At 70.1% G+C, this 57,671-nt stretch carries 34 protein-coding genes and 1 pseudogene (1 of these 35 running past the window's edge); 16 read left to right on the forward strand and 19 right to left on the reverse strand.

The features are described from left to right. Positions 1 to 87: 87 nt before the first annotated feature. The 6 genes from N4G66_RS20850 to N4G66_RS20875 all read right to left on the reverse strand — a co-directional run bounded on the left by N4G66_RS20850 (position 88) and on the right by N4G66_RS20875 (position 3,430). Positions 88 to 1,035, reverse strand: coding sequence for a histone protein (locus tag N4G66_RS20850; protein ID WP_261705765.1), 948 nt, complete (start codon positions 1,033 to 1,035; stop codon positions 88 to 90). A 7-nt stretch (positions 1,036 to 1,042) separates the two neighbouring features. Beyond that, complete coding sequence (locus N4G66_RS20855; RefSeq protein ID WP_261705657.1) at positions 1,043 to 1,297, reverse strand: gas vesicle protein GvpG; 255 nt, start codon at positions 1,295 to 1,297, stop codon at positions 1,043 to 1,045. A 1-nt stretch (position 1,298) separates the two neighbouring features. Then, positions 1,299 to 2,048, reverse strand: a complete 750-nt coding sequence (locus N4G66_RS20860) for a GvpL/GvpF family gas vesicle protein (RefSeq protein WP_261705658.1) — start codon at positions 2,046 to 2,048, stop codon at positions 1,299 to 1,301. Positions 2,049 to 2,051: 3 nt separating this feature from the next. Then, entirely contained in the window at positions 2,052 to 2,519 is a 468-nt protein-coding gene (gene gvpJ / locus N4G66_RS20865) for a gas vesicle protein GvpJ (protein WP_261705659.1), read from the reverse strand. A 40-nt stretch (positions 2,520 to 2,559) separates the two neighbouring features. After that, positions 2,560 to 2,880, reverse strand: a complete 321-nt coding sequence (locus N4G66_RS20870) for a gas vesicle protein GvpO (protein ID WP_261705660.1) — start codon at positions 2,878 to 2,880, stop codon at positions 2,560 to 2,562. A gap of 373 nt (positions 2,881 to 3,253) precedes the next feature. Then, on the reverse strand, positions 3,254 to 3,430 hold the full coding sequence (locus N4G66_RS20875) for a CsbD family protein (protein WP_261705661.1): 177 nt from the start codon (positions 3,428 to 3,430) through the stop codon (positions 3,254 to 3,256). A gap of 185 nt (positions 3,431 to 3,615) precedes the next feature. Here N4G66_RS20875 and N4G66_RS20880 point away from each other — a divergent pair, with 185 nt between their 5' ends. Together N4G66_RS20880 and N4G66_RS20885 are read left to right on the forward strand one after the other, a co-directional pair. Further along, the gene (locus N4G66_RS20880) at positions 3,616 to 3,786 is read left to right on the forward strand and encodes a hydrophobic protein (RefSeq protein WP_261705662.1); all 171 of its coding nucleotides are present in this window, start codon (positions 3,616 to 3,618) and stop codon (positions 3,784 to 3,786) included. A 246-nt stretch (positions 3,787 to 4,032) separates the two neighbouring features. Beyond that, positions 4,033 to 4,383: a PRC-barrel domain-containing protein gene (locus tag N4G66_RS20885; protein ID WP_261705663.1), complete on the forward strand. Its 351-nt coding sequence runs from the start codon at positions 4,033 to 4,035 to the stop codon at positions 4,381 to 4,383. Here N4G66_RS20885 and N4G66_RS46230 read toward each other — a convergent pair. Then, a complete protein-coding gene (locus tag N4G66_RS46230; protein ID WP_449343315.1) occupies positions 4,362 to 4,808 on the reverse strand; it encodes an HAD family hydrolase in 447 nt (148 codons plus the stop codon). The genes N4G66_RS20885 and N4G66_RS46230 overlap by 22 nt on opposite strands. Between N4G66_RS46230 and N4G66_RS20895 the strand changes: the two genes are divergently transcribed. The 3 genes from N4G66_RS20895 to N4G66_RS20905 all read left to right on the forward strand — a co-directional run bounded on the left by N4G66_RS20895 (position 4,796) and on the right by N4G66_RS20905 (position 8,711). After that, entirely contained in the window at positions 4,796 to 5,251 is a 456-nt protein-coding gene (locus N4G66_RS20895) for an ATP-binding protein (protein ID WP_261705664.1), read from the forward strand. The genes N4G66_RS46230 and N4G66_RS20895 overlap by 13 nt on opposite strands. 408 nt (positions 5,252 to 5,659) lie before the next feature. Continuing rightward, entirely contained in the window at positions 5,660 to 6,499 is an 840-nt protein-coding gene (locus N4G66_RS20900) for an RNA polymerase sigma factor SigF (protein ID WP_261705665.1), read from the forward strand. 481 nt (positions 6,500 to 6,980) lie between these two features. Further along, complete coding sequence (locus N4G66_RS20905) at positions 6,981 to 8,711, forward strand: RecQ family ATP-dependent DNA helicase (RefSeq protein ID WP_261705666.1); 1,731 nt, start codon at positions 6,981 to 6,983, stop codon at positions 8,709 to 8,711. Between the two features lie 86 nt (positions 8,712 to 8,797). On the opposite strand, the gene N4G66_RS20910 is transcribed toward N4G66_RS20905, so the two are convergent. Continuing rightward, positions 8,798 to 10,066 carry an ROK family transcriptional regulator gene (locus N4G66_RS20910; protein ID WP_261705667.1) on the reverse strand — a complete coding sequence of 423 codons (1,269 nt, stop codon included), beginning with the start codon at positions 10,064 to 10,066 and terminating at the stop codon, positions 8,798 to 8,800. Between the two features lie 281 nt (positions 10,067 to 10,347). Between N4G66_RS20910 and mmsA the strand changes: the two are divergent. The 3 genes and pseudogenes from mmsA to N4G66_RS20925 all read left to right on the forward strand — a co-directional run. Further along, positions 10,348 to 11,829 (forward strand): annotated as a pseudogene (mmsA, locus tag N4G66_RS20915) (multiple monosaccharide ABC transporter ATP-binding protein); the annotation flags it as partial. Further along, a complete protein-coding gene (gene mmsB, locus N4G66_RS20920; RefSeq protein WP_261705669.1) occupies positions 11,826 to 13,127 on the forward strand; it encodes a multiple monosaccharide ABC transporter permease in 1,302 nt (433 codons plus the stop codon). The pseudogene mmsA and the gene mmsB, both read left to right, overlap by 4 nt. Before the next feature lie 121 nt (positions 13,128 to 13,248). Continuing rightward, the gene (locus tag N4G66_RS20925) at positions 13,249 to 14,436 is read left to right on the forward strand and encodes a substrate-binding domain-containing protein (RefSeq protein ID WP_261705670.1); all 1,188 of its coding nucleotides are present in this window, start codon (positions 13,249 to 13,251) and stop codon (positions 14,434 to 14,436) included. A gap of 228 nt (positions 14,437 to 14,664) precedes the next feature. Here the strand turns inward: N4G66_RS20925 and N4G66_RS20930 are convergent, their stop codons facing one another. Together N4G66_RS20930 and N4G66_RS20935 are read right to left on the reverse strand one after the other, a co-directional pair. Then, positions 14,665 to 15,708 (reverse strand): hypothetical protein, encoded by a 1,044-nt coding sequence (locus tag N4G66_RS20930; RefSeq protein WP_261705671.1) that lies wholly within the window; start codon positions 15,706 to 15,708, stop codon positions 14,665 to 14,667. Positions 15,709 to 16,170: 462 nt separating this feature from the next. Then, the gene (locus N4G66_RS20935; protein WP_261705672.1) at positions 16,171 to 20,445 is read right to left on the reverse strand and encodes a discoidin domain-containing protein; all 4,275 of its coding nucleotides are present in this window, start codon (positions 20,443 to 20,445) and stop codon (positions 16,171 to 16,173) included. 894 nt (positions 20,446 to 21,339) lie between these two features. On the opposite strand from N4G66_RS20935, the gene N4G66_RS20940 reads away from it, so the two are divergent. Beyond that, complete coding sequence (locus N4G66_RS20940) at positions 21,340 to 21,831, forward strand: sortase (protein WP_261705673.1); 492 nt, start codon at positions 21,340 to 21,342, stop codon at positions 21,829 to 21,831. A 473-nt stretch (positions 21,832 to 22,304) separates the two neighbouring features. Continuing rightward, positions 22,305 to 22,982, forward strand: a complete 678-nt coding sequence (locus tag N4G66_RS20945; RefSeq protein WP_391858847.1) for a class F sortase — start codon at positions 22,305 to 22,307, stop codon at positions 22,980 to 22,982. Between the two features lie 128 nt (positions 22,983 to 23,110). Here the strand turns inward: N4G66_RS20945 and N4G66_RS20950 are convergent, their stop codons facing one another. The 5 genes from N4G66_RS20950 to N4G66_RS20970 form a co-directional block, all read right to left on the reverse strand. After that, the gene (locus N4G66_RS20950) at positions 23,111 to 23,890 is read right to left on the reverse strand and encodes an alpha/beta fold hydrolase (protein ID WP_261705674.1); all 780 of its coding nucleotides are present in this window, start codon (positions 23,888 to 23,890) and stop codon (positions 23,111 to 23,113) included. Positions 23,891 to 23,983: 93 nt separating this feature from the next. Next, entirely contained in the window at positions 23,984 to 25,120 is a 1,137-nt protein-coding gene (locus tag N4G66_RS20955; RefSeq protein WP_261705675.1) for an alpha/beta hydrolase, read from the reverse strand. Then, on the reverse strand, positions 25,117 to 27,966 hold the full coding sequence (locus N4G66_RS20960) for a thioester reductase domain-containing protein (RefSeq protein WP_261705676.1): 2,850 nt from the start codon (positions 27,964 to 27,966) through the stop codon (positions 25,117 to 25,119). Before N4G66_RS20960 ends, N4G66_RS20955 begins: the two co-directional genes overlap by 4 nt. A gap of 67 nt (positions 27,967 to 28,033) precedes the next feature. Then, the gene (locus N4G66_RS20965) at positions 28,034 to 42,535 is read right to left on the reverse strand and encodes a type I polyketide synthase (protein WP_261705677.1); all 14,502 of its coding nucleotides are present in this window, start codon (positions 42,533 to 42,535) and stop codon (positions 28,034 to 28,036) included. Between the two features lie 313 nt (positions 42,536 to 42,848). Continuing rightward, positions 42,849 to 44,603 (reverse strand): fatty acyl-AMP ligase, encoded by a 1,755-nt coding sequence (locus tag N4G66_RS20970; protein WP_261705678.1) that lies wholly within the window; start codon positions 44,601 to 44,603, stop codon positions 42,849 to 42,851. Between the two features lie 784 nt (positions 44,604 to 45,387). Here N4G66_RS20970 and N4G66_RS20975 point away from each other — a divergent pair. Beyond that, entirely contained in the window at positions 45,388 to 46,287 is a 900-nt protein-coding gene (locus N4G66_RS20975; RefSeq protein WP_261705679.1) for a PIG-L deacetylase family protein, read from the forward strand. A gap of 272 nt (positions 46,288 to 46,559) precedes the next feature. On the opposite strand, the gene N4G66_RS20980 is transcribed toward N4G66_RS20975, so the two are convergent. Next, a complete protein-coding gene (locus N4G66_RS20980) occupies positions 46,560 to 47,450 on the reverse strand; it encodes a glycoside hydrolase family 19 protein (protein WP_261705680.1) in 891 nt (296 codons plus the stop codon). Positions 47,451 to 48,366: 916 nt separating this feature from the next. On the opposite strand from N4G66_RS20980, the gene N4G66_RS20985 reads away from it, so the two are divergent. Next, positions 48,367 to 49,734: a beta-1,3-glucanase family protein gene (locus N4G66_RS20985; RefSeq protein ID WP_261705681.1), complete on the forward strand. Its 1,368-nt coding sequence runs from the start codon at positions 48,367 to 48,369 to the stop codon at positions 49,732 to 49,734. A gap of 300 nt (positions 49,735 to 50,034) precedes the next feature. Here N4G66_RS20985 and N4G66_RS20990 read toward each other — a convergent pair whose 3' ends face one another. Both N4G66_RS20990 and N4G66_RS20995 read right to left on the reverse strand, forming a co-directional pair. Continuing rightward, complete coding sequence (locus tag N4G66_RS20990) at positions 50,035 to 50,553, reverse strand: GntR family transcriptional regulator (RefSeq protein ID WP_315903664.1); 519 nt, start codon at positions 50,551 to 50,553, stop codon at positions 50,035 to 50,037. Beyond that, on the reverse strand, positions 50,546 to 51,340 hold the full coding sequence (locus N4G66_RS20995) for a hypothetical protein (RefSeq protein WP_261705682.1): 795 nt from the start codon (positions 51,338 to 51,340) through the stop codon (positions 50,546 to 50,548). Before N4G66_RS20995 ends, N4G66_RS20990 begins: the two co-directional genes overlap by 8 nt. 501 nt (positions 51,341 to 51,841) lie before the next feature. On the opposite strand from N4G66_RS20995, the gene N4G66_RS21000 reads away from it, so the two are divergent. The 4 genes from N4G66_RS21000 to N4G66_RS21015 all read left to right on the forward strand — a co-directional run bounded on the left by N4G66_RS21000 (position 51,842) and on the right by N4G66_RS21015 (position 57,444). Beyond that, positions 51,842 to 52,591: an SDR family oxidoreductase gene (locus N4G66_RS21000; RefSeq protein WP_261705683.1), complete on the forward strand. Its 750-nt coding sequence runs from the start codon at positions 51,842 to 51,844 to the stop codon at positions 52,589 to 52,591. A 122-nt stretch (positions 52,592 to 52,713) separates the two neighbouring features. Then, entirely contained in the window at positions 52,714 to 53,325 is a 612-nt protein-coding gene (locus N4G66_RS21005; protein ID WP_315903665.1) for a VOC family protein, read from the forward strand. A gap of 305 nt (positions 53,326 to 53,630) precedes the next feature. Continuing rightward, positions 53,631 to 55,583, forward strand: a complete 1,953-nt coding sequence (locus tag N4G66_RS21010) for an SMI1/KNR4 family protein (protein ID WP_261705684.1) — start codon at positions 53,631 to 53,633, stop codon at positions 55,581 to 55,583. Between the two features lie 382 nt (positions 55,584 to 55,965). After that, positions 55,966 to 57,444 (forward strand): glutamate--cysteine ligase, encoded by a 1,479-nt coding sequence (locus N4G66_RS21015; RefSeq protein ID WP_261705685.1) that lies wholly within the window; start codon positions 55,966 to 55,968, stop codon positions 57,442 to 57,444. A 169-nt stretch (positions 57,445 to 57,613) separates the two neighbouring features. Here the strand turns inward: N4G66_RS21015 and ltaE are convergent, their stop codons facing one another. Beyond that, positions 57,614 to 57,671, reverse strand: the 3' end of a protein-coding gene (gene ltaE, locus N4G66_RS21020; protein WP_261705686.1) for a low-specificity L-threonine aldolase. It continues 1,067 nt past the right edge of the window; 58 of the gene's 1,125 nt are visible here — the last part of the coding sequence; its start codon lies off the right edge, out of view; it ends in the stop codon at positions 57,614 to 57,616.

Raw genomic sequence — 57,671 nt, forward strand, 5'->3', positions numbered from 1 at the left:
CAAGAACTTGGACAGCTCTTCACGAAGCTGGTCCATGCCCGACGTTTCCTCTGCCGGTTCGTCCTTTTCCGTCTTGGTCATCGCTGCCTACCTCCGACGATCGGCGCGCTTGGACGCTGCTCGCTTGGAAGACGTCGTCTTTTTCGCCGCGGTCTTCTTGGCCGGAGCAGTCTTCTTGGCCGGAGCTGACTTCTTCGACGCCGTCTTCTTGGCCGGAGCTGACTTCTTCGACGCCGTCTTCTTGGCCGGAGCTGACTTCTTCGCCGCGGTCTTCTTCGCCGGCGTCTTCTTGGCAGGCCTGCCGGCCGCGGTCTTCTTGCTGGGTGCCGTCTTCTTGGCCGCAGTCTTGCTGGGGGTGGTCTTCTTCGCCGGCGCAGTCTTCTTGGCCGCCCGGGGCTTCTGCCCGCCGGCCGGAGCAGCCTTCTTGCGCGCCGCTGGTGCGGGTGCCTTGCGGGACCGATCCGATCGCGGACCGCGGCGCTTCCGCGGCCTCGCTTCCGGTTCCTCTTCAGGTTCCTCCTCTTCCGGTTCCTCCTCTTCTTCTTCCTCTTCCTCTTCCTCCTCGTATTCGCCCTCCGGCTCTTCCTCTTCCTCTTCCTCTTCCTCGGCCTGGTCCTCGTCGTACTCGGCCTCCGGCTCTTCTTCCTCCTCTTCTTCCTCCCCCTCCTCGTACTCCGCGTCCTCCTCTTCCGGGCCGTACTCCTCCTCCCTCTCATCCGCCTGCTCCAGGAGGCGGGCCGTACGGTCGCTGAGGGTGCCGGCAAGCGTGGCCATGCCCCGGTCGGCGGCAGCGGTCAGTGCCTGGCGGCCCGCCTCCAGCACTTCCCCTCGCAACTGCTCCTGCAACTCGGCGACCTGTGGGATCTCCCCCAGTCTGCGCATCCCTTCGGCGGCGAGCTGGCGAGGTTCAAGGCCGAATCGCCGACCCGCCAGATAGGTCGCAATGGACAAGGCCATCCGGCCCTTCTTGGTCCGGCCCAGCACATAGCCGCCCACTACCGCAGCCGCGAGAGCCACCTTTTCCGTGTCTTTCATGATCTCGTCACCTTCGATCGTTCGGCGTGGAACAGGCCTGCGCAGCATGCAGTCGGTCGAGCAGTCGTTCCTCTTCCCGTTCGAACTCCTCCAGGCTGATGTCTCCGTCCTCGAGCTCCCGGTTCAGCAGGGCCAGTTGGGCACGGAGCACGCACGGGTCGTGCAACTCACGCTCGGCGGCGTCATTGAGCTTCTCCGCCACCCAGACAACGCCGCGGACCGGCGCGATGGGCAGGGTGAGCAGGCCGGTGATCAGTCCCATCTCAGACCCCAATGGCTCGGCCGGGAGTTCCTTCGGCGGAGACGAAGCTGTAACAGGGCAGCGGACCCGTAAGGCGCAGCTCCACACGGTCGCGATTCGTATGGCCGAATCGCTCTGCCACGGTTCGGAAGCCATCGCTGTCGTCGCGATTGACGAGGAACGACGCATTGAGCACGCATCCCTGGACTTCGGGACCCGCGGCCACCGCACGGGCCCTGGGCGTGAGCTCGCGCAGAACTCGCCGACCGGCTTCGGCGGCCCTGCTCTCGAGAGCAGCCGAGACGGCCTCGCCCAGTCGCAAAGTGGCTTCGTATCCGGGCCGTCGACGCACCTCGTCCCGCAGCCGGCGGACGTTCTTGTCCTCCGCCAGCAGGCTCGCCAGCGCGTCCTTGGCCGGGAGCGCCTTGACGTTCACCTCGACCCCGCCGGAGAGGTGTTCCAGTGCGGCCACGTGGTCCGCCTCGCGGGACTTCAACTGGGCACGCACCGCATCCTCGTCGGATGCGACCATGCCGAACCGCATCGGCAGTACCGACCCCTGCTCCGACAGACGCAACAGCAGATCCTGGTGAGCGAGCAGATCGCGCCGTCTGGCGCGGAGCTTGGGGGGAGCCTCGCTCACAACAGCGGCGACCCGCCCCTGCCGGATCGGCCGCAGCTGGGCAGCCGGGCTGCCCACACCCGTTGCGTCCACCGGCAGCGGCGCTCCCGCCCGGATGACCGCGTAGACGTACACACCATCGCCGGTCACGGCTCACGCCTCCACGGGTCGTCGTCGCCTGCTACTGCCCCGGGCCGGAGCCCGCCGCTTCCTCGGCCGTTCCTGCTGCTCTTCCTCGTCCTCATCAGGCTCGTCGGAGTCGTCGTCACCGCCGCCGACCGCCTTGCGAACCGTGTCCCCCACAGTTTCCGCGGCCCTGCGAACCTTGCGTTTACCGATGGACTTGGCGGCACCACCGCCGATCAGCTCGGGAACGGTGGTGCTGCCGGAGTCACGTTCCAGGTCGAGCCGGTTGCACGCTTCCGCGAACCGCAGATACGTGTCGACACTCGCCACCACGATGCGCGCATCTATCTTGAGGATCTCGATGCCGACCAGGGACACCCGGACGAACACGTCGATCACCATGCCCCGGTCAAGAATGAGTTCGAGCACGTCGTACAACGTGCCGGCGCGCGGCGGGCACGCCACTACCTCGTCGGAGTAGGTGGTCGCAGGCATGGGGCGTCCTTCCGGTAGTCGGGCAAACCTGAGTCACTGATCACTCATCGGCGGAACCCCGCCGATAGCGGCGGACCCTGCGGTACTCCATGAGCTCGCCGTCCTGGTCGAGCCGCACCTCATACGAAGCGAGAAGGCTCGTCGTGTCCGGGATCCGCGGCAGCTCGAGGACGTCCACGACGACACACCAACCGTCGTCCTCGCGCCCCACCGCTGATACACCCTCCGTGGGATGGCCGATCAGACCTTCCAGACTCCGGCAGGCAGCACGCGCGGCATCTCCCGCTCCACGCACGGACGGTGCGCGGCGAGCACTTGTCGTCGAGGATTTCCTGGCGCGCGGCCGACGCTCTTCTGCCATGAATTCAAGTCTGGTGCGCATCCGGTCCGACGCATCTTGAGTGGGCCAGTCGAGCGTTCGTGCCCGGCAGCGTCGTGGTCGTCTGTGTCGACGTCCCTGCTCGGCGGGCCGGACCGCATCGGGCGAGCGTCACACTCGCCGAGGTGCCGACCCATAACGCTGTCGTTGGAACGGGCCGACGCCGGGGAATCAGACGCCCGGCGATCACGCCCTCGCATGCGGACCTTCGGTGCCACGGCTCAAGCGCGGCAGCGGTCCTGCGCCAGGAGATCGGCAGAAGCCGGAGGCAGGACAGGGCAGGCGGTCGCTGTCAGAACAGCACAGATCCCGGCAGCCACATGGGAGGCAGCTGCCGGGATCGGTCGCGCTGGTACTACTTGGGCTTGATTGCGTCCTTGGCCTTCTCCTTGGCCGAGCGCAGATCGCCCTTGGACTCTTCGGCGTGCCCCTCAGCCTTCAGGGACTCGTTGCCCACTGCACCGCCGACAACCTTCTTGACCTTGCCCTTGGCCTGCTCGCCCTTGGCCTGTGCCTTCTCGTCCGCAGCCACAACGACTCACGCCCTGTCTCCATTGAGAAATATTTCAATCTCCCGTGTGACCCCTGATTGCGCCCTCAAACCCGGACGGCGACTCACGGCACTTTCGTCACTCCGAGTTCCCCGAAAAAATATCTGAGTTCCGTGGGAGTGCAGATCGTTCCGCCGGGCACACGTGGGCTCGGAGGTTGATAACTATGGTTCCTGTTCTTCTTGTTCTTCTGCTCGCCCTGATCCTCTTCGGTGCCGGTTTCGCACTCAAGGCTCTGTGGTGGATCGCCGTCATCGTGCTGGTCGTATGGGCCCTCGGCTTCGTGATCCGGCCCGCGGCAAGCGGCGGCAAGCGGGGCCGCTGGTACCGCTGGTAGGCATGTCCGGAACAGCTCGCTGATCCGGGTGGGTCCCGATGCCCAGGCATCGGGACCCACCCGCGCTCTGTTGCCCGGGTACACGGGGGTGAATACGGATTACGTATTCCTTCAGTGCGAGTGTGTGGAATCCGGGATGCAGGGCACCCGACGTTCCGAGGAAACGTCACCGAATTTGGATGACGCTTGTACGACTCCGCGGTTCTTCTGTGGAGTGACGAAGAATTTCGATGAGGGAGCCGTTTTATGAGTGACAGCATCTGGGGCTACCAGCCGACCACCGGCCACATCGCGGGCACCGATCTGACCGGGTACAAGGTCGAGGCGACCGACGGCAGTATCGGGAAGGTCGACAAGCACTCGGACGACGTCAGCTCTTCGTACCTCGTCGTCGACACCGGCGTGTGGATCTTCGGCAAGCATGTTCTGCTGCCGGCCGGGACCGTGAAGACGGTCGACCAGGCCGAGCGGAAGATCTACGTCGCCCTCACCAAGGACCAGATCAAGGACTCACCCGAGTTCGACAAGGACAAGCACGTCGGCGACGCCGGTTACCACGAGCAGGTCGGCGGCTACTACCAGAACCGCCGCGCCTGAGCACAGCGCCATATGAGAAGTGGGGCCGCCCGGAGACGCTCCGGGCGGCCCCACTTCTCATGTTTCCTACGGCAACCGGTGCTCACAAAGGACCCTACGAGGTCGTCCCGTTCAGCGGCCTTCATGTCCCGTACGGCGTCACCGCCGAACACCGCCCGCTCGCACGGTACGCCGACGAGCTGCCTGGCCTGCTCGACGGGGGCGGGGGCGGGTTTGCCGTCGTCCACGTCGTCCGCGCCGGCCGCCCCGATGATGACGTCGTCCGCGCCGATGGCACAGCGTAGCGCGGCGAGTTCCGTGCCGCTCGCCGAGGCCGCCAGGACGATGTCCCAGCCGCGGCCGGCCAGGACAACAGACCGGCGTGCGCGGTACCTGGAGGGGTATCCGTCGGGGGAAACGGAAGCGGGCAGAAATGGACGAATCATCTGGGGACGTCAATGATGGACTGCCCGGCACTGCCTTACCGCTGCAGGCCTCGCTCGTTTTGGACAGCGACAGCTCCCGCATCGCCCAGGCCCGCCACCTCGCAGCCGCTTTCCTGACGAAGGCGAGAGACACCTACGGCATCGCGGTGGCGACGGCCACGTTGGAGATCGTCCAGCTCATCGTCAGCGAACTGGTCACCAACGCCCGCAAGCACGCTCCAGGACCGGCCCTCCTGCATCTGCGGATCGCGGGCCCCGTGCTGCGGGTCGAACTCTGGGACAGCAACCCCGCCCTGCCGACCGCCAAGGCCCCGGATCCGGGGCGCCTCGGCCAGCACGGCCTCGAGATCGTCACCGCCCTCGCCCGCACAGTCGCCGTGGAGCGGACGCCCGCAGGGAAGTGCATCATCGCCTACATCGACCTCGCTCCCGCCGCTGCATGACCGAACCGGGTTTTCGCCCCAGCCGTTCAAAAGACGCGCCCACCGCGTTCCGCCGCCCAGAGCACACCCGTTCGCACCGGCGGACGCCGGCCGCCCTGGAGCCCTGGTGCCTGTCGGCTGCCTTCCCCTTCGTTCCCGCTGGTCTGACGTGGTGATCCAGGTCATGGGATGTTCTCCGCGAGGTCTCCCAGCTGACGAACATCAAGCTCCGGCACGTGTCGGAACTGATCATCGACGGGGCCCGCACCGGGAAACTGTGCACCTATGTCCGCACGGAACTGGAGCTTCGGCAACAACCGTTCCCTGCACGACATTGCGTGGCGTACCGTCCTAGGCAGCGGGTACACGCTGTGTTGTCGGCTCCCGCAGCCGACTGCACGGGGCTGGACCATGTGGGAGGGGCCCGACATGACAGTGACCGAGGCGACAGCAGAGCAGACGGTCGTGCTGCCGGAGATCGCAGAACCGTCACGGGTCACGCCCAAGGACGCCCGGCAGTTGTCCAGGCTGTTCTTCGACCAGCTCACCGTTCTGGAAGAGGGCACGCCCGAGTACCAGTACGCGCGCAACACCCTCATCGAAATGAATCTCACCCTTGTACGTTTCGCGGCCGGGCGTTTCCGCAGCCGCAGTCAGGGCGAGACGGAGGACATCGTCCAGGTCGGAACGATCGGACTGATCAAGGCCATCGACCGGTTCGAGCTCACCCGCGAAGTCGAGTTCACCTCCTTCGCCGTCCCGTACATCGTCGGCGAGATCAAGCGCTTCTTCCGCGACACCTCGTGGGCCGTCCACGTCCCCCGGCGCCTGCAGGAAGCCCGCATCCAGCTCGCCAAAGCCACCGAAGAGCTCCGCAGCCGGCTCGACCGCACCCCCACCGTCAAGGAGCTCTCCCAGCTGATGTGCCTGAGCGAGGAGGAAGTCAACGAAGCACGCCTCGCCTCCAACGGCTACACCTCCTCCTCCCTCGACGCCACCATCAGCTCCGGCACCGACGGCGAAGCCTCGCTGGCCGAATTCATCGGCACCGACGACAACGCCCTTGAACTCGTCGAGGACTTCAACGCCCTCGCCCCGCTGATCGCCGAACTCGACGACCGGGAACGGCGCATCATCCACATGCGCTTCGTCGACGAACTCACCCAGGCCCAGATCGGCGAACACCTCGGCGTCTCCCAGATGCACGTCTCCCGCCTCCTCAACCGCACCCTCACCAAACTCCGGACCGGCATGCTCACCACCAACTGAGCACGGTCATCAGCACACTGGGCACTGCGCTCGTCCCCGCGCCGGTGGCCTTATGGTCGAGCGTCGCCACCGGTCCGTCTTTCGGCCATTGCCGACACACGGTCACACGGCAGCGGCATAGACCGTGGTTCGTCGCGGGCGTGGACCACCAGGCCCGCACCGCACCATGGGCTGTGGGCTTCCGGGCCGCCTCGTGCCGCTCGGATCGTCTGCCTGACCGCCCGACCTGACTGGTGCCGGTTTCTCGACATGGGACCGGAGCCCGCGCTGGTACTCACGCGCCACGGAACATGTCCATGAGCGGACGTCGGCCCTGGCGCCGGAGAGCACCGCCCCGTTGATGCCGACCGCGCCGCGGGAGAACGCCGTACCGTCGCACGCCGAGGACTCGGAACGACAACTCCCCGCGAGCGGCCCGTTTTTCGTCCCGTCGGGGGTACACGAGCGCCGAACCCCACTGGAGAGCGGCGTCAGGAGTGCCATGCGCGTCAAGGTCGGATACTTCAGGACCAGGTCACTCAGGAGACGCCTGCGCCGCTGCGCCCGTGAGGTGTTCGGCTGGGAGAGCCTGCGCCCGTCCCAACTCGCCGCCATGACAGCCGTGATGGAGGGGCGCGACACCATCGTGGTGATGCCGACGGGTGCGGGGAAGTCCGCCGTGTACCAGGTGCCGGGTGTGCTGCTGAAGGGGCCGACCGTGGTGGTCTCACCCCTGATAGCGCTTCAGCGGGACCAGGTCGCCAATCTCTCCCGTATCGAGGGACCCGGTGCCTCCGCCGTCAACTCCGCGCAGCGCGCACGGGACAACGAAGCCGTGTGGGAGCGGGTACGCGAAGGCAGCCTGGACTTTCTGTTCGTCTCGCCCGAGCAGCTCGCCAAGGACGAGGTGGTGGAGCAGATCGCCGCGGCCGCTCCCGCACTGATGGTGGTCGACGAAGCGCATTGCGTGTCCTCGTGGGGATACGACTTCCGGCCCGACTACCTGTCCCTGTGCCATGTGCGCGAGCGCATCGGCCGGCCTCCGCTCCTCGCCCTCACCGCCAGCGCGGCGGCTCCCGTACGGGCGGACATCGTGGAGCGGCTCGGGATGCACGAGGCGCACGAGGTGGTCGCGGGGTTCGACCGCCGCAACATCACGCTGGAGGTCGTACGGCACCGGGAGAACACGGGGAAGCGCCGATGGGTGGTGGAACGCGCCGCGGCCGAGGCCAAACCCGGCATCGTCTACGCGGGAACGCGACGGGAGGCCGAGGAGTACGCGCGGGAACTGTCGGCGCTCGGATTCGACAGCGCCGCGTACCACGCGGGGCTGTCGTCGGCCGAGCGCTCCCGGACGCACGATCGCTTCCGGGGCGGCGAACTCGACGTGGTCGTCGCCACCTCCGCGTTCGGGATGGGCATCGACAAGCCGGACATCCGCTTCGTGCTGCACGCATCGGTGCCGGGGTCCCTCGACACCTACTACCAGGAGATCGGCCGGGCGGGCCGCGACGGGAAGCCGTCGACGGCGATCCTCGCGTACCGGCCCGAGGACCTCGGCGTGCAGCGGTTCCGGACGGGATCTCACCCCGACCCGGAGGCACTGGGCGGTCTGATCGACACGGTGCGCGAGCACCGGGGACCGGTCACGGCGACCGGTCTGCGCGAGCGCACCGGTCTGTCCCAGACGCCGCTGACGTCGATGCTGCACCTGCTGGAGGAGGCGGGCGCCGTGACGGCGGAGAAGCGTGGCGGTGTTCGGGCCGTGCCCGGGGCGCGGCGGGACGCCTGCGTCCGCGAGGCGGTGCGGATCGCTTCCGCCCGTGTCGATCTGGAGCGTTCCCGGGTGGAGATGATGCGGGGCTACGCGGAGACGAACGGCTGTCGCCGACGCCACTTGCTCGGCTACTTCGGTGAGAGTCTGGCGGAAGGCGACTGCGCGGGTTGCGATATATGCACCCGTACAGCGGAGTCGAAGGAGGCCCCTGTCCGGACAGGGGACGTCCTGTCCGGTACGGGCCCTGACCCGCTGGAACCCGTGGCGGCCGACGGCGCCTTCCCACCCGGGATGCGGGTGGGGCACAGCACGTGGGGCGAGGGCGAGGTGATGAGCGAGGACGGGAACAGGATCACGGTTCTGTTCGAGAGCGTGGGCTATCGCACGCTCTCCCTCCCCGCCGTCCGGGCGCGAGGCCTGCTGACGCCGGTGTCGTCCGCCGCGCCGAGGGGCTGACATCCCCTCGGCGTCGTCGGCACGCGTGGTCTGCCGGTGCCGCCCGGCGCGAAAATCGGAGCCGCTGCGACCACGCCGGACTACGGTCATGGTTGACCGCCAGGCGTCACCCCCGTCCCCACCAGGGCCGACAACTGCGGGGAATACGTGGCATGCAGGACGAGCGCCGCGCTGCCCACCACCGCCGCGTCCGTGCCGAGCGGGGACGCCTCGACCTCCACGACCCGGATGTGACGGGACAGCGGGCGGCTCCTCAGTGCGGCGGCGACGACCGCGACGTAGCGGGACTCGACGTGCTGGATGCCGTGGCCGCCGAGAATGATCAGGTCGACGTCGAGGAAGTTCGCGATGTCGACCGCGACCGAGGCCACGTACTCCGCGGTCTCGTCGATGACCGCCGCGGCGACCGGGTCACCGGCCGCCGCGGCCACCCGGATGGCGGCGTGGTTGATCGCGTCGGGGTCCTCGGCGAACGCCCGCGCCAGCGCACTGTCCGGGTGCGATCCTGCCGCGAGCCTGCGGTGCACCTCGGCAACGATCGCCGTGGGGTTGACGAGTCGCTCCAGGCAGCCCCGGTTGCCGCAGTAGCACTCCGGACCGTCGGGCAGCACCGAGGAGTGCCCGAACTCGCCCGCGTTGCGTGAACCACCGCGGTACACCTGGTGGTTGAGGATGAGACCGCCGCCGATACCGGTGCCGAAGAAGAAGTAGGCGAAGTCCGCCACTCCCCTGCCGGCTCCCGACCAGCGCTCGCCGATCGCGGCGGCGGTGGCGTCGTTGTCGAGGGTCACCGGCAGGCCGGTCGTCTCGCTGAGCATGTGCTGAACCGGCACCCGGGTCCAGTTGGCGAGTTGCGGCGCGCCGACGATCACGCCGTGTTCGATGTCGATCGGTCCGGGAGTGGCGAGACCGATCCCCAGGACCTTGTCGCGGTCGACACCCGTCTCGGCCAGCACGTCGGCGACCAGTTCGGCCATGTCCTTCACGACCTCGGCCGGATCGGTGACGTGGCGAGCCGGGCGCTTCTTGACGACCAGGGGCCGGCCGAGCAGGTCGACCACGGTGCAGCTCAGCTCCACCGGGTCGAAGTGGAGGCCGACGGCGCAGCCCGCGTCGGCGTTCACCCTCAGGGTGGTGCGAGGTTTCCCTCCGGCTGCTCCCTTGCTCTCGCCGTCCTCCCGGATGATGCCCTCCTCGATGAGCCGGCGCACGATGCCCGAGACGGTCTGCGGGGTCAGACCGGTGTACTGGGCGATCTCGACACGGCTGACGCCGTCGGCGAGCTGGATCTGGTCCAGGACGACTGCCCGGTTGTATCGCCCGACCTTGGGAAGGTTCGTTCCTGCCTGCCGCACGCACGGTCCTCTCTCGATGCCCCGACAACATATCTTCCCCTGCCCATTGACTTAGTAAAACAAATGGATTTAGTGTCCGGCCGCAGATGAAACATCCCGGACGCGAGGGCACGGACCTGTGCCACCGGAGGCAAGTTGATGTCCATGGAATGCCGCGGGCGGCTCGGCCCGAAGACGCCTCGGCGCGTTCCCGGCGGTGGGGAGCACCGCTCATGACCGCCACCGCCCCGACCCTGCTGGAGATGGGGTCGATCACCAAGACGTTCCCCGGCGTCACCGCGCTCGCCGACGTCAGCCTCGTCGTGCGGGAAGGCGAGATCCACGCGATCTGCGGCGAGAACGGCGCCGGCAAGTCCACGCTCATGAAGGTGCTGAGCGGCGTCCACCCGTACGGCAGCTACACCGGGGACATCGTCTACCGGGGTGAGCAGGTCCGGTTCCACGACATCCGGGCCAGCGAACAGGCCGGCATCGTGATCATCCACCAGGAACTGGCCCTGGTGCCGGGCATGTCGATCACCGAGAACCTCTTCCTCGGCAACGAGCCGCGCCGACGCGGCTCGATCGACTGGAAGACGGCCCAGCGCCGAGCCCTGGAGCTGATGGAACAGGTCGGGCTCCGTGAGGACCCCGACACCCTGATCAAGGACATCGGCGTCGGCAAGCAGCAGCTCGTCGAGATCGCCAAGGCGTTCGCGAAGGACGTGAAGCTGCTGATCCTCGACGAGCCGACCGCGGCCCTGAACGAGGACGACTCCCAGCACCTGCTCGACCTGCTGCGCGGCTTCCGCGAGCGGGGCATCACCTCGATCATCATTTCCCACAAGCTGAACGAGATCGAGGCGATCGCCGACACCATCACGATCCTGCGTGACGGCCGCACCATCGAGAGCCTCGACGTCCAGGCCGACGGCGTCAACGAGGACCGCATCGTGCGGGGCATGGTCGGCCGGGCACTCGACAGCCGCTTCCCCGACCGCACACCCGACATCGGCGAGGTCTTCTTCGAGGTCCGCGACTGGACGGTGCGGCACCCGACCTCGGACGAACGGCTCGTGTGCAAGGGCTCGACGTTCCACGTCCGCCGCGGCGAGATCGTGGGCTTCGCGGGCCTCATGGGCGCCGGCCGAACCGAACTCGCGATGAGCCTCTTCGGCCGCTCCTACGGCACCTGGCTGTCCGGGCGCATCTTCAAGGACGGCGAGGAGATCCAGCTGAAGACGGTGGCGGACGCCATCGGCCACGGGCTGGCCTACGTCAGCGAGGACCGCAAGTCGATCGGCCTGAACCTGCTGGACGACATCAAGACCTCGATGGTGGCCGCCAAGCTGTCGAAGATCGCCCGGCGCAGCGTCATCGACCCGGTGCGCGAGAACCGGATCGCCGAGGAGTACCGCCAGAGCCTGAGGATCAAGACCCCCGGCGTCGACGAGGGTGTCGTCAAGCTCTCGGGCGGCAACCAGCAGAAGGTCGTCCTGGCGAAGTGGATGTTCACCGACCCCGACCTGCTGATCCTCGACGAGCCGACCCGCGGCATCGACGTGGGCGCCAAGTTCGAGATCTACGGGATCATCCAGCGGCTCGTCGCCCAGGGCAAGGGGGTCGTCGTCATCTCCTCCGAGCTGCCCGAGCTGATCGGCCTGTGCGACCGCATCTACACGGTGTTCGAGGGCACCATCACCGGCGATGTGGCGCGTGACGACGCCGACCCGGAACTCCTGATGAAGCAGATGACCGCTACCAAGAAGAGCCCGACTCCATGAGCCGTATAACTGACCTGCAGAAGAACCTCTTCGGAGGCACGACCTCCAACGCCCGCCAGTTCGGCATGATCTCCACCCTGGTGGCGATCGTCCTGCTGTTCCAGATCTGGACCGACGGGCTGACGCTCACCTCCGGCAACCTCATCGCGGTCGCCAGCCAGTACTCGTACATCCTGATCCTGGCCATCGGGATGCTGATGGTGATCGTCGCCGGGCACATCGACCTGTCGGTCGGCTCCGTCGCCGCGTTCACCGGCATCGTCGTCGCCAAGGCGATGCAGGAGTACTCGCTCCCCTGGCCGCTCGGCATCCTGCTCGGCCTGCTGGTCGGCGCGGCGATCGGCGCGTGGCAGGGCTTCTGGGTCGCCTACATCGGCATACCGGCCTTCATCGTGACCCTCGCCGGGATGCTGCTGTTCCGCGGCGGCAACCAGTACATCGGCAACGCCGACACGGTTCCGGTACCCGAGGGCTTCCGCAAGATCGGCGCCGGCTTCCTTCCCGAGGTGGGTCCGGACACCGGTTACAACAACCTGACGCTGCTGCTCGGGGCGGCCGCCTGCGCGGGCATGGTGTGGCGTGAGTGGAAGGCGCGCCAGACCCGCCGTGAGATGAAGGCCGACGTGGCGCCGCTGTGGGTCATGGGCGTCCGGCTGGCCGTCATGCTCGGTGTCATCATCTTCGCGACGCTCCGCTTCGCCGGTGGCCGGATCGGCACCAGCCTGCCGATCTCCGGCATCATCCTGATCGTCCTGGTCCTCGCGTACTCGTACTACACGCGCAACACCATCGGCGGCCGGCACATCTATGCCGTCGGCGGCAACGCGCGAGCGGCCGAACTGTCGGGTGTGAAGCTCAAGCGGGTCAACTTCTTCGTCATGATGAACATGTCGGTGCTGGCCGCGCTGGCAGGCATGATCTTCGTGGCACGGTCCGCGGCCTCCGGCCCCCAGGACGGTCTGAGCTGGGAACTGGACGCCATCGCCGCGGTGTTCATCGGCGGCGCGGCGGTCTCCGGCGGCCTCGGCACCGTCAGCGGCTCGATCGTCGGCGGTCTGGTGATGGCCCTGCTCAACAACGGCCTCCAGCTGGAGGGTGTCGGCTCGGACCTGGTCCAGATGATCAAGGGGCTCGTCCTGCTCCTCGCCGTCGCCTTCGACGTCTACAACAAGAGCCAGGGACGCTTCTCGATCCTCGGGGCGCTGATGCGTCCGTTCCGGCGGGACGACGATCCGTCCACACCGAAGACGCCGCCGTCCCCGGCCTCCGACACCGACAAGGCCAAGGTCGCGGGCTGACGCCCGCAGCCTCCGGCCGCGATCACTCCACCTCCCCCGACGACCGGGCACCCGGTCTCCTGACAACCGGGTGCCCGGTCCCCCACACCAGTACGACCAGCCATGGGCACACGGTCCGGCGGTGTCCCACCGCACCGCCACTGCCGCGCTCGACGGCGCAGCACAACTCCGGCAACCAGCACCACACGAAGGGTTCGACTCCACCATGCGCTCACTCGTCATCAGAAGCATCGCCGCCGTCGGCGCAGCTGCCCTGCTCACCCTGGGTACGGCCTGCTCCAACGAACGTGAGGGTTCCACCGCCAGCACCGACGGCAAGGGCTTCGGGAAGGACGCCCTGATCGGCGTCGCCCTCCCGGCCAAGACCTCGGAGAACTGGGTGCTCGCCGGCGACCTGTTCACCAACGGTCTGAAGGAGGCGGGCTTCAAGGGCGACGTCCAGTACGCGGGCGCCTCGACCACCGTCGCCGACCAGCAGGCGCAGATCTCCTCCATGGTCACCAAGGGCGCGAAGGTCATCGTGATCGGCGCGACCGACGCCTCGCAGCTCTCCACCCAGGTCTCGCAGGCCAAGGAGGCCGGCGCCACCGTCATCGCCTACGACCGTCTGATCACCAACACCAAGGACGTCGACTACTACATCGCCTACGACAACTTCAAGGTCGGCCAGCTCCAGGGCCAGGCCCTCGTCGACGGCATGAAGGCCAAGAAGCCCAAGGGCCCGTGGACGATCGAACTGTTCTCCGGCTCGCCGGACGACAACAACTCGAAGGTGTTCTTCGACGGAGCGATGGAGGTGCTCAAGCCTCTCATCGACAAGGGCGACATCGTTGTCGGCTCCAAGCAGACCGACATCAAGCAGACCGCGACCCAGGGCTGGAAGGCCGAGAACGCCCAGCAGCGCATGGACTCGCTGCTGACCTCCGCCTACGGCGGCAAGAAGACCCTCGACGGTGTCCTGTCCCCGAACGACACCCTGGCCCGCGCGATCCTCACCTCGGTGAAGGGCGCCGGCAAGCCGGTCCCGGTCGTCACCGGCCAGGACTCCGAGGTCGAGTCGGTCAAGTCGATCATGGCCGGTCAGCAGTACTCGACCATCAACAAGGACACCCGCAAGCTCGTCGCCGAGACCATCAACATGGTCAAGTCCCTGCAGAAGGGCGACAAGCCGACCATCAACGACACCAAGTCGTACGACAACGGCTCCAAGGTCGTCCCGTCCTACCTCCTCCCGCCCGTCATCGTGACGAAGAAGAACGCGGCCGAGGCCTACGCCAACGACCCCAAGCTCTCGCCGCTCACGAAGTAGCACCGCAGGAAACACCGATCACCGCCGTCGCCCGTCCCGGGATGTCTCCGGGGCGGGCGACGGCGGTTCGCATTCCTCAAGGAGTGATGCCCGATACCGCTGCCGGTATCGGGAGGGCCGTCGGGAGGGCCGCGCGCACGAGGTGACGCACAGCCCTCCCGCCCGTTCGCCCCGCCGCGGACCGCGGCGGGGCGAACGGGTCGCCGGGCCTTTCAGAGGGCATCCGCTCTAGACGTCAGATGTCGGTGTGGCGTCCACCTTGGTCACCTGGGTGCTGATGGAGTAGACGGCGGGTTCGCCCTGTGCGGAGATGATTCCGAGCTCCGTCTGTACGTAGTGGCGGACGACCTTGTACATGTGTGCGTCCGGGTTGTGCTTGACCAACGGCTTGTCCGAGTCGCCGAGGTTGATGTACGAGTGCAGGTCCTTGGCGAGGAAGGTCTCCTCGACGGCGCTGTCTGACAACACGAGGGCGCCACCGTCCGTGGTCTTCGCGGCGAAGACGTCCCCGGCGTGGGGGGCGGTCTTTTTGAAGTCGACCCAGGCATGCCCGTCCAGGTTGTCGGCCCGTTCGGTGTACCAGGACCTGCCGGTACGCCGGGCCGAGGTGTCGGCAAGCGGGGTGCTGCGCCCGCCTGTCACCCACAGATCGGTGACCAGTTCCGGCAACTGAGAGGGAGCCGTCCCACCGATCCTGGTGCCGGGGGCGGCAATCTTCATCAATCCGGCTCGGTCGAGGGCGATGTGCGGCGCCTTGGCCAAGTCAGGCCCTACGAAGTCGCGCGCAACGACCATCCGCCAGCCGTCACCAGAGCGCTTGAACACGATGAACCTGATGTCCTTCGACCACAGTTTGCCCGGCTTGCCATGGGCGAGCTGCGCGCCTTGGGCGCGCACCAGGAACCAGTCGGCCTTGGCGGAAGCGGGCGGGATGTAGAAGGTGCGGTTGACGTAGACGAACGGAGCGAGGTTGTCCGCAACGTCGCTCTTGTCGAGGGCTGGTATCTGCGTGAAGTACGCCTTGTCCATCGCAAGGACAGCGTCACCTTCCGCCTTCGCCATGAGAGTGGCGGAACGCTGGGCGTTGGCCTGGTTGTTGACCTTCTGATAGGCGTCCACCGTCTTGTTCGCCTCGGCCTTGGTGAGCAACGGCCTCTCGGCCGACGGAGCGTCCGCCTTGGAATCCGTGTCGGTGGTGGAGCATCCGGTCAAGGAGGCGGCGGCTGCAAGGACGGCCGCGGCGAACGCGCCGATGCGCGTGGCACGGGCCATGTGAGCAGAGCGGGTCGAGTGGGCCATAGCAAGGGATCCCCGTTTCTTGTGTTCTTTCGGCGACCGCCCTGTGCGACGCGCGCACGAGATGATCGCCGTGTCACGATATCGACCCCCCTCACCACGGCGGCAACTTCCGTTACATCTCGAAACCGGACCGCAACTTTCCGAATCTGAGGTGGCAACAGATTTTCGGCGGCCACCGACCTGAGTTTTCAGCTGTCGCAGTCCGGCCGGCAACCGGCCGGACTCCGCCCGGACTTCGCAGGAGCACAGCGCCAACCAGGCCGGATGCTCTGTATGCCGGCCATGACCAAAGTGCAGTGCGGCCACTGTGTTCAGCGGCGGATGTCGGCGGTCGGAACCGGGCGACCACCGGGCACGGCAGAGCGGGCACGGCAGAGCGGGGCCGCCCTCGCGGAGGGCGGCCCCGTACCGTTCAGTGCCCGTGCCGTCCGGGTCCTACTCGATATTGATCTTGAAGGTGCTGGTCGTGTTGCGGATGTCCGCGGCGTTGCCGCTCATCCGCAGGTTGCGGAAGGTGGCTTCGCCGACAGCAGGGCCCTGACCGGGCTCCGGCAACTCGTTGGCCCAGATACCGAATCCCGACTTGGCGTCGAAGGCGTCTCCGCTCTTCTTGGAGTTGGTGATGGAGATGTCGGTGAAGATCGTGTCCTTCACCGGGAACTGCGGTTGTCCGCCTACGTAGTTGGTCTGGAACATCACTCCTCCGTAGGTGGAGTCGTCGATGTCGACGTCGTTGACCCGGATGCCCTGGAAGACCTTGGAGGCCGAGAACGCCCAGATGGCGGGGAAGACCTGCGAGCCCCAGAAGTGGCCGCCCGTTCTGTCCAGGGAGACGTTCTCGATCGTCGTCGGATCGGTCCCGAAGCCGTTCATCGGGTAGCCGAAGTCCAGCGAGGAGATCGTGATGCCGGAGTAGACCAGGGTGTCGGCGACGCGGATGTTGCGGAACGTGTTGTTGTAGCCGCCGTAGACGGCGATACCGGCCGCTCTCCAGGTGAGCGTCGACGTCAGGTTCTCGTAGAGGTTGTTCTTCTCGTCGGCGCCGCCGGCGTCGATCGCCGAGAAGAGGGCGAAGCTGTCGTCGCCCGTGGCACGCGCGTCGTTGTTGACGACGTGGTTGTCCGTGGAGCCGTTCGTCATGTTGATGCCGTCGGCGAAGGTGTCACGGATGCGGGCGTTCTTGATGGTCATGTTGTCGGTGTTGGCGCCCCAGTAGAGGCAGACCATGTGCTCGACCCAGATGTTGTCGATGGTGATGTTCGCGACGTTGGAGAAGTCGAACACTTTGCCCGGGCCGTCGATGCGGGAGGTGTAGTTGCCGAGGTAGGTGAACCCGGCGAACGTCGAGCCGTTGGCCGTGGAGTCGGCGCGGAAGCCGATGTCCGTGTTCTCCTGCGAGGAGGGTGCGTGGAAGCGGGTGAACCAAGAGCCCGCTCCGACGACCTTGACCGCCTTGCCGTAGACCTGGAACTTGCTTGAGGTGTCGTAGTCACCGGCAGGCAGGTAGACACCGACGAGTTTGCCAGTGGTGTCCATACGGACCTTGTCCAGGGCGTTCTGCACGTCCTGGTGGGTGAATCCGGTCGGGACCGCGTACGCGGCCGGGTCCGGGTTGGCGACCGCCGTCGCCTGCTCGGTGTTGATGAAGTCGATGGCGTAGGTGGAGGAGTTGGCCGCGTCCTTCTGGAGCCGGATCCTGGATCCGGCCGGGACGGTCTTGCCGAGCAGCAGGCTGGCCTCGTCGTAGATGTGGCGCGGGGCCCCGGAGCCGGGCGAGTTGCCGGGCGCGGTCTCGTTGCCGTAGAGCCAGGCGTACTTGGAGGTGAGGTCGATCGCCTTGAGGAACTGGCCGTCCACGTACACGTCGAGCGTCGTGTCGGTGCCGTCCGGGATGGAGAAGCGGGTCACCAGGGTGTTGGTCGCGGCGCGGGTGGTCCATTCGACGTACTGACCGGTCCCGCCCAGGGTCACCGCCTTGCGGCCGCTCGCCTCACCGGCGATGTCGCCGATGGTCCGGTTCGGTCCGACGACCTTGGCTCCGCCGCCGAGGGTCCCGTCCTCGGCCTCGTACATGTCGTACGGCATGTCGGCGCCCCGGCCGACGAACAGGGCCTGCGTGGTGGTGTTGTTGGTCCGCTTGACCGGCAGTTCGTTGGTGTCGTCGGCGATGACCGTCTTGACGGTGTACTTGCCGTTGACGGCCGTCCACGAGCCGAGAGAGACCGGGGCGGTCGTCTGGCCCACGGCGATGGCACCGTCGTAGGAGCCGCTGAGCGTCTTGATGGTGGCACCCTTGGAGTCCTGGATCGTGAGGGTGACAGCGTGAGTACCCGAGCCGGAGGCCACCGTGCCCTGGTTCTTGATCGCGACGGTGAACCTGACCTCGTCGCCCGCCGACGCACTGGAGGGGGTCCAGGAGACCGGTGCGGCCAGGAGGTCTGAGCTGGAGACGGCCTTGACGACGAGGGCGTCGGAGCGGGTGAAGGTGTTGTTTCCCTCGTTCTGCTCGATCACCTTGTTCGACGGGTCCACCTCGGCACCGACCGGGTAACTGCCCGCGTCCCGGGCCCCGATGCTCGCGGTGACGGTCTGCGTCTCACCGGCCGCGAGGGCCGGGACGTCGGCCGTGGCGGCCTTGGTGCCGCCGAGGGTGAAGTTGAGGTCGGTGGCCTTGGACGCCTTGGTTCCACTGTTGGTGACCGTCGCCGTCAGGCTGATGGCGTCCGACTCGACCGGGGCGGCGGGTGTGTTGGTGATCCCGGTGACCTTGAGGTCGGGGTTGGCCGCCGGGGTGCCGATCACCTGGAACTCGGCCACCTGCCCGCCCGGGGCACCGGAGTTGGACGTGAACTTGAGCTGGATGTCCGCAGCGGATCCGGAGACCGGAATGGTCACGGTGTTGCCGCTCGACGGGTTGAACGTGTAGTCCTTCGCCGCTACGAGACTGGTGAAGGCCGTCGCGTCCTGATCGCGGCCGAGCACCTGGATGTTCTGGGTACGGGTCGACCAGGCGGCGTCCGGGTTGAGCTTGACGACGACCTGGCTGAGGTCTGCGTTGGCGCCCAGCTTGGTCGTGAGGGTGGCCGGGTAGGCGCCGCCCGCGCTCTCCCAATAGGTTCCGATCTGGCCGTCGTTGGCGTTGGCGGCCACGTAGGTGAAGGTGTAGGAGGACGCCTCGATGGGCTTGCCCTCGGCGAGGTTGGTGCCCGAACCGGTCGAACCGGTCCGGGTGACGCTGTTGCTCGCCACCGACACGTTCCCCGCGGCGTCCTTCGCCTTCACGTAGTAGGTGACGGTGGCCGTCGCCGACGGGGTGTCGGTGTACGTCGTGACGTCACCCGCTACGGACTTGACGAGCTGGCCGCCCGCGTAGACGTCGTAGCCGGTGACCTTGACGTTGTCGCTCGACGCCTGCCAGGTGAGCTTCACGTCGCTGCCGGACTGCGTGTAGGCGAGGTTGCCGGGCGCCGTGGGGGCCTGGGTGTCCCCGCCCGATCCCTGGCGGGTGACGCTGTTGCTGTTGGAGGAGACGTTGCCCGCCGCGTCCTTGGCCCGCACGAAGTACGTGATGTCGCTGCCGGCCGGCTGCGTGTCGGTGTAGGTCAGGACGTTCCCGTCGACGCTCGCCCGCAGTTGGCCGTTGGCGTAGATGTCGTAGCCGGTAACGGCCGTGTCGTCGCTCGCCGCGTTCCAGGTCAGCTTGATCTGCCCGGTGGCCGGTTCGGTGAACGCCAGGTTCGACGGCGCGGTGGGCGCCTGGGTGTCGCCGGTGGCCGGTCCGTAGACCTCCAGCTCGGAAGCCTGTCCGGCGGGCCAGCCGGTGTTGGCGGTGAACAGTGCCCGCACGTACCGCGTCGTGGTGGTGTCAAGGGCGATGGTCGCCGACTGGTCGTCGCCGCTGTCGAAGGTGTACGCCTTCGAGGCCGTCAGGTCCGTGAAGTTCTGGTTGTCGGTCGAGCCCTGGACCTTCAGCGTCTGGCTGCGGCTCGGCCATCCGCTGGGCAGCCGCAGCGCCACCTGGTTCACCTTGACCGACGATCCGAGGTCGACCTGGAGCCACTGCGGGAAGGCGTTGTTCGTGCTCTCCCAGTAGGTGGCCCGGTTGCCGTCGCCGGCGTTGGCCGCGCCGTACACATCGGCGTGCCCGCTCTCGGTGAAGGGCTTGCCCAGGGCGAGGTTGGGGGTCGAGGCGGCGGCCGTGAGAACCTGCATCTCGGCGAGCTGGGCCGTGGCGGCCACCGAGTTGCCGCTGAAGTCGGCCCGTACGTACCGCGCGAGGGTCGCGGGGAAGGAGACCTTCACCGTGTTGCCGTTGCCGGGGCTGAAGACGTACTGCGCCGACGACTTGAGCGTGGCGAAGCTCTTTCCGTCGGCGCTGCCCTGAAGGGCCAGCGTCTGCGTGCGGGTCTGCCAGCGTTCGGGCAGTCGCAGCACGACCTGGCGGACGCGCTTGGTCCGCCCGAGGTCGGTCTGGACCCACTGGGCCGACTTCTTTCCGGCCTGCCAATAGGTGTCGGCGTCGCCGTCGGTGACATTGGCTGCCGTGTGTGCGCCGCGGACGCTGCCGGCCTTGGTGGCGGCGTCCGCGACTGCGTCGGGACCGACGGCGGCGTGGGCGCCGACGGCGGGCAGGCCCAGAACCATGACGGCGGAGGCGAGCGCGGCGGTCGCTGCGCGGCGTCTCCAGGATCTCGGCTTGTGTGGAGTCATACGGGGTTCACTCCCTGCGAAGGTTCGCGCGCCGGAGGGGCGGCGAGGTCGGCTCGTTCCTGGGCAGAGCGGTGGCGCGGTACGACAGAACGGGCTGAACGGGCTGAACGACAAGAACAGCTGGCTGTACAGACATGCGCGATCCTCGAAAGAGATCTATGCGCAGGTTCTTGCATTGTTTCATCGCAATATTGCAGAGCACTGCGAGTGCGTCTACGGCCAGGACTCCACAAGTTTCACCATCAACACCCGCGTCTCAACGCCGATGGCATAGCGCACAAAGTCGGCATACCGATGAACCGATCCATGCGCGAGGCCGACAACGCCAAAGCGAGTCGGCGGAGCACCCCCGGAGCGCCCCCTCTCCGGGGTCAATCTCCTTACGCTGCCTACCGAAAGCCTCGCACCGCCCGTTGAGAGGCAGGCGCCGCCCGCGTCGGCATCACCCGGCGCCACCGCCCGCATACCCCGATGCAGGCCTTGCACCCCCCCAATGCAAGCGAACGCAAGCAATGCAAATTCTTGCGCTTCCATGCATGGCACTGGCGCATCCGGCGCCCTCTGGCCACCGCTCCCCCCGCCGTCGGCCTTCGTCCTCGGCGGGCCGTTGAGCGGGTCCCCTGTCGTGCCTCCACATACGGCCGTACGCTCCCAGGCCCGTTCGGGGACGAACGGCGTTAGCCCATCCGCCTCCTGCGGCCACACCTCCGCCGCGGCGGATCCGCTTCGGCGGCCTGCGCAGACGTTCCCGCAAGGGCGGTCGCTACGTCTGCCCGGGTGACACCGTGCCGATGCCTCCTGTTGCGGAGCTGACGGAACGTCGGTTCTCTCGTCGGTGAAGACCACAGGAGCGCCGGGCGGACAGGTCGGCCACTGCTATGCCGGAGGATTCCCTTGCGAAACAAACACGTTGGCGTCGGTGTCGGCCTGCTCTTCGGAGTCCTGGTTCTGCAGAGTCCGGCCGCTTGGGCCGCCGGTGACCCGCAGCTCCGCATCGACCCGGGCAATGCCTCGCCGGGCTCCACGGTCACGGTCACCACCACGGCCTGCGGCCCGGACGTGACTTACGGCAAGGGCGAGTCGGTGGCGGGGGGTCAGTTCCATCTTTTCGAGGGCAACCGCAAGGGAGTGCTCAGGGGAGAGTTCCAGATCCCGGCAGCGGGGGCGTCCGGCACCGACACCATCACCGTGAAGTGCCCGCCACGCATCAAGCTCACGGATACGTACGAGATCGCCGAACGGCAACCGAACGGCGCCATCCAGGCCGGCTTCGGAGACACCGAGGACACCGACACACAGGTCGCCGTCGGCGGTGCGCTGATCACCGCGGCCGCGGCCGGGGCCCTGATCAGGATGCGCCGCCGCTCGCACGGCGCCCGGTTCTGACCTCCCGCTCCGACCACCCCGGTCCAGCGCCGCACCCGTCCCCAGGACCGCCGGAACGAATCCCACCCGGCTCCAGGCAAGAGGCTCAACTTTGAATCCTCCCCCAACTGAAGCAGGGGGATTCCTGGCTCACGCTGCCTGTGGGTCAGCGACCCGGCAGGTCTTCCGCGATCAGCACCAGCCGGGTTGAAACCAGCCCGTTTGATACAGCAGAGCTTGGAGGTGCAGGTGCTGTCTTGGCTCTCGATCAGCACGGTGTGCGCGCTTGGTTCTCGCACCGCACGGCGTGTACTTTACCCACTCAGGTGGACGGTGTTTCGCCCTTCGGGCGAAATCCCGTTTCCTGCCCTGCTCCGCAGGAGTCCGATTCTCCCCCGCAAGCGGGAGGTACCCCCACCCCGGTCTGAAGGCCGAGGCATCCTCGGAGGAACCCGGTGAAGGAATCCCGGGACAAGACCGACGCGCCCCCGCGCATGTTCGTCCCACCGGTCACGTATCTGGTCCTGGCACTGGTGGCGGGCAGTCTGCTGGTGCTCGGCACGATGGTCGACAGGCGCCCCCCGCAGCCTTCGGCCGACCAGGCCTTCTCCACCCCGCCGGCGGGGCCTGCCGCCTCGCGGGCCCACCCCTCCGTCCGGCCGCTGCACCCCGCACGACCCGTCCGGCTGCGTATCCCCGCCATCGATGTGAACGCGCCCCTGGCAAGGCTGGGCCTCGACAGGGCGGGGGCACTGCAGCCTCCGCCCGAGGACGAGCCCGGTCTTGCCGGCTGGTACGGCGGGGGCACGGCACCGGGTTCGCCAGGCACGGCCGTAACCACGGGGCATGTGGACACACGCGCCGGAAGCCGCGGCGTTTTCTACAGACTCGGCGCCCTCACCAAGGGTGAAACCATCGAGATCAGCCGGGCGGACGGGCGTACAGCGGTCTTCACCGTCGACGCCGTGGAGGTCTACGAAAAGGACAGATTCCCCAGCGAAAAGGTCTACGGCAGCTCCGGCCGTCCCGAACTACGAGTGATCACGTGCGGCGGCCAAGCCGGGGGCAGCGGATATCGCGGCAACGTCGTGGTGTACGCGACCCTCACCGCGGTCCAGCGGACGAAAGGTCACTCCGTGGCAGGTCAGACCACACTCGGTGGACCGCGTTGACCAAATACGTGAGCCCCGGCGGGTGCCGGGGCTCACTCGGAACGGTGTGCCGGCGGTGCATGAGAACGATTTCGCCCCTGCATCTGGTCGGCAGCGGGTGTCCGCTCCGGCCCGCACCAAAGGCCCGGCTACGGCTGGTCGGTCACGAACCGGTCGAGCACGGCGGTGAGTTCCGCTGGCTTCTCCACCGGCAGTTCGTGGCCTGCGTCCACGATCCGCACCACGGCGTCCGGGTAGGCCTTCGCCATCCGCAGCATCTGCGAGACGGGCAGTTGGATGTCGTGGTAGCCGTGGACCAGAAGGGTGGGGGTGCGGATTTCCCCGAGCCGGTCGAGGACGTCGAAGGACCGCATGGCGCCGTAGCAGGTCATGACCACCTCGCGGGGCGTGTCCGCCGAGGCCCGGACGTGCTCGCGGATCTTCTCGCGCGGGTAACCGGGAGCGAAGGCCCGCTGGATGTTGGCGGCCACGAACAGCTTGAACGGCACCAGGGTCGAGACCGCCATCAGCAGACCCCTCCCCCGACTGTAGGTCATCCTGCTGATCGAGTTCACCAGCACCAGCCGCTCGACCCGCTCGGGATGATCAAGCGTCAGGGTCTGCGCGATCATCCCGCCCATCGAGTGGCCGACGAGGACGAAGCGGTCGATCTCCAGATGGTCGAGGACGGCGAGAACGTCACCGGCCAGCTCCGCCACGGTCCGCCGCCCCGACCCGTCGCTCTCCCCGTGCCCGCGCAGGTCCAGCCGTACGACCCGCCGCTTCTGGGCGAAGTGGTCGATCTGGTGGTCCCAGCGGTGCCGGTTGGCCGTCCAGCCGTGGATGAACACCAGGGGGACACCGTCACCGTCACGGGGGCCCTCGTCGTCGTACGTCAGCGCGGCGCCGTCGACTTCGAGCTGCGGCATGGGGCCTCCTGGAGTGCGGTCTGGTCACCGGTCGGTCTGGTTACTGATCGGTCTGGTTACTGGTCGGTACGGTATCCGGGCGCGGGGCCGCCGTCACCGTCGTTCGGCGAGGAATTCGAGGATGTGCCCGAACACGTCGAGGGCGGCGCCCCGGCCCAGGAACGTGTCCAGGTGGCCGTAGGCGGGGATCTCGGTGTACGACACGTCCAGCTGGGGCTGGCGGTGTGCCAGCACCTCGTGGCAGAGCCTCTGCGAGTCCAGCCACAGTCCGTTCTCGCTGCCCGCGAGCAGCAGCACCGGGGTGTCGATACGGGCGGCCGCGTCCAGCGCGTTGGGCGGCAGCGCCCGGTAGCGGTGGTCGGTGTCGTGCCAGCGGACGACGCTGCGGGCCAGTTCGATACGGCGCAGGTGCGGCAGGATCCACAGCGGCGCGGGCCCGAGGAGCTCGGCGAGCCGGTCGTGGGTGGCTTCGGACAGGTTCTCGTGCAGGAACAGCGAGGCGCCCGAACCCCAGGCCGAGTTGTGGAGGATCTGGCAGGTCGGGTCCGGGCAGCCCGCTCCCCGGGAGGCCAGCGCGAACAGGGGCGTGTACTTCGACCGGAGACCCACCTTGCGGAAGTCGACCGGGATGTGGTCGATCCGGTTCTTCAGCAGCTCACCCGCCACCGTCATCCGCAGGGAGGTGCGTCCCGCGAGCTTCGGCGTCAGGAACACGCCCTGGGAGACGACGCCCGCGAGCCCGGGCACCAGCCCCGCCGTCATGCTCAGCGACAGGGTGAGGGAGCCGATGCAGTGGGCGACGACGAACAGCGGCCGGTCGCCGATGCGTTCGCGGATGCGGGAGACGGCTTCGGGGATGTCGTAAAGAGCGACGTCGTCGTAGGTGTACCTCTGGCCGGTCTCGTTGTAGGGAAGCCGGCAACTGCCCCGCCAGTCGAGCAGCCAGGGCTCGTAGCCGTCGTCGAGCAGGACGTCGACCAGATTGCGGGTCTCGGGGAGCAGGAACATGTCGGCGGACGCGGTGTGCCCATGCAGGAGCAGCACCGCGGGCCGGTCCTGCTCGCCGCTGTCGATGCGGGTGAGACCGAGGCGTACGCCGTCCCCGGCCCTGAAGGGGATCTCCTCGACCCGTGCCGGATCGAGGCGGTGGCGCAGCGGCCGCAACGCCGTGCCCGTCCTGACCTTGCGGATCGTCGGCCTGGTGCGGGAGTTGGTGGTTCTGAAAATCATCGGGGGCGCTCCGAGGGGGTCCGGGTGCGGCGCAGGTCGAGGAGGTCCGCGGCGGCGCGGGTGAAAGGGCCGAGCAGGCCGCGGCCCATCTCCGCGCCGAACCAGGCGAGCCAGGTCAGCTTGGCAACGCGCTTCTCCCGGCCGGTCAGACGGGGGTCCACCTTGATGCCGTCGATCTGGTCGCGTACATAGCTGTCCGCGGGCACGACCAACTCGCCCGCGAAGCTCGCCGGTTCGCCCTCGCGGCCGATCTCGACGTTCAGCGCACGGGTCTGCCGCCATACGTCACGACGGGCGCGGGCGTACTTGTGGCCCTCCAGCCACCAGCGGCCTCCATCGGCGTCGCGCAACGTCAGCCGGTAGCGCAGGAGTTGGTGGCGCATCCCGTGCCGCTGCGGGATGCCCTCCTCGGGGCGGATCCAGACGTCGCCGTGTTCCACGAGCAGCGGCGCGGGATGGGCCGCGGCGCACACCAGCTCGCCGCCGACGTCGACCCGGCGCTCCTTCACCAGTTGGTACATGCTCGCGATGGAGAGGGTGAGCGCCATCGAGCAGGGGGTGTCGGCGCCGCCGCCGACCGGGCCCACATCGCCCTCGGTCGTCTCGGAGAACCACAGGTACGGCTGGTCGCCCTTGTCCGGCAGCCGGGCCAGGCCGTCCCGGGCGAGCCGCTCGAACGTCCTCAGCTGGGCCTGGGCGTCGTAGCGGGCCGCGGGGCGCAGGCCGAGCGCCTCGACGAGCGCGGCGGTGCGTTCGCCGGTGGCCGCCGGCCCCTTCAGGGTCGCCTCGCACAGCTTGAGGGCGGTGGGACTGCGCAACACCCTTGTGAGGAAGCCGAGTTCGGGGACAGGGTCGGCCTCCAGGCGGGCCAAGGCGTCGGTGCGCCACTCGTCCCAGTCCTGTACGCGCACGTGCATCCCGCCGTACGCCATGTCCCGTACGACGTCGTCGAGGGTGTTGGGTACGCCGGTCAGGTTGTAGTCGAATCCCCAGGCATCGGGTTCGCAGATGACGCCTGCCGCGACCCGGCTCACCCAGTCCACCGGGGCCGCGTTCAGACAGTGGAAGGCGGGCACGGTGCGGAAGCGGCCGAACGCCGAGATGAGGCCGCTGCTGAGGTCCTGCGGGTTGTGGGCGCCCGTCCGGGTATGGCCCCCGATGCCTCCCGGGCGCATCGCGGTGACGATCAGGCCGTGGTCGCGGGCCCGCCGCAGGGCGACCTCCGCGGCCCATTTCGTCTGGTCATAGCCAGCGACCAGGCGGTCGACGTGGGCGAGCGGGTCGTCCTCGCCCATGGAGGCGATACCGACCTCGTTGAAGACCGCGATCGAGGAGATGTGATGCAGCGGCTTGGGCGGGCCTGTCGCCGCCAGTTCGGCCAGGGTCAGCGCCCCGATGACGTTGCTCTGCCGCAGCGACTGGTAGCCGCGCAGGAAGTCCACGGCCGCCGCCACGCCCACGACGCTGTCCACTTCGTGGGCGAGCTTGTTCCAGACGTCGTCGGACAGGCCTAGGTGCGGACGCCTGATGTCGCCGGGGAGCACCGTCACCCGGCGGCGGATCTCCGACGACCAGGGCAGCCGGTGGCTCTTCAGTGCCTCGCCGAGGCGGGCGGTAGCCGCCTCCTCGTCGGCCGCGCGAACGAGGCAGTGGACATGCGCGTCACTGTGCCTGAGCAGATCGAGGAGCAGATGGCTGCCGAGGAAGCCGGTGGCGCCGGTGAGCAGGATGCGGCGGGGTGGCAGGGGCTCGGGCGAGCCGGTCCAGGGCAGGCGGTCGGCCAGGGAGAGGTCGGCCAGGATCTGATCGAGGTCTTCGGGACGGGCCGTGGCGTACGGGGTGCCGGCGCCGGTGGTCCGGGCGGTGACCGTCGCGCCGGACGGGATGCGGGGCGACGGGATGGATGGGGTGTCCGTGGCGGGGGCCGGGCTGGAGGCCGGGGCGAGAGCAGGACGGAATCCCGGAGCGGGAGCGGGGCTGAATCCATGGGCGGCAGCCGGGACGGGGAACGGGAAGGTGCCCGGGGCGGGAGCGGTGCCGATCGTGTCGGCCGCCGGAGCCGGGGTCCCTGCGGCCGTCGGGGTTGCCGGCGCACCCGCGGCCGAGAGAGCCGCCGTTGCACCGGCGGTCACCAGCCAGCGCAGGGCGAGGCTCCGGGGCCGGGCGTCGGCGAACACCTCGTCGAGGTCGATCTCCATGCCCAGCTCGTCCTCCAGCGCCGCGACGAGTTCCACTGCGCCTACGGAGGTGCCCCCGGCGTCGAAGAAGTCGGTGTCGGGCGACAGTTGCCCTCCGGGTACGAAGGGACCGGCCGCCGCGGCGACGACGGCGGCCAGGCCGTCCGCGTCGGGTGCGGGGGCGGCCGGTGCGGCCGAAACGGCGAGGGCGGGCAGTGCGCCGGCACCGCGGTCCGTGCCGGTACCAGTGTCGCCACCACCTCCCACTCCCGTACCAGCACCCGCTCCCGCTCCGAACGGCACGGTGGGCGCATTCGCGTACAGGTCCGTACCGGCACCTGGCGGCGCGACATCCGCACCTGCGCCGGACGAAACGGCAGGCGCACCCACGTCCACCACGGCGCCGGACGGCACGGCAGTCTTCCCCGCGTCCGCATCGGCGTCTTCACCGACGCGGGGCGTGGAGGTGTCCGCCCTCGCACCCGCATCGGTCCCCACACCCGACTTCCTGTCGGTTCCGGTCGCTGTGGGAGTGGGCGTTGCTGTGGGGGCCTGTCTGATCCTGGCCAGCAGGGCTTCCACGCTCGGCCCGCCGTCACCTCGCTCGATCGCCTCGCCGGTCGCCCGCTGTCCGGCGTGCGCCGCCGCGTCCTCGTTCACTTCACGCATGAGAGCCTTTCCCCCCTGTGCACTGTCCTTTTACGCACTGCCTCCGCGGGCCGAGCCGCCGGCCCGCTCACTGCCGCCGCCAGGAGCGGAAGCCCCGCAGCTGTTCCGGCGTGACCACGCTCTCCAGGTGCTCGTCGTCCTGGTCGCCGCCACCGAGCGCGGCCAGCAGGCGCCGGGCCGGTACGTTGCGGTCGGTGCGCTCCGCCGTCAGCCGGACCTTCACACAGCCCAGTCGGTCGGCGCGGTCCGCCAGCCACCCCAACAACCGTTCCTCGACGCCTCGACCGAGCGCGCGGCAGCTCAACATCCAGGCGAGGACGTCGAGTCGATCGCCGTCCGCGCGCAGGGCGAGCAGGCCGATCTGGCCGTAGTCGCCGAAGCGGTCCCGGGCCGCGGCCGTCCACACCTCGCCGTGCTCCCGCCACCGCGCCAGATCGCCGCCGTCGGCGGACCGGGGGTGCAGGGTGAACTGATTGGTGCGGCGGACGAGTTGTCCGGCCCGCTCGACGTCGGCCCCGGACAGCGCCCGGATGTCGACCTCCAGCTCCAGCTGGGCGAGGAACTCCTCGAAACCGGCCTGCTCGCGCACCGCGTCCCGCTCCCGCTCCTGCACGTAGAACCCCGCCCGCAGCCCGTCCTCGGCCGTCGCCGGCGCCGGGACCAGTGGCCACAACCGGCCGAGGAAGTCACCCAGTTCGGCCGCCGGAGGGCAGGTCACCGACAGCACCGCCGGCAGCGCCGACCGCACTCCCGCGATCTCGACCGGGTTGTCGTCGAGGAACAGGAAACTGTCCAGCCCCAGGTTGAGGGTGCGCGCCGTCTCCGTGAGACGGCCCGGCTTCGGGCCCCAGCCTGCGGACAGCACACTGAAGTGCTCCGCCTTCAGCGGGCTGTCCGGACGGTCCAGGACGGCCCGTACGGTGTCCTCGTCGTTGTTGCTGACCAGCGCGAGCAGCGCGCCCGCGGCACGCCACCGCAACAGCGTCCGGGCCAGCAGGGCGCGCGGTCCGGTCAGATCCACCGACTCGGGACCGATCTCCCCGGCGACCCCGCCCCACAGGGTCTCGTCGCCGTCCACCGCGATCACCTTCGGCGCGGGACGCACTACCGCTCGTACGACCTGGGCCAGCCGCAGGGCCACCGCCGCCTGGAAGTGCGGGGTGAAGGGGAGATGAGCCAGCCGTTCGGTCCGTTCGTCGAAGGGTTCCGCGACGGCGTGGTGCCGTGTCCAGACGTCCGGGCCCAGCACCGCGATGCCGGGCGCATCGGTCAGCTCGGTGACGAGGTCGCTCTCCCATCGCGCGAAGCGGTCGTCCTGCCGCGCCGAGGGCAGGACGCCGACGATCAGTGGTTTGCGGGACCGCTCGGACAGCGCCCGCAGCGCGGCCGGGTAGGCGGTGCGCAGTTCGGTCAGCACCGTGTCGGTCACCGGACCGAACCGTTCCAGGTCCACCGCCCGAAGCAGCACCACGCCGACCGCTGTCGTGGGGTCGGTGAAGACGCCCGAGGGATCGCGCAGGGCGGCGAGCACCTGGTGGTACGGCGCTTCCGCGACCGTCGGACCCTCGACCCGCGCCCGCTCCCGCGCTCCTTCCTGCGCGCCCTCCTCCAGCGCCGCCTCGCACAGCACCGGCAGATTGCCGAGCGCGAAGGTGGCGGCGAGGGCGAGCGAGCGGCGCGGGTGGGCAGCGGGCTCCCGCGCGCCCAGAGTTGCCGTCACGACCGGAGTTGCCGTCACGACCGGAGTCGTCGTCGCGACGGGAGTTGCCGTCGTGCCCGTCCCACTCGGCGTAAGTGTCGTATTCGTCGCGGCAGTTGCCGTCGTATCGGTCGTACGGACCGGCGCGGTCGGGTCGTCGGCCGTCGTGGCGAGCAGCCGCAGGAACGCCTCCGCCAGCTCGGTGGAGGTCACCGCGTCCAGGATGTCGAGGTTGTGGTCGAGCCGTACGCGGCCCGCGTCCGGGGTCATGGTGACCATGAGGTCGAGGTCGGAGTAACCCGTTCCGGCCGGGAGCACCTCCAGGCGGCCGAGGCGGGCCGACGAGGAGCGCACATAGTTGAAGTACACCTCCACCAGCGGGGCGTTCGGCCGGTGCAGCCCCTGCCCGGCCAGTGTCGACAGCACGTCCGAGAACATGGCGCCCTTCGCGAGGACCCGGTCCAGGCGTGCGTCCGTCCGGCGCAGTACCTCCTCGATCCGCTCCCCCGCAGCCGCTTGTGCCGGGAACGGCACCGGTACGCCGAAGAACCCGACCGCGTCGTAGGCGTCGGCGTGGATGCGTGTGTCGACGGGCACGGCGAGCACGAAGCGCTCCCGCTCCCGCATCCTGGCCAGCAGTACGGTCAGGGTGCCGAGGCAGAAGGCGGCCGGTGTGACGGCGAGCCTGCTCGCGGCCGCCGACACCCGCTCCATCAGCCCGTCGGGTATCGCCACGGTCACGCTTCCGGCCCGGTACGAACGCGTCGCCGGGCGCGGCCGGGCGAGTGTCAGGTCGAGTCGCCCGCTCCCGTGGAAGGCCTCGCGCCAGTCGGTGGTGGCGGCGCCGGAGGCGTCGCCGGTCCGCTGGGCCTCGATCAGCAGGTCGATGTCACGATTGGTGACGGCGTCGCCGAGTGAGGTGCCGGACAGTTCGGCATCGATCTCCCCCGCGACGAGCAGCAGCGACTGCAGATCGCTCACCGCGTGATGCGCGCCGAACACCAGGATCTGGCCACGCGCTCCGGCGTCGAGCAGCTCGAACCGCCACAGCGGCGCCGTCGCCAGGTCGAACGGCGGCTCCAGCAGCCGGGACAACCGGTCGTCGGCGTCGAGTCCGGCGTCGGCCGGCACGTCCGTCCAGCGCAGCAACGGCTCGGCCGACTGCCGCTCCACACGCAGTTGTCGGCCCCGTCCACCGCCTGCGGCGATCGACGTGCGCAGGGCCGCATGCCGTCCGGCGAGCCGGGTGACGATGTCGGTGAGCGCATCGCGGGTGGTCGGCGCGGTGAGCCGGACTGCCAGGCCGACGGCGTGCGCCGCGTCCGGCATGCCCGGCTGGGCGCTGCGCAGCAGCCGTACGACGTCGCGGGTCGCGGGCCGCAGCTCGCTCTCGGGCACCTCGGAGGCGGCTTCGGGCTGTGGCTCCTGTCGGCGTGCCCCGGTGTCGCGTTCGGGCAGCACCTCGCCCAGGGCCCGTGCCAGGCTCCGGATGTCGGACGCCGAGAAGACGGCGGCGGCCGGGAGTTCGGCGCCCAGCTCGCGGGTGAAGGCGTTGCGCAGCCGGACCAGCATGAGCGAGTCCAGGCCCAGTTCCTTGAGGGCCGTGGTCGCGGACAGTTCGACGGCACCGCCGGAGATCTGGTCGACCTTGGCCCGTACATACGCTTCGAGCCGTGCGGTCCGGTCCTGGTCCGTCGTCGCCGCGAACACCCGTGCGACGAGGTCGTCCGTGCCGGCCGGGTCAGCGGCGGCAGCGGTCAGGTCGCCCAGGATCGGGCGGGTGCGCGCCGCGTCCGGGTCGAGGTCCAGTGCCTCCCGGTCCAGAGCGAGGGGGGCGAGCTGGCGGCGGGAAGTGGCGAGCACCCGCTCGAACAGGTCGCCGCCCTCCGCCGGGGTGAAGGCGACCAGACCCGAACGGCTGGTCTCGGCGGCCCGGGTGTCGGAACCGGCGACCATGCCGACCTCCGTCCAGGCGCCCCAGTCCAGGCTCAGCGCCCGGCGGTCGGTGCGGGAGAGGTGGTGGGCCCAGGCGTCGAGGAAGGCGTTCGCCGCCGCGTAGGGACTCTGGCCGGCCGAGCCGAGGACACCGGCCGCCGAGGCGAAGAGGATGAACCTCTCGGCCTCCGGGGCCAGTTCGGTGAGCAGGGCGGTGCCCAGGACCTTGGGGGCGAGCACACGCAGGACGCGTTCGTCGGTCAGGTTCGCCACCGTGGCGTCGTCGAGGACACCTGCCGCGTGGACGACGGCGGCGATCGGTCCGGCCTCACGTCGTACGGCGTCCAGGGCTGCCGTCAGCGCGGCGCGGTCGGCGACGTCCGCGCGGGCGAGGTGCACGGTGACACCGCGGGCTTCGATCCCGTTGATCCAGCTCTCCGCGGCCGCGTCGGGTCCGCCCCGGCTGAGCAGAGCCAGTCGGCGGGCACCCCGGCGGACCAGCCGCTCGGCGGCCACCCGGCCGAGGCCGCCCAGACCGCCCGTGATCAGGTGCACGCCGTCCGCGGCGATCCCGCCGTGTCCGCCGTCGTCCGGGCGGGTGCGGGCCAGCCGTGGCACCAGTCGGCCCGATTCCCGCAGCGCGACGAGCCGTTCGTCGTCCGCGTGCCGCAGCTGCGTCCACAGGTCGTCGCCGCCGTCCGTGGCCGGCAGGTCGATCAGTGTGGTCGACAGTTCCGGGTACTCCTGGGCCACCGAGAGTCCGAAGCCCCAGGCGAGCGCCTGCTGAGGGTGTGTCACCTGCGTACTGTCACCGGCTGCCTGGCTGCCCCGTACGACCACGAACAGGCGCGGGGCGCGACCCCGGGGGCGGTCGGCGAACGCCCGTACCAGGTGCAGTGTGCTCAAGCAGCAGCACCGCGCGGCCTGTTCGGCCGTGGCGGCGTCCTCGACGGCCGGCGCGTCGAGTGCGGACAACTGCACCACCCGCTCCGGCGGCCCATCGGCGAAGGCCTCGTCGAGCAGACGGGTCAACTGTCGTGGATCGGTCGGATCGAGTACATAGCGGCCGGGGCCCTGCGCGGCGAACACCGCGCCCCTGCGCACGATCACATGCGGCACGGCGGCGGTGGCCAACCGCTCTCCGAGCGCGTCGGCCACCCCCGTCTCGTCGGCCAGGACGAGCCAGGTGCCGTCGGCGGGCCGCTCCTGTGCGGCCGGGCGTGGCTGCCAGCGGGTCTCGAAGAGCGCGCCGTCCAGCGGCGAGAGCGCGGCGAGTTCGAACTCCGTTGCTTCCAGGACCAGTTGCTCCTTCTCGTCCCAGAGCCGCAGATCCAGGAGCACGGTGTCGCCGTCCACGGAGCGCAGTCGGCAGGTCGCCCACGCGGGCGCGGAGCGCAGGCCGGTGAAGCGCAGCCGTCCGACACCGGCGGGCACGAAGGCCCGGCCCGCGGGCGCGTCGGCCGGCAGGGCCGCCGTGTGGAAGGCGGCGTCGAGGACGGCAGGGTGCAGCAGATGACCGGCGGCGGGCCGCCGGGCGAGTCGGCCGATCGCCGCGGTGTCCGTGCGGTGGCCCTGCTCCAGGACCCGGAAGGCAGGGCCGTAGTCGATGCCCAGGGCCGTGAGCCCCGCGTAGGCGGCGGGCAGGTCGGCCTCTTCGTCGCACCGCTCGCGCAGCACGGCGGGCTCCTCGCCCGCGTCGGGCGCGGCGGGCGCGGGTTCTGCGGCGCCGTCGACGACCCGTCCGGTGACGTGGTGCTCCCACGGCGCTCGCCGCTCCCCGGTGGCCGCCGAGGCGATGGTGAAGTCCCGTGAGCCGTCCTGTCCGGCGGGCTGCAGAACCAGTTGCAGCCGGACGGGCTTGTCCGCCTCGAGAGCCAGGGGCCGCACGAACCTCACGTCGGCCAGTCGTACCTCGCCGCCGTCCCGCAGCGCGGACGCGGCCTCCAGCGCCAGGTCGAGGAAAGCGGCGCCGGGCAGCCACACCTCGCCGGTGACCCGGTGGTCGGCGAGGTAGGCGAAGCGGCTGTCGCGCAGGTCGATGTCACTCTGGAAGATGTGCCGGCCGGGTGTGTCGCTGGCCTCGACATGCGTGCCGAGGAGGGGTGAACCCCCGGCCGTCCCGGTGGCCGGGGCGGGTGCGCGCCAGTGGCGTTCGCGGGCGAAGGCATACGTGGGCAGGTCGATCCGGCGGCCCTCGGGGAGCAGCACCGGCCAGTCGGGCGTGTGCCCGGCCTCGTACAACTCCCCCAGCCGGCCCAGCAGAACACCCCGTCCGTCCCGCCCACGGCTCAGCGAGCCGATGGAGACCGCGTCGATCCCCGCCTCGGCCGCCACCGCCTCGACCGACGCGGTGAGCGAGGGGTGCGGGCTCAGCTCGACGAAGTAGCGGTAGCCGTCGTCCAGCATCCGCCGGATCGTGTCCGCGAAACGGACGGGGCGCCCGAGGTTCGCGTACCAGTGCTCGGCGTCCAGCCGGTCGCCGGGCACCGGTTCGGCCAGCACCGTCGAGTACAGCGGGGTCGGCGTGCGCGTGCCCCGGATGCCGGAGAGCCGCTCCAGCAGATCCGTGCGGACCGGATCCATCAAGGGGGTGTGGGAGGCGAACGGTGTCGACAGCCGTCGTACCGGGATGTCCAATGCTTCGAGGTGCCCGCGCAGTTCGGCCAGCGCCGCGGTGTCGCCGGAGACGGCCGTGGAGTGCGCGCTGTTGACCGCCGCAACGAACAGCCGGTCCGAATAGGGCGCGAGCAGCTTCTCGGCCTCCGTGCGCGGCAGTTCCAGGGCCAGCATGCCGCCCTGTCCGACCAGCGGGGCGACCGCACGGGCGCGCCCGGTCACCACGGACGCGGCGTCGTCCAGGGTGAGGGCGCCCGCGCTGTACGCGGCGGCGATCTCGCCCAGGCTGTGCCCGATCACGGCGTCCGGGCGGACGCCGAGCGCACGCCAGGCGGCGGCCAGGGCCGCGTTGACCGCGAACAGCACCGGCTGCAGGAACTCGGTGCGGTCGAACGGGACGAACTCCTCCGGCGCCGCCAGCACGTTGAGCACGGACCAGCCGACGTGCCGGTGCACCGCCTCGTCGATCCGGGCCAGCTCCTCGCGGAAGGCCTCCGACTCGGCCGCCAACTCCACGCCCATGCCCGGCCATTGACCGCCGTGCCCGGCGAAGACGAAGGCCACCTTGCCGGTCTGCTCCGCGCGGGGCGGGGCCAGCGGGACCCGTCCGGTCGCCAACGCGTCGAGCCGTGCGCGCAGTTCGTCCCGGTCGCCGGCGACGATCCCCGCTCGCCGTTCGAAGTGGCTGCGGTGGTGCGCCAGGGTGTGGGCGACATCGGACAGCGCGGCATCGTCCTGGTCCAGGTACCGGGCCAGCCGTGCGGCCTGCCCCCGCACGGCGGCCTCACCGCGCCCGGACAGCGCGAACAGCCTCTTGCCCGGGGCGGTTTCCTTCTCCGGCAGGATCTCGGCCGGATCGGCCTCCTCGACGATCAGGTGCGCGTTGGTTCCGCTGATCCCGAAAGCGCTCACCCCGGCCCGCCGTACGCGGTCGCCCGACGACGGCCAGGCGACCGTCTCCCGCAGCAGGTGCAACCCGCTGTCGTCCCAGTCGACATGGCGACTGGGCGTGCCGGCGTGCAGGGTGCGCGGCAGGGACCGGTGGCGCAGGGACTGCACGACCTTGATCAGGCCGACCACCCCCGAAGCCGCCTGCGCGTGACCGATGTTGGACTTGAGCGAGCCGAGATACAGGGGGCGGCCCTGGGGGCGCGAGGGGCCGAAGACCTCCGCGAGGGCGTTCGCCTCGATCGGGTCGCCGAGGGTGGTGCCGGTCCCGTGCGCCTCGACGTAGTCGATGTCGGCGGGTTCAAGACCGGACTGCTCCAACGCCCGCCGGATCACCTGTTCCTGGGCCGGACCGTTCGGCGCGGAGAGGCCCTGGCTGCGGCCGTCCTGGTTGACGGCCGTACCCCGCAGGACGGCCAGCACCTCGTCGCCGTCGCGCCGCGCGTCACCGAGCCGCTTCAGTACGACCATGCCCGCGCCCTCGGCCCAGATGGCGCCGTCGGCGTCGTCGGAGAAGGAGCGGCAGCGGCCGGTCGGGGACAGCCCCCGCAGACGGCTGAACTCGACGAAGGTTCCCGGGGTCACCATCAGCGTCACCCCGCCGGCGAGCGCCAGGTCGCACTCGCCCGACCGCAGCGCCTGCGCCGCCAGGTGCAGCGCCACCAGGGACGACGAGCACGCGGTGTCCACCGTCAGCGCGGGTCCGTTCAGGCCCAGGGTGTACGCGAGCCGGCCCGAGGCCACGCTCGGCGCCGATCCCGTGCCGACGTACCCGTCCAGCTCATCGAGGCGGGAGCCCGCGAGGTAGTCGCTGCCGAACATGCCGACGTACACACCGGTGGTGCTGCCCGCCAGCTCGGCCGGCACGATCCCCGCGCGCTCCAGTGCCTCCCACGCCGTCTCCAGCAGCATCCGCTGCTGCGGGTCCATGGCCGCCGCTTCCTTCGCGGTGATGCCGAAGAAGCCCGCGTCGAAGGACTCCAGGTCGTCGAGGAACCCGCCCTCCTTGGCGTACGACTTGCCCAGGGCCTCCGGGTCGGGGTCGTGCAGCGACTCCACGTCCCAGCGGTCGGCCGGGAACGGGCCAACCGCGTCGCGGCCCTCGTCGACGAGCTGCCACAGGCTCTCGGGGTCGTTCACGCCGCCGGGCAGCCGGCAGGCCATGGCCACCAGGGCCAGCGGCTCGTCCGACGGCGGCGCCGGGGTGCGGGGGGACCGCGGATCGGGTGCGCCGCGTCCGGTGGTGCGGGTGTCCGTGGCGAGTGCGGTGGCAAGCAGGTGGGCACAGAGCCGGGCCGCGGTGGGGTGGTCGAACAGCAGGGTGGCGGGGAGTCTGGCACCGATCCGGGTGCCGATGCGGTTGCGGAGCTCCACCGCCGTCACCGAGTCCATGCCGAGCTCACGCAGCGGCTGATCGGGACGGACGGACTCCGCCGAACGCAGGCCGAGCGCCCGGGACGCCTCTTCTCGGACCAGGGCCAGGACACGTGCGGCGCGGTCGGCCTCCGGGAGCCGGGCCAGCCGGTCCGCCAGAGCGGAACCGCCGTCCTGACCGGTGCGGGGCGCGGGCAGCAGCGAGCGCCACAGGACCGCCGTACCGTCGCCCCTGGCAGCCGTGGTCTCGCGCAGGCGGGGCAGGTCCAGGGACCAGGCGATCAGGTGCGGTGCGCCCCGGCGCAGGGCGAGTTCGACGAGTTCGCGGCCCTGGTCGGGGGTGAGGGCGCGGTGGCCCAGCCGGGCCATCCGGTCCAGGTCGGCATGTTCGGCGGCGAGACCTTCGCCCGCCCAGGCGCCGAAGGAGACCGAGACCGCGGGCAGGCCGAGGGCCCGCCGGTGGTGGGCCAGTTGGTCGAGGAAGACGTTGGCCGCCGCGTAGTTGCCCTGGCCCGGGCTGCCGAGGACGCCGGCCGCCGAGGAGATCAACAGGAAGAGGTCGAGTGGCGTGTCGGCGGTGAGCCGGTGCAGATGGGCGGCGCCGTCCACCTTGGGGCGCAGCACCCGTGCGAGGCGTTCGGGCGTCAGCTCGGCGATCACCCCGTCGTCCAGGATTCCGGCGCAGTGCACGACACCGCGCAGCGGCAACTCGTCGCCGACGCCTGCGAGTACGCCGGCCAGGGCCGCCGCGTCCGCGATGTCGCACTCCGCGATCTCGACCTCGGTTCCGAGCGCGGTCAGTTCGGCGGTGACCTCGGCGGCACGGGGATCCGCCGCGCCCTGACGTGAGGTCAGAAGAAGCCGGGGGACGCCGTGTTCGACGAGGAGCCGGGCGATGTGCCGGCCGACGGCACCGAGTCCGCCGGTGATCAGCACCGTGCCGTCGGTGGGCACAAGTGCGCCGCGGCCGACGAGGTCGAGGACGACAGGGATGCTCGACGTTCCGGCCCGCCGTATCGCCTCGCGTGCGGCGGTGACGGGCAGGACCTGGGTGCGGGCCGGACGCGCCCGCCCGGCGACGGTCTCGTGCAGCGTCCGGGCTGCCTCTTCGGTACTGGTGGCGCCGTTGGCCGCGAGGGGCAGGCCGGCCGCGGTGGTGAACGGCACGTCGTCCGGCAGCACCGCGACCAGCCGCGCGTCGGCGACCGCCATGGAGCCGGGCGGGGTGTCGGCGAGGGCGACGACCCGCAGGCCGGAGCTCAGGTCCCTCACGTCGGCGGCGGTCTCGATGACCACACCGGCGCAGGCGGTACGCGACCGCTCCCCGCCGGGCCCGGGAACCGCCAAGGCGTGCACCTGAATCCTCACCCGGCCCGGGGTCAGCGCCGGGGACTCCACCGCGCGCAGGGTCGGGTCGGCCGCGGGACCCGTCAGTTCGTAGCAGTCACCGGCCGGGATCCGCAGCACGTCGGCCGCGCGGGCACGCACCAGCCGCGGAACGAGCAAGGAGCCGTCCCTGAAGGCGAGTTCGGGCTCGTCGGCATGGGCTACCGCGGTCGGCAGGACGTCGGCGGGATCGGAGCCCCCGAGGTCGAGCAAGGTCAGTCCGAGGTGCGGGTGTTCGGTCCGGGCGCTGCGGGCGAGGCCCCACAGGACCGACTGAGCCAGGCCGGGCACGGTGTCCCCGGCACCGGTCGCGACCGCGCCGCGGGTCACCCAGACGGTCCGCACGGGCGGCCGGTCGTCCGCGGGCGCGATCAGGGAGCGCAGTTCGGCCAGCGCCTCGGCAGCCAACTCCTGCGCCGCGGCTGCCGGTTCGGCATCGGCCGCCGGACGCGGCCAGAATCGTACGACGATGTCGGCGCCCGTCTCGCGCACCTGGACGCCTGCCGCCGCCAGGCCGCGCAGCGCGTCCGCGACCTGTGGGTCCGAGCGGTCGCCGTGGACGGCCCACGCGGCGCGCGGTACCGCCGCCGGCTGTTCGGTCACGGCCGTCCACGCCACTTCGTACAGGTGACGGCCGTTCTCCGAGGCGCCGTTCAGGTCCGCCGGATCGGCGGCCCGCAGCCGCACGTCCTCCAGCCGGCCCGCCGGGAGGCCGTCGGTGTCCCACAGGGTGACATCGAGGGTGAGGTCCGTCCCCGAGCCGCCCGAACGCCGTACCAGCGCCGTGAGGTCGCTCGCGCCGCCGGGCGGCAGGACGCAGCGGCCCACCGCGACCGGCAGCAGCACCCGGCCGTCGGACGCGTCCAGCGCGGCGGCCACCTGCAGGGCGGCGTCCAGCAGCGCCGGGTGGACAGGGTAGGGATCGCTCGCGTCGCGGGCCACGGCCGGCAGCGACAGCCGGGCCAGCAGCTCGCCGTCGGCGGTGGTCGTGACCGCCGACCGGACGCCCTGGAAGGAGGGACCGTAGCCGAGACCGAGCGTGGCCAGCCGTTCGTACGTCCCGGCGCTCCATGCGGACTCGGCGGCCTCCGGCCACACCGGCGGCCGCGCCGCCGTCACCGGAGCGGGCGTGGCCGCCGACGCGGTGGCGTGCAGGGTCCAGCCCGGGGCCTCTGGGCCGCGCGGGCGGCTGTGCACGGTGACCTCGGGCGCGGATCCGGTGGTGACCACTTCGACCGACACCTCGACCGTGCCGGTCTCGGGCAGCACGAGGGGAGCGAGCAGAAGCAGATCGCTCACATCGCAGGGAACGTCCGGGCGGGCCAAGGAGAGCGCGGCACGGCACAGCTCCATCACGGTCGTGCCCGACACCACGGTCCGCCCGAACACGGCGTGGTCGGGCAGCCAGTCGGCGGTGGCCGGGGACCATTCGTTGCGGAAGGTCCAGCGGGTCTCGTCCGCCGACTGCAGCTGAACGCCCAGCAACGGGTGCGCGGCGCGGTCGAAGAGACCGGAGGCCACGGCCCCGGAGGCGGGTTCGGGCTCGATCCAGTAGGACTGCGGATCCCAGGAGTACGTGGGCAGGTCGGCCGCCTGGGCGTCGGGAACGACGCGGCGCCAGTCGATCCGCCGTCCGTGGACGTGGAGTTCGGCGGCGGCCCGGTCCAGACAGGCGGGCCCGTCCTCGTCGCGGCGCAGCGATCCGACGGCGACCAGGTCCTCGTGGCCGCGGTCCTCGGCGACCGTGCGGACGGCGGTGACGAGGGAGGGGTGGGGGCTGAGTTCGACGAAGTGGCGGTAGCCGTCGGCCGCCATGCGTTCCACAGCGGGCGCGAAGCGCACGGGTTCACGCAGGTTCGTGTACCAGTAGTCGGCCTCCAGCTCCTTTGTGACCGGCTCGCCGGTGACCGTGGAGTACCAGGCGACGGTGGTCGGGGAGGTGGTGACGCCGTCGAGTTCGTCGAGGATCGTCGCGCGCAGGGGCTCGACCCGGGCGCTGTGGGAGGCGTAGTCGACGTCGAGGCGGCGGACGAACACCTGCTCCCGGTCGAGGTCGGCGAGCAGGACGTCGAGCGGCTCCACGTCACCGGCGATCACCGTCGAGCGGCCGCTGTTCACGGCGGCGACGGACACCCTGCCGCCGAGGCCGGCGAGGCGCGCCTCGACCTCTGTATGCGGCAGGGCGACGACGGCCATCGTCCCGGTGCCGGACAGCTCGGTCAGGGCCTGGCTGCGCAGGGCGACCACCGCGGCGGCGTCGTTGAGGCTCAGCGCCCCGGCGACGCAGGCCGCGGCGACCTCGCCCTGACTGTGCCCGATCACCGCGTCCGGCCGTACGCCACGGGCCCGCCACACCGCGGCCAGGGAGACCATCACGGCGAAGAGGACCGGCTGGACGACGTCCACCCGTTCCAGCGAAGGGGCGCCCTCGTCGCCGCGCAGAACGGCCGCCACCGACCAGACGGTGAACGGGCGCAGCGCGACGTCGCAGCGGTCGAGCTCGTCGGCGAACACCGTTGACCGGTCGAGGAGTTCGCGGGCCATGCCGGACCACTGGGCGCCCTGGCCGGGGAAGACGAACGCCAACTTGCCCGGTGGAAGGGTCTGTTGCGGGCCCACGACCAGGTCGGGGTCCGGCTTTCCCTCGGCGAGGCCGCGGAGCGCGGTGAGCAGTTCGTCGTGGTCGCCCGCCCGGACGACGACGCGGTGCTCGAAGTGTGTGCGGTGGTGGGTCAGCGTTCCTGCCACGTCGGGCAGTGTCGGCCGCGGCTCTGCGGCGAGCGCATCGAGCAGGCGGGCTGCCTGCCCCCGGAGGGCCGGGAGGGTGCGGGCGGACAGCGGGAAGAGAGTGCGATCCCCGGTACGAGGGCCCCTGGCGGACGTGGGAGTGGGAGCAGGCGCCGGCCCGGTACGGGGTCGCCGGGCGGGCTTCGGAGTGGGAGCCGACGTCGGGATCGGCGTCGGTGTCGCGGCCGTTCGTGTCGGGTCTTCCGGTGACTCCTCCAGCACCACATGCGCGTTGGTGCCGCTGATCCCGAACGCGCTCACCCCGGCCCGCCGCACCCGGTCAACGCGCCGCGGCCACGCCTCGGCGCCGCTGTGCACGCGCAGGCCGTCGTCCGCCCAGTCGACGTGCTCGGTCGGGGTCCCGGCGTGCAGGGACGCCGGGAGCCGTTCGTGGCCGAGGGACAGGACCGTCTTGATGACGCCTCCGATGCCCGCCGCGGCCTGTGTGTGACCGATGTTGGACTTCAGGGACCCGACGCCGAGCGGCCGGTCCGCCGGGCGTCCCGGTCCGAAGACCGACGCGAGCGCCCGGCCCTCGATGGGGTCGCCGAGCCGCGTGCCCGTGCCGTGCGCCTCGACGTAGTCCAGGTCGTCCGGCCGGAGCCCGGCGTCGTCGAGGGCGGCGCGCAGCACGCGTTCCTGCGCCGGACCGTTCGGCGCGCTCAGACCCTGACTGCGGCCGTCCTGGTTGATCGCCGACCCCTTGACGACCGCGAGGACCCGGTCGCCGTCCCGGCGCGCGTCCGCGAGCCGCTTGAGGAGCACCAGACCGCAGCCCTCGGCCCACACCACCCCGTCCGCCTCGCTGGAGAACGGGCTGCACCGCCCGGACGGCGACAGCCCGCGCAGCCTGCTGAACTCGACGTGCCCGCGCGGTGTCACGAGGAGCGTCGCGCCGCCGGCCAGCGCGAGGTCGCACTCGCCGCCGGCCAGTGCCCGCGCCGCCAGGTGCAGGGCCACGAGAGAGGAGGAGCAGGCGGTGTCGACCGTGACGGCCGGCCCCTGGAGTCCGAGGGTGTAGGCGATGCGCCCGGACGCAACGCTGGACGCCGAGCCCGTGCCGACGTGCCCGTCGAGCCGGTCCAGCGGGGCCGAGGCGAGGTATCCGCTGTCGTACAGGCCGACGTAGACGCCCGTCGAGCTGCCGTTCAGCGTCTCCGGGACGATCCCGGCACGCTCGATCGCCTCCCAGCCGGTCTGCAGCAGCAGCCGTTGCTGCGGGTCCATGGCCGCGGCCTCGCGCGGCGAGATCCCGAAGAAGGCCGCGTCGAAACGGTCGATGCCGGTCAGGAAGCCGCCGCGCAGGGTGTACGTCTTGCCGGTGGCCTCCGGGTCGGGGTCGTAGAGCCCCTGGGTGTCCCAGCGGCCCGCGGGCACCTCGCCGACGGCGTCCTCGCCCGCGGCCAGCAGCCGCCAGAGGGCCTCCGGGTCGTCGGCGCCGCCGGGGAACCGGCAGGCCATGGAGATGATCGCGATGTCGTCGTCCCGCCGCACGGACGGGCCGGCCGGGACGGAGGCCGGGGCCGGATCGGCCGCACCCAGGGACTGTTCGTCGAGGACGGCCTCGGCGATCCCCGCGATCGTGGGGTGGTTGAAGACGAGGGACGGCTCGACGGGCCGCCCGGTCCATTCGGACAGGCCCACAGCCAACGTCACCAACTGCCGAGATCCCAGACCGAATTCGGCGATCGGGCGCTCCGGTGCGACGGCCGACGGGGCAAGCCCGGCCGCTTCGGCGACGGCCGACGTCAACCAGGCCCGCACCCCCTCGGAGGTCGTCGGTGACATCTCGGGGAACAGCTTCGGGGACTCGTTCGCAGGCATCTGGGCTGGTGTCCTCGTGAACTTGGGCTCAGGTGGAATCCGGACGGCCGACGCGACGGGTGCGCACGGCGTACGACTGATGCCGCCGACGCACGGCAGACGGCAGACGGCAGACGGTGAATTCGGTTGGCGTGCGGCGGATTCCGGCGGCTGTACGAGCGCGGTACGACCCCCATGGCGCTGACGCACGACCGCCCTACCGACGACCTACGGCCTACGGCCTACGACGGAGGAACAGGCATGAGGGAACAGGCTTGCCCGAGGCCGCCGTTGAGCCGCCGACGGCGCGCGGGCACGCCGCCGGCGGGGGAGGTCATCTCGTCGCGGGCCCGCCGACCAGGGAGAGAGTGCCGTCGAGATACGCCGCCCGGGAGGCACGGCGCTGGATCTTCCCGCTGGACGTCTTGGGGATGGTGCCGGGGTGGACGAGCACGACATCGCGCACCGGCAGACCGTGTGCCTCACCGATCGCGCCGCGGATCAGATCGATGATCTTCTCGGACTCGCCCGCCGCCTCCGGTGCCGTCTCGGCGACGACGACGGGCTGCTCGCCTTCCCCTTCGCCGTCCACGGAGAAGGCGGCGGTGCAGCCGGGCCGCAGCGCCCAGTGGGACATCTCGGCGGACAGTTCCAGGTCCTGCGGATAGTGGTTGCGTCCGTCGATGACCATCAGGTCCTTGAGACGGCCGGTGACGAAGAGTTCGCCGTCCCGCAGGAACCCGAGGTCGCCGGTGCGCAGGAACCGGCCCTCGCGACCCTTGAGAGTGGCCCGGAAGGTCTGCCGGGTGGCGAGCGCGTTGCGCCAGTAGCCCTTGGCGACACTCGCGCCGGAGACCCAGATCTCGCCGACCTCCCCCTCGGGCAGTTCCTCCTGCCGTTCGGGGTCGGCGATCACCACGGTGATGCCGGGGCCGGGCCGGCCGGAGCCGACCGCTGCCGCGTCCGCCGACCTGGCCTCCGCCGCGCCGGCATGCGGCCCGGCACCGTCGGTGGCGGTGGCGGTGGCGGTGGCCAGGGTCGGCGGGGCCTGCACCGAGCTGCCGGTGACGATCAGCGTGGCCTCGGCCAGGCCGTAGCACGGATACAGGGCCTCACGGCGGAAGCCGGCCGCGCCGAAGGTCTCGGTGAACCGTCGCAGGGTCGCGGCCCGCACCGGTTCGGCGCCGTTGAAGGCGACCTTCCACGAGCTCAGGTCGAGGCCGTCGAGGAGGTCCGGCGTGGCGTGCTTCAGACACAGCTCGTAGGCGAAGTTGGGGCCGCCGCTGGTGTGCGGGCGGTACCGGCTGATGGCGGTCAGCCAGCGCTCGGGCCGCTGGAGGAAGTGCAGCGGGGAGAAGAGAGTGGCTGTCACCCCGAGGTAGGCCGCGTTCAGGACCGGGCCGATGAGTCCCATGTCGTGGTAGACGGGCAGCCAGCTGACGAAGAGTTCATGGTCGTACTCCGCGATCACGTCGGGGGTGTGGCCCATCCGCTCCGTGATGACCCGCTCGTTGTCGAGCAGATTCCCGTGGGTCACCATCACCCCGCGCGGGGCGGAGGTGGACCCGGAGGTGTACTGAAGGAAGGCGAGCGAGTCTGCGGTGATGTCGGGTTCGCGCCAGGAACCGGCCGCCTCGTCGGGGATGTCCTCGGTGGCTACGCAGGTGATCTCGGCCAGTTCGGGCAGGTGTTCCGACATGGTGGCGAGGGCCGCGATCACCTCGCGGCCGCCCAGGATCACCTTGGCGTCCGCGTCGGCGATCAGGCGCTTCATCCGGAGCAGGGCGCGGTGGTTCTGTGACCGCCCCTGCGGGGGCAGGCCCGGCACGGCGACGACCCCGGCCGAAAGACAGCCGAGGTAACCGCAGATGAACTCGATGCCGGGCGGATACAGCAGCATGGCGCGGGAACCGGCCAGGCCGCGCTCCTGCAGCCAGGCGGCGACGGCCCGGGACCGCTCGGCGAGCCGCCGGTAGGAGATGTCCTGGATCTCTCCGTCGCAGTCACCCGTGACGAGGTACCGGTAGGCAGTCCGGTCGGGCTGTCGGGAGGCATGCGTGGTCAGTAGATCGACCAGGGAACGAGCCATAAAAGGAGTCTCACCTGTTCGCGTAAGTGAGCGAGAAGACTGAGTTCGGAGGCCGCGTCATGGGTACGCGCAGATGCCGTGTCCGCCTGGCCCCCTTGCCAGAACGTCCTTCTCGGCCAATCCGCCCGGGATGCGGCGGCGATGCTCGCGCCGGCTCCCCGTGGCCCCCTACTGATTGCTACCAACGAGTAACACGATAGCAAGTTCGATCGGCCCACCAGATGTAACTCCGGGTACTAAATGCGGAATTGGGTCACCTGACGCTCAGTCACGACATGCGAACCGGGTGAAGTGGCTGGTACGCGGGATGCCACGGAGGGACATGTGTACCGCGTCACAGGCTCCGAACAGCGTTCGAGCCACCCGGTCGCTCCCGGCGTCCGGTGCCGCCCGCGTTCCGGGCACGAGCGAGGCGGGCCGCGCGATGCGCGGCCCGCCGAACCCCCTCGCCGTACGGACCACTGGTTGACGTTGACGGCCGGCGCTCGGGCCGCTGATCGCGGCCGTACTCGCCGTGCCCATCGTGAGGAGCCGCGACCGTGTGAGCGTGCCCCGGGGGTGCGCACATCGCGTTTGTGAAGGCGCGAGTCTCGGGTTCGAGCAGGGTGGCGCAGGCTGGTCCGACCGGTCCTGTCAGGAGCAGCTGTTTTCGGACATCAGGAAAATGTCAGTAGAACGTCAGTGCCGCCTGGCAGCGTGGATTCACGCCACGGCGCAGTGCCCGCACCTCGTGCGATCGCGGGCTCCCGCGGCAGCCCACTCACCGCGCGAGAGGAAACACCCCATGCCTGCCCACGGCCCGAACCGTCCCACACTGTCCGGCCCCTCCCGAAGGTCGGTGCTGACGACCACCGGCCTGGTGGCCGCGGGATTGGCGCTCGACACCGCCGTGGGCGCTCCCAGCGCATCGGCGGCAGCGTCCCCGGCGATCTTCTACTCGCCGCACCAGGACGACGAGGCGATCGGGCTCGCCGGTTCGATACTGGAACACAAGGAGGCCGGCAGGCCGGTCTACCTGGTGCTGGTCAGCAAGGGCGAGAACGGTGACCTCGCCGCGTACATGAACCAGGGCGACTGCCAAAGTCTGGGCGGCAATTGTTCGGCCCCCGGCCACTATCACAAGCTCGGCTGGCAGGAGACCTGGCCGACACCGGAGGTCGTCACCGGCCGCACGGCCGAGTTCAACCTCTCCGCCAAGGCCCTGGGCGTCGACAAGGTCATCAACTTCAAACTCTCCGACGAAGCCTTCGGTGACTACGACAACTTCGTCAAGAAGATCATGACCAAGGTCCGGGCACTCGCCCAGCAGTACCCCGGCGCCTCGCACAAGTTCGCGGCCGGGTGGCTGGACGGGAACCCCACCCACAAGGCGTGCAGCGATGCCGCCTACTGGCTGATGAAGAACGGCGAACTCACCGACGTCCGGTTCAACCACATCTACGCCTACCAGCAGTATCCCGACCCCGCCGATCGCGGCCGCGGCGCCGCGTATGTGCTCAACATCCCGGCAGCGCATATGGCCAAGAAGCGTTCCTCGATCCTGGCCTACAACACCTGGGACCCCAGCCGGAATCTCTACACCCTCGGGTACCACAGCGTCCCCGTCTGGCTGGAGCAGGCGTACGCCGATCCACGGGAGTTCGTGTACACGCTTCCCTCGAACTACAAGACCGGCCCGGTGTAGGGACAGCAATCGGGGCCCTCGCGCCCCAAGGCCGGCACCCGGCCCGACGGATACGTCCGCCGAACCCGCCCGGACCGGGCCGTCCGCACCCGGGGGACCCGTCCGGGACAGCCATCTCCAGCCGGACGCCTCCCTACGTCCCGCCGCGCCACCAGGACTTGAACTGTGGCCGGCGCATGAGCTCGATCCGCGAGGGAGCAAGCCCCCGGCAGGTCCTGTTGCGGGCGGCAACAGGACCTGCCGGGGCGCCCCTTGGCGTTGCCGTCGGGCCGTCAGCAGTAGAGGTTGGCTCCCGGCGTGACGCCGAGGATCGACGTGAAGCGCTGGTAGGCGTCCACGCGGCTCTGCACCTGCGCCGGGTTCCTGCCGTCGCACTCCAGCGAGCCGTTGATGCTGCGGATGGTCTGACCGAAGCCCGCGCTGTTGACCATCGCGTTGTGCGGGGTCATGGAGCCGGGGCCCGACTGGGTGTTCCAGTACCACAGGCCCGTCTTCCAGGCCACGGCCGAGTCGTTCTGGACGAGCCAGGGGTTGCCGAGCAGGTCGATGCCGAGCGCGTCACCCGCGGCCTTGTAGTTGAAGTTCCAGCTGAGCTGGATCGGACCGCGCCCGTAGTACGCCGCCTGGCCGGCCGGGCAGCCGTAGGACTGGCTCCAGTCGCAGTAGGTGGGGTAGTTGGCGGTGTTCTGCTCCACCACGTAGACGAGTCCGCCGGTCTCGTGGTTGACGTTGGCGAGGAACGCGGCGGCCTCCTGCTTCCTGACCGTGTCGCTGCCGCTGTTGGCGAATCCGGGGTAGGAACTCAGGGCGGCCTTGAGGCCGTTGTAGGTGTAGAAGGAGTTCCTGTTCGGGAACATCTGGTTGAAATGCGCCTCGCTCACGACGAAACCGTCGGAGGGATTCGTCGACCCGCCGTCGCAAGCGTACGGATCCCAGTACCAGGTGCTGATGACGGGGTCGTAGCCCGGGTTGTCGTGCTCGGCTATATAGGCCTTGCCGTCCGTGTACCGGACGATGTTGCCGGTGGCGTAGGACTTTCCCGCCACCCAATTCGGGTAGCTCGAACAGGATGCGGCGGACGCGCTCGCGGCCGGCAACAGCGCCGGTGCGGAGGTTCCGATCAGAATCGCGGCCAGGAGGGAAGCGGCGCGGCGTTGTGACACGGGATCAGTCCTTTGCGGAGCAAGGCAGCGCCGGAGGCAGGCAGAGCCATGCGCGCACGCCGACGGAGGGTCGACGCCGCAGAGTCCGGGCGGCCGCGGTGGGGGGTGTGGGGCCACACTCAACCGCTTTGGTCTGTACCAGTCAAGGGTGTAGACCAGTCAGCGCCTGGCGGCCGTGGCAGGAAATCTCCGCGCGGCGGGGGCGCCAGGAAATCGCCGTGGATCGGGAGCGCGAGGAAAACGCCGTGGATCGGGATCGGCCTGGTTCGCGGCGGCCGCGCACGCCCGGTGCCGCCTCTACGGTGCGGGCCGACGTCCAGGTAACCCGATGGCCCGGAAAGGTCGCCGTCGTCGGCGCCCCCTTCAGCCTGGAACCAGGCCGGCTGCGCATCCTCAGCGGGGCCGAACCCCGACGCGATCCCGGGAGCCGGGATCGCGAACGCGCAGGGTCACCGGCTCCCGTCGATTGAACCGGGGCAGCCGAGGCTCACACCACAGCAGTCGCCGAGGTATCACGGGCCCACCCATCCTGCCCGAAGCGAACCGAAGGCGACCGCCTGGTCCAGGCCCGGAGACCGCTCCACGGACTGCGCGCCGCTCAGGCCGCGCGCCGCTCAGGCCGCGCGCCGCTCAGGCCGCGCGCCGCTCAGGCCGCGCGCCGCTCGAAGAAGCCAAGTCTTGAATGCGTGGCGCGATACGGGCCCGGTCGAGCCGTCGGGGTCCGAAGGCGTCGGGCGATCAGACGCGGCACAGGAGGCACCAGACGGTGCTCGGCTGTGCCGGACACCCGAACTTCCTTCATTTCGGCTTCAGTTGTTGACGTCTGGAACGTGTGGGGATACAACCCGGAGAGAGCGCTCTCCGTCTGCTGTTGCTCCGCCCCCACACACGCCGACTCGGCACGAGGAGACTCCGCATGCAGTCCTTAACCAGCGCCCCGACCAGCGCCCCTCCCCATGGACCCTCGGGCATGACCGCGCGGGCCCGTACGGCTCTCGCTCTGGTCGTCGTCCTGCTCGCCGCCTGCGTCGCCGTCCTGACCCCGTCACCCGCGCAAGCCGCCGACCAGCTGCTCTCCCAGGGACGGCCCGCCACGGCGTCGTCGGTCGAGAACGGCTCCTTCCCGGCGGGGGCCGCGGTCGACGGCAATACCGGAACCCGGTGGTCCTCGGCCTTCTCCGACCCGCAATGGCTGCGTGTCGACCTCGGTTCCGTCCAGCAGCTCACCCGCGTCACCCTGAACTGGGAGGCCGCCTACGCCACGGCCTTCCAGATCCAGACCTCCACGGACGCGAACACGTGGGCCACGGCGTTCTCCACCACAACCGGCACCGGTGGCACCCAGAACATCGGCGTCTCCGGCAACGCCAGATACGTGCGAATCCTCGGAACGACGCGAGCCACCCCCTACGGCTACTCCCTGTGGGAGTTCCAGGTGTACGGGCCCGGAAGCACCACCCCTCCTGACGCCTTCTGGGGCACGACCAGTGACATACCAGCCGCGAACAACGCCGTCGAGGTGAAGATCCTCAACCGCACCAACGGCAAGTACCCCGACAGCCAGGTGTACTGGAGCTTCAACGGACAGGTCCACTCCATAGCCGAGCAGCCGTACCTCGACATGCCGGCGAACTCCGCGGGCCGCATGTACTTCTACCTCGGTTCGCCGAACGGTCCCTACTACGACTTCATCGAGTTCACCGTCGGCAACAACGTCTTCAACGGCAACACCACCAGGGTCGACGCCTTCGGCCTCAAACTGGCCATGCGCCTGCACACCAAGGACGGGTACGACGCCGAGGTCGGTGAGAACCGGGGGACCTTCGCCGAGGACCGCGCGACCACCTTCCAGCGGTTCACCGCCGCAGTTCCCGACCAGTTCAAGGTGCTCGCCCAGAGCCAGGCCCCGTACCGCATCATCGCACCCGGCAGCGACCCGAGCTTCCGGGCGGGCGGCGCCAACGCGAACTACTTCACCGCCTACGCCCAGTCCGTGGGCGTCAGCGCCGCCACCTCCGACATCTTCGGCTGCGCGGCGTCTCTCGCGGGCAACCCCAACATGTGCGCCGCCCTCAACCGCCATGTGGCCACCCTGCCGGCCTCCCAACAGGGCGACCCGGCCCAGTACTACAAGGCGGCGCCCGCGAACTACTACGCCAAGTTCTGGCACGACAACGCCATCAACAACCTCGCCTACGGCTTCCCCTACGACGACGTGGCGGGTCAGTCCTCCTTCATCTCCCACGGCAACCCGCAGTGGCTGCTGGTCGCCGTCGGCTGGTAGCCGCATCCCCGACCGCGGGGGCCGCACCGGCTCGACACCGCCGTGCCGGCGAAGGGGATCGATCACGGCTCCGGGACTGAGGATCCCGGATGGCTCCACCGCGGCTTGCCCGCCCGCAGGACGGCGGTGAAGAGGTCGGGGCCGCCGGTCGCACCAAGGCCGGCGGTCCCGGCCCACCGCGTGGTGGTGGGCTGATGGTGGCGCCATGCTCGATCAGGGCCTCGGAGCCCGCCTCGTCGATGACGAGCATGTGCCCGGTCGGGCGGTGGCGGCTTCGTCCACCGCGATGACGCGTGCGGGCTAACTCTGGGACGGCCGCCGTGAGTTCATCGTGATGGCGTCGCCCTCGGCATGGTCGCTCGGGTCACCGCCGACGATGAAGCCGCCTGGCGTCCCGGGGCCACCCGCTCCGCTGTCGGCGGTGTCCGAGGAGAAGGCGGGCTCCGGGGCCAGAGCGTCGCGGACAGCGGTCAGGATGTCCTCGGTGTCGGCGCCGAGCGCTCGAGCGGCGGACGTGAAGTCCCGTACCAGAGTCGCAAGTTGGTCGGCGTCATGCGCGTGCGATTCGGACGGGAGTGCCGCGACCCGGGTGCCCGCGCCCCGACGCGTGCGGATCAGCTCGGCGATCTCCAGCTCGCGGTAGGCGCGGGCCACGGTGCCCGGCGCCAGACCGAGGTCGGCGGCGAGTTGGCGCACGGTCGGCAGGCGCTCGCCCTCGGCCAGCCGCCCGGTGCGGATCAACGCGGCCAGCTGGGCGCGGATCTGCTCGTACGGCGCTACCTGGCTGGTGGTGTCGACGCGGACGGCGGGGTCACTCATCGTCGAAAGTCCCATCGTCGGCTGCCTCGTCGTCGACCGCCCGGGGTGCCACCACGGTGACCAGGGACCATCCGAAGGTGAACATGCCCAGCAGGCCCAGAGGGCAGATCGCCACGATGGTGGCGGCACCCAGCGGGCCCGCGCAAGCCTTGTCCGTGAGTGCGACGAAGATCATCAGCACGACGAGCAGCACCTGGCTCGACACCAGCAGCCCCCAGGCTCCAGTGATCGCCCACGCGCGGTCGCGGCGCTGCCGGTCGTCGCCCGGGCCGTGCGCGATACGGCGCAGGGCCCAGACGCAGACAGGGGTTCCGACCGCGAGTGCGGCGACCATCGGACCGCTGTAGTACAGGCCGGGCCAGGGACCGAGGGATGTGCGCATCCCTTCGCAGGTGATGGTGATGACACGCCCCGCTCCGCCCGGCCGGTCGAAGTCGGCGGAGGCCGTGACCGCACCCATCAGCAGGAGGGTGACGAGGGACGCCGCCTGCAGAAGGAGCAGGGGCGCCATACGGGGCGGCACTTGGTCTCGGATCAGGCGCGGGGCGAGACTCGCGGTGCGTACCGCTTCCTGGGGACGCAGGGTCAGGGCGTCGCCGAGCAGGACTCCGCCCACCGCGCACAGGCCGAAAGCGGTGATGGCGAACACGAGGGGCATCGTGATGTCATCGCTGTCCATCGTGACCAGGTTCTGTGCGACCACGACGCCGATGGCCAGACCGGACCAGCGGGCGTAGTGGTCGGCGTGGTCGAGGAACCTGGACTTGAGCGGGACAGTGCCGAGCATATGGAGATCCCCCCAGATCATCTTGTATCAAGCAGTGGATACAAGATGCCCCGGTCGGAACCTTGTGTCAAATGCTCGATACAAGATGGTCCATAGGGGAACGGCACCATTCCGGCGCGGAAGCCGCGGGCGCCGCAAGCGAGTCCACGCGCCGCGAGGCGGGGCTTCGGAGCCAACCCGCCCTTCGCGGCCCGCCTCCCGCGGCCGCAATGTCGCACGACTGGTATCCCGTCGAGGCGTACCGCCGCTCGATCCGCGGCGCGGATGCCGTCCAGTCGAACGGGTGACAGACTGAAAGTCGAATCGGCGGTCCGTGCCGGAGGGCACGGGGCCTGACGCGGCCAGCGCAAAAGCCCCGGCCGAGGGGTGTGGCGAGCCCGGTGCGCAATGGTCGAGCAGGCAGGCACCTTCCACCACCCGCTTCGGCGGGGGCCGAAGCCTGCGTTCGCAGGCGCGAGCGGGGAACGTACGGAATCCGTGTTCTGAGGGTGGTGACCCCCTGTGAGTGGGACCGACGGAGAAGCCGGTGGAGGACTTGCCGGGCAGACGGTCGTGGTCGTGGGAGGCAGCGCGGGCATCGGTCTGGAGACCGCGCGGCAGGTGCGTGCGGCCGGCGGCGAGCTGGTTCTCGTGGCGCGCGACGCCGGACGCCTCCAGCGGGCCGCGGACGAACTGGACCCGCTGAGCACGGCCGCCTTCGACGCCCGGGACGTCGAACGCCTGGAGCGCTTCATCACAGAGCTGCCCGGGCAGGTCGACCATGTGATGGTCACGGCGGGCAGCCCGTCGTACACCCCCATCGCCGAACTCGACCTGGCCAAGGCCGGGTATGACTTCGGCGGGCGTATCGCGATGATGCTGGCAGTGGCGCGGGCGAGCCGGGAGAAGGTCAGAGCCGGGGGAACGCTCCTGTTCATCGGCGGCACCGGCGGCCGCCGGCCCGCGCTCGGAATGGCCGTGACGGGCGCTCTCACCGCGGCGCTGCCGGCTCTGACCGCCAACCTCGCACTGGAGGTCGCCCCTGTCCGGGTCAACCTCATAGCGGCCGGGTTCGTGGACACGCCACTGTCGGCCTCCCTACTCGGTGACCAACTCGACGCACGGCGCGAGGAGTTGAGGAAGACGCTGCCCATTGGGCGGGTGGTCGGACCTGAGGATGTCGCCGCCCTCGCACTGCACATCATGGCCAACGGCGCCCTCACCGGCGCCACATACGACATCGACGGCGGCCAGCAGCTCGTCGCGCACTGACCCTCAACTGCCCCAGGCCCGAGCCGCAGTCGGACGTCGAGCGCGCTCCGGCACCACTCGTGGATCAGGTCGTCGCCGACATCCATCCGGGTCCGGGACGAGAGGAACAACATGCTATGGACATGAAACTCGAGGTCGTCGTGGTGCCGGTGTCCGACGTCGACCGGGCCAAGGACTTCTACACGGCTCTGGGCTGGAGACTCGACGCGGACGTCGCCACCGACGGCGACTTCAGGGTGGTGCAGTTGACCCCTCCGGGCTCTCCGGCTTCGGTCATCTTCGGCAGATCGGTCACCGATCAGGACCCGGGCTCCGCTCGCGGACTGCACCTGGTCGTCGACGACATCGAGGCAGCCCGCGACGAGCTGAGCCGGGGCGGCGCCGAACCCAGCGACGTGTTCCACGACGCCGGCGGCGTCTTCCACCACGCCGGCACTGACGCCCGGTTGACCGGCCCTGATCCTCAACGCGGCAGTTACGGCTCCTTCCTGTCGTTCAGTGACCCGGACGGCAACGGCTGGCTCCTTCAGGAGATCACCACACGGCTTCCGGGCCGGCTGGACCCCGCGACCACCTCGTTCGCCTCGGCCGAGGACCTGGCGAGCGCACTGCGGCGCGCCGCGGCAGCGCACGGTGAGCACGAGGCGCGCATCGGCGCGGAGGACCCCAACTGGCCGGACTGGTACGCGCGGTACATGGTGAGCGAGCAGGCCGGGACGGAACCGCCCTCGTGAGCGTTGGGACGCATGGTCCATCGGGCACCGGACATCCCGATCACCAACTGCAAGGGAAACTCCAGGTGCTTACGCCCACCTTCGCCGGCCGCCGCGCTCGCCGAGTCACGTCGCCGTCGCCCTCACCGCAGCCGACGTGAACCTGCTGGCCGTACGCGCCGAACGTACCCGGTCTGTTGAAGGGAAGTCTGCGGACTCGACGACGCCTCGCTTCGGGGGCGTTCCGGTTCGTCCCCATCTTGATCATCAAGGTGGCCGCGGGAAGCGGCGGAGCACTGTCAGTGTCGGGTGGCAGCATCGGACGCATGACGGACACCACGGCATTCGACTGGCGGCCCTTCCTGCTCAGCTGGAGCGGGGAGTGGGCGGACTCCCTTCAGGACGGCGAGACGCGAGGAGAGGACGACGAGAGCGCGCTGCAAGCACGGTGGCTGGGGTTCCCGCCCGCCTCCGAGGAGCGGATCACCGCCATGGAGGAGCGCCTCGGCCTGCGGATGCCCCCGTCGTACCGGGAGTTCCTCAAGGTCAGCGACGGGTGGCGGCACGCGGGCGGATTCGTCTGGCTCTTGGCGGGGACCGGCGACGCGCGCTGGCACAACAACGAGTCGGGACTCGCGGACATGTACGAGGAGGACCTGGACGAGGACGCCGGGCCCGAGGCGCGACGGGAGGCGGGCATATGGCGGCGCGGGCTGCAGCTCGACGTCGAATCGGACATCACGCACGTCCTGATGGATCCCGAGGACGTGGACGAGGACGGTGAGTGGGCCGTGTACACATGGGCGAGCTGGCGGGCCGCGCCGCCCGAGCGGTACGCGAACTTCCTTGAGTTCATGCGGGACATGCACCGGGAGTTCCACAGACTTCGGGCGCGGCAGAGTGACGGGGAACCGGAGTTCGCCAACGACACGACACGAAGACTGGACACCCTGGTGGAGGAGGCCCGGCTGGAAGCGCTGAGCGGCGGCTGGGAGCGGGCCGTGAAGGCACTGGACGAGGCCAAGGAGTACGGCAGGCCGCGGGCTGCCGGGCTGGGCGACCAGATACGTCGTCTGCTCGGGCAGACCTACATGGTGTACTTCGAGGACCTGGTGACGGACCCGCAGTACGCGCCCGATCTGCTGCCGCCGCTGGTCGCCGAGCACGCGGCGCATTCGCACCGGGACGACTCCACACTGAGGTTCCATCTGCGGGGCGCCGACGACGACGTGGTGTCGCTGGCTTACGCGACGCTGGATCAGGTGCGGAACGGCATGTACCGGTATACGGCGGCCGGGCCGTTCGGGGAGGCGGTCGAGCGGGCGCGGGAGCTGGCACGGTGGGGAGAATCCGATAGGGCATGGCGGACGCTCATGGACGCTTTGCCCCTGTGGGAGCCGCTGGGGCCGGACCATCTGGCGCCGCTGGGGTGGGTGGCCGACACCGTGCTCGGGCCGCTGCTGACTCCGGAGCGGGGCCGGGAGCTGCTGTCCACGCCGAGGGGCGGGCAGGCAGGTGAGGCACCGAGGCCGACGGCCGGCCTCGACCCGGGCGGTCTGGCGTGGCTCGCGGAGCCGGACCCGGGCAACAGCCGGACGTCCTTCCGGTTCGTCCTGGTGGAAGGGGTGAAGCCGCAGGAGCTGCCCGGACGTCTCGCAGACGGGGACGACACCGTGCTGAACGGACCCTTGACCTTCTGGGAGGCGTACCGCAGGTCGCGACGCAACCAGCGGGAGTTCTCTTCCTACGACGACAGGGCTCTGATGGCGGTCGGCCAGGCCGGCACCGGTTGGAGTTTCGCCTTCGACGGCGATCCCGCCGCGTTCGACCAGCGGCGGTTCGTCTCCCCTGCCGCGGCCGCCAGCGAGGGCACTCGCACGGTGGTGGTGTGGAGCGGCCTGAGGACACGGCGCGGGAATCCGTTCTTCCATCTTTCGGTGGCGCGAGACGGTGCCGAGCAGTACGCATTCACGTACGCGGACGGAGAGACCCGGCAGAGCGGGGCGATACCGCGGGCGCTGGATCCGAGCCGGTATTTCGACGCCCTGGAGGACGCGGCCGAGGTGGAACGGTCACTGCTGGAAGCGGTAACCGAGGAGTTCGGTGCCCATCTGCCGCGTCATGCCATCGTGAACGGGCGGCTGCACACGTTCGCCACCCGTTCCTGGACGCGGCCGCCGAGGAACGGCGAGACGTACATGGTGATCCGGATGGGTCGGGCAGACGCGCACCCGGCGGACGACCGTCGGACGGAAGAGGACGGGCCGAGGAGCAGCTAGAGACAAATCAGGCCGTGCGCATGCTCGACGCGGCGAGAGTCGACGGCACGAAGCCCTGGCATGTCAGAGGACGAGCGCGCCGGGGGATCGTTGCCGGCCTTCTCGACCGTGCTGGAGCCGCCCGCGCGGCACATGCTCCTGCGCCGTTGGCCTCCGGCCTGGGTGCGCCGGCCGCCCGTGGCCAGGGGGTGCCCTGGTCGTCGTAGCCGACCGGATACAGGCCCGCCGCCCCCGGGCGCCGTGGGCAGGCCGTCTACAGCTGAGGCGGGCCCCCGTCCGCCGGCCCCGGTCGCGGCGTAGGACCCCGTCCCGCATGGTCAGACCCGGCCGGTGGTGCGACGCTGGAGGGGAAAGGTATCCGTGGGGCCACCCGGGAGGGCCGATGGGACGCGACGTTCCGGCGCTGGTCTTCACCCGCGAGGACCGTCGCCGCTACCGGATCAAGATGCAGGACTGTCTCGACGCCTTCGCGCAGATGCTGCGCGAGTCACGTTTCGACGCGAAGCGCCCTCAGGTGGGGCTCGAGATCGAGCTGAACCTGACCGATGCCGAGGCCGAGCCGACGATGCGGAACGCCGACGTGCTCGAGGCGATCGCGGATCCCGCCTGGGACACGGAGCTGGGCCGGTTCAACCTGGAGATCAACATTCCGCCCCGGCGGCTGACCGCGGGTGGCCCGGACGCCTGGGAGGAGGAGATCCGCGCCGCACTGAACCACGCGGACGAGCGCGCCAGGACGGTCGGCGTCCATCTGATCATGATCGGCATCCTGCCCACCCTGCGAGAGGCGGACGTCGGCCCGAAGGCCCTGTCGGAGAACGCCCGCTACCACCTGATCAACGAACAGGTCTTCGCGGCGCGCGGCGAGGATCTGCTCATCGAGGTGGACGGAGTCGACCGGCTGCGGACCTACGCGGACACCATCACGCCGGAGGCCGCGTGCACGAGCACGCAGTTCCATCTCCAGGTGTCACCGGAGGAGTTCGCCGATTACTGGAACGCGGCGCAGGCGATCGCCGGGGTCCAGGTCGCGCTCGCGGCCAACTCGCCCTTCCTGTTCGGCAAGGAGCTGGCGCACGAGACCCGCATCCCCCTCTTCGAGCAGGCGACGGACACCCGCCCGCAGGAGATCAAGGCGCAGGGAGTACGGCCCCGGGTCTGGTTCGGGGAGCGGTGGATCACCAGCGTCTTCGATCTCTTCGAGGAGAACCTCCGCTACTTTCCGGCGCTGCTGCCCCTGTGCGAGGACCAGGACCCCACGCAGACGCTGGACCGCGGAGACACACCGGACCTGGCCGAACTCACCCTGCACAACGGCACGATCTACCGGTGGAACCGTCCGGTCTACGCCGTGGCCCAGGGCAGACCGCACCTGAGAGTGGAGAACCGCGTGCTGCCCGCGGGCCCGACGGTCGCCGACACCCTCGCCAACGGCGCCTTCTACTACGGCCTGACCCGCGCCCTGGTGGACGAGGACCGGCCGGTGTGGTCACGGATGTCCTTCTCGGCCGCCGAGGACAACCTGCACGCCGCGGCACGGCACGGCATCGACGCCCGGCTGTACTGGCCCGGAGCGGGCGAGGTTCCGGTGCCCGAACTCGTCCTGCGACGCCTGCTGCCGATGGCACACCAGGGCCTGGAGCGCTCGGGTATGGACGCGGCGTGGCGGGAACCACTGCTCGGCATCATCGAGCAGCGGTGCGTCACCGCGCGCAACGGCGCGGTCTGGCAGAAGGAGATGCTGCACCGCTTCGAAGCGTCGGAGCACTGCGGGCGTCACGAGGCCCTGCGGCGCATGACGCGGCAGTACATCGACTACATGCACCTCAACGCGCCCGTCCACACCTGGCCGGTGGACTGACGACAGCTCGCGTGCCGGTGCTCGACCGCCGCGCCCGACCGACCCGTCTGACGCGGCCGCTCACCGAGCACGCGAGCCGTGCCGCTGAGTGCCGATCCGAACGGGCACGAACACTGTCTCGGGTTGGGGATTTGTGCGGGGCAGGAGGAGGGCCAACGGCCCTGCGGACTCAGCGGATTGCTGTCTCGGCCACGGTCTCGCGCACGATCCGCACCGCACGTTCCGCG

It is taken from the genome of Streptomyces rhizosphaerihabitans, from assembly GCF_025399795.1.
In the GTDB taxonomy this organism is placed as follows: domain Bacteria; phylum Actinomycetota; class Actinomycetes; order Streptomycetales; family Streptomycetaceae; genus Streptomyces; species Streptomyces rhizosphaerihabitans.

Bases quoted from the DNA above. Each gene is read 5' to 3' on its own strand.
- N4G66_RS20995 (WP_261705682.1), bottom strand. From the start codon at position 51,340: ATGCTCGGCACTGTCCCGCTCAAGTCCAGGTTCCTCGACCACGCCGAC.
- N4G66_RS20955 (WP_261705675.1), bottom strand. From the start codon at position 25,120: ATGATTTTCAGAACCACCAACTCCCGCACCAGGCCGACGATCCGCAAG.
- N4G66_RS21005 (WP_315903665.1), top strand. From the start codon at position 52,714: ATGAAACTCGAGGTCGTCGTGGTGCCGGTGTCCGACGTCGACCGGGCC.
- N4G66_RS20945 (WP_391858847.1), top strand. From the start codon at position 22,305: ATGTTCGTCCCACCGGTCACGTATCTGGTCCTGGCACTGGTGGCGGGC.
- N4G66_RS20970 (WP_261705678.1), bottom strand. From the start codon at position 44,603: ATGGCTCGTTCCCTGGTCGATCTACTGACCACGCATGCCTCCCGACAG.
- N4G66_RS21010 (WP_261705684.1), top strand. From the start codon at position 53,631: ATGACGGACACCACGGCATTCGACTGGCGGCCCTTCCTGCTCAGCTGG.
- N4G66_RS20985 (WP_261705681.1), top strand. From the start codon at position 48,367: ATGCAGTCCTTAACCAGCGCCCCGACCAGCGCCCCTCCCCATGGACCC.
- N4G66_RS20935 (WP_261705672.1), bottom strand. From the start codon at position 20,445: ATGACTCCACACAAGCCGAGATCCTGGAGACGCCGCGCAGCGACCGCC.
- N4G66_RS20975 (WP_261705679.1), top strand. From the start codon at position 45,388: ATGCCTGCCCACGGCCCGAACCGTCCCACACTGTCCGGCCCCTCCCGA.
- N4G66_RS20870 (WP_261705660.1), bottom strand. From the start codon at position 2,880: ATGGCAGAAGAGCGTCGGCCGCGCGCCAGGAAATCCTCGACGACAAGT.
- N4G66_RS20850 (WP_261705765.1), bottom strand. From the start codon at position 1,035: ATGAAAGACACGGAAAAGGTGGCTCTCGCGGCTGCGGTAGTGGGCGGC.
- N4G66_RS46230 (WP_449343315.1), bottom strand. From the start codon at position 4,808: ATGATTCGTCCATTTCTGCCCGCTTCCGTTTCCCCCGACGGATACCCC.
- N4G66_RS20855 (WP_261705657.1), bottom strand. From the start codon at position 1,297: ATGGGACTGATCACCGGCCTGCTCACCCTGCCCATCGCGCCGGTCCGC.
- N4G66_RS20990 (WP_315903664.1), bottom strand. From the start codon at position 50,553: ATGAGTGACCCCGCCGTCCGCGTCGACACCACCAGCCAGGTAGCGCCG.
- gvpJ (WP_261705659.1), bottom strand. From the start codon at position 2,519: ATGCCTGCGACCACCTACTCCGACGAGGTAGTGGCGTGCCCGCCGCGC.
- N4G66_RS20900 (WP_261705665.1), top strand. From the start codon at position 5,660: ATGACAGTGACCGAGGCGACAGCAGAGCAGACGGTCGTGCTGCCGGAG.
- N4G66_RS20965 (WP_261705677.1), bottom strand. From the start codon at position 42,535: ATGCCTGCGAACGAGTCCCCGAAGCTGTTCCCCGAGATGTCACCGACG.
- N4G66_RS20905 (WP_261705666.1), top strand. From the start codon at position 6,981: ATGCGCGTCAAGGTCGGATACTTCAGGACCAGGTCACTCAGGAGACGC.
- N4G66_RS20885 (WP_261705663.1), top strand. From the start codon at position 4,033: ATGAGTGACAGCATCTGGGGCTACCAGCCGACCACCGGCCACATCGCG.
- N4G66_RS21015 (WP_261705685.1), top strand. From the start codon at position 55,966: ATGGGACGCGACGTTCCGGCGCTGGTCTTCACCCGCGAGGACCGTCGC.
- N4G66_RS20880 (WP_261705662.1), top strand. From the start codon at position 3,616: ATGGTTCCTGTTCTTCTTGTTCTTCTGCTCGCCCTGATCCTCTTCGGT.
- N4G66_RS20960 (WP_261705676.1), bottom strand. From the start codon at position 27,966: ATGCGTGAAGTGAACGAGGACGCGGCGGCGCACGCCGGACAGCGGGCG.
- N4G66_RS20930 (WP_261705671.1), bottom strand. From the start codon at position 15,708: ATGGCCCGTGCCACGCGCATCGGCGCGTTCGCCGCGGCCGTCCTTGCA.
- N4G66_RS20895 (WP_261705664.1), top strand. From the start codon at position 4,796: ATGGACGAATCATCTGGGGACGTCAATGATGGACTGCCCGGCACTGCC.
- mmsB (WP_261705669.1), top strand. From the start codon at position 11,826: ATGAGCCGTATAACTGACCTGCAGAAGAACCTCTTCGGAGGCACGACC.
- N4G66_RS20950 (WP_261705674.1), bottom strand. From the start codon at position 23,890: ATGCCGCAGCTCGAAGTCGACGGCGCCGCGCTGACGTACGACGACGAG.